Here is a 56,266-nt window from a genome sequence, read left to right as displayed (position 1 = left end):
CTTCACCTTGGACTTCTTGTTCCACGGGATCGACAGAAGCCAATCCAGATAATTGCGCACGACGGTCGCTTCCGCGGACATCGGCGACATCTGGCGCAGCTTCTTCAATTCATGCTGCGCCTTGTCGCGGGCTTCCTTGGAGAGCTTGGTCTTGGCGATCTTCTCTTCGAGATCGGCGAGCTCGTCGCGACCGTCGTCGTCGCCGAGCTCCTTCTGGATCGCCTTCATCTGCTCGTTGAGATAATACTCGCGCTGGGTCTTCTCCATCTGGCGCTTGACGCGTGAGCGGATGCGCTTCTCGACCTGCAGCACAGAGATCTCGCTCTCCATCAGGCCCAGCACCTTCTCCAGGCGCGTGGTGACGGACAGCGTCTCCAGGATGCCCTGCCGATCCGCGATCTTGACCGCAAGATGCGAGGCAACGGTGTCGGCGAGCTTGGCGAAATCGGTGATCGCCTGCACGACGCCGACGACCTCCGCCGAGATCTTCTTGTTGAGCTTCACATAGCTCTCGAAGTCGGACACGACGGAGCGCGCCAGCGCCTCCGCCTCGACCGACTTCGCATCGGTGTCGGCGAGCGCAACGGCGGAGGCCTCATAATAGTCGGCGCGATCGGTGTATTTTGACACGCGTGCACGCTCGAGCCCCTCGACCAGCACCTTCACGGTGCCATCAGGGAGCTTCAAGAGCTGCAGCACGCTGGCAAGCGTACCGGTCTCGTAAATGGCATCGGGCGCCGGATCATCGTCGGACGCGTTTTTCTGCGTCGCGAGCATGATCAGCGCATCGTTCTTCATCACCTCTTCGAGCGCGCGGATCGACTTCTCGCGACCGACGAAGAGCGGAACGATCATGTGCGGGAAGACGACGATATCGCGCAGCGGCAACACGGGATAGGCGTGCGTCTCGCCATGGACGATGGTTGGCCGGGGTTTTGGATTAGTCATGGCCTTTTCCTTTTGCTTTGCCCCCTCGCACGCAGCCCGCATCTGGTGCGCAACCGCCACAAGGTGCCGAGATGATCCGCAAAACCGGTCTACCCTTCTGAGGTTGGACCGGGCTTGCCGGATCGAAACTGAGGCGAATCTTGAACAGAATTCTCGCTCGCCGCGGACATTAGGTGGCTATCGACCGGGGGGGTGTCAAGTCATTGAAAAACACGCGCCATCAGGCGCTTACGCAACGAGCAAGCGACGCAATTCCGGCTGCGGAGGAGATGTCCGCAGCCGCTACTATCAAGGACGGCAGGAAGCGTTCCAGCGCCGAGGAATCAGGCGCTGGCGTTCTCGACCGCGCGATCGGTCCGATCGGCGTAGATGTAGAGCGGACGCGCCGTGCCTTCCACAACTTCGCGGGAAATCACGACTTCTTCCACACCTTCCAGGCCCGGCAGGTCGAACATGGTCTCGAGCAGGATGGCTTCCAGGATCGAACGCAGACCACGCGCGCCGGTCTTGCGTTCGATCGCCTTGCGGGCAACCGCGCCAAGCGCCTCGTCGGCGAAGGTCAGCTCGATGTTCTCCATCTCGAACAGCCGCTGGTACTGTTTCACCAGCGCGTTCTTCGGCTCGGTGAGGATCTTCTTCAGCGAGGTCTCGTCCAGATCCTCGAGCGTCGCCACGACCGGCAAACGACCGACGAATTCGGGGATGAGGCCGTACTTCAAGAGATCCTCTGGCTCGACGTGACGGAAGATCTCGCCGGTCCGGCGATCTTCCGGCGCCATCACCTGGGCGGCAAAACCGATCGAGGTCGACCGACCGCGCGCCGAGATGATCTTCTCGAGGCCGGCGAACGCACCGCCGCAGATGAACAGGATGTTGGTGGTATCCACCTGCAGGAATTCCTGCTGCGGATGCTTGCGGCCGCCCTGGGGCGGGACCGAAGCCACCGTGCCTTCCATGATCTTCAGCAGCGCCTGCTGCACGCCCTCACCCGACACGTCGCGCGTGATCGAGGGATTGTCGGACTTGCGACTGATCTTGTCGATTTCGTCGATGTAGACGATGCCGCGCTGAGCGCGCTCGACATTGTAGTCGGCAGCCTGGAGCAGCTTCAGGATGATGTTCTCGACGTCCTCACCGACATAGCCGGCTTCGGTCAGCGTGGTCGCATCCGCCATGGTGAACGGCACGTCCAGGATGCGGGCGAGCGTCTGCGCGAGCAGCGTCTTGCCCGAGCCGGTCGGACCGATCAGCAGGATGTTCGACTTCGCGAGCTCGACGTCGTTGTGCTTGGTCTGGTGGTTGAGGCGCTTGTAGTGATTGTGCACCGCGACCGAGAGGACCTTCTTCGCATGGCTCTGGCCGATGACGTAGTCGTCGAGGACCTTGCAGATTTCCTTCGGCGTCGGAATGCCGTCGCGCGACTTGACCAGCGAGGACTTGTTCTCCTCGCGGATGATGTCCATGCAGAGCTCGACGCACTCGTCGCAGATGAAGACCGTGGGACCCGCGATCAGTTTGCGGACTTCGTGCTGGCTCTTGCCGCAGAACGAGCAATATAGCGTGTTCTTGGAGTCGCTCGTGCCGACCTTACTCATTCATGTCTCCGTCCGCCGTTCGATCCCGTCCGCTCGATCGTCCCATCCCGAAACGTTGGCGGGTAAGGGATTCAAATAGAGCAAATTCCGTACCAAAAAAGACCCTACGCGTTACATCCCGTGCGAATCAGGGTCACTCGATTCTCCGCGATCATAGCCGATCAATCGTAGCCAACCATGCTGTCACCCGACTATCAAGAATTCGCTAATCGGGGGGCGCCGGCTACCCGTTACAATACCGTGATTTCAGGTCTTGGCACGGGCGAAGTGACCGAAATCACCCCGACGTTGCTGGATTACCACGAAAAAACGAGCACGAAAGCGGAACTTTCGGCTTGTCGCAGGGCGCAAAACGGCTTTTTGCGCCCTCGCGAACGCGTTCCCGACATGAACGCGGTGCTGACGATCCCCGCTGATTGCGGCGATCGCTCTCGCAGTCCCAGTCCTGCTACGGGGCCTTTGCAGGCGCGGCCTCTTCGGCGCGCTTGTCGATGACCTTGTCGACCAGACCGAACTCCTTGGCGTCGTTCGCGGTCAGGAACTTGTCGCGTTCCAGCGCATCCTCGATCGACTTGTAGGTCTGGCCCGTGTGCTTCACGTAGATCTCGTTGAGCCGCTTCTTCAGGTTCAGGATTTCCTGCGCGTGCAGCATGATGTCGGTAGCCTGGCCCTGGAAGCCGCCGGAGGGCTGGTGAACCATGATGCGCGCGTTCGGCAGCGAGAAGCGCATGTCCTTCTCGCCGGCGGCGAGCAGCAGGGAACCCATCGAAGCCGCCTGGCCAGTGCACAGCGTCGAGACCGGCGGGCGGATGAACTGCATGGTGTCGTAGATCGCAAGGCCCGATGTCACCACGCCGCCCGGCGAGTTGATGTACATCGAGATTTCCTTCTTCGGATTTTCCGCCTCAAGGAACAACAGCTGCGCGACGATCAGCGTCGACATGCCGTCCTCGACCGGTCCCGTGACGAAGATGATGCGCTCTTTCAACAGGCGCGAGAAAATGTCGTAGGCGCGCTCGCCACGGTTGGTCTGCTCGACCACCATGGGCACGAGGTTCATGTAGGTTTCAACCGGATCGCGCATGAGTCACCTAGGGTTTTAGAGGCGGACATCGCCAGTCCTGGCTGCAGTCTTGGCTGCCGTCTTGGCTGCCGGTCGGACTGGATGTGCCTGAAGGCCGATGGACGTCCCGTGATGCAGGAAGTTGGTAGAGGTAGAACGCGTAGGTACCGACAGATATAGCGCAATTCGCGGCAGACAAGTGCGGCGCGAATTAAGGCTTAATCCACCGAGCCCGTTGCGGCACTTGAAGCTGATTCTCGCAAAAAGGCCCAGCCGGCCATCTGGCTAGCTGGGCCCGTTCGCTGATCATCCTTAATAGAAAACTGCGTCAAAGCCTTCAGACTGCAGTCTTTTCCTCGTCGTCCTTGTACAGGTCCTCGCGCGAGACCTTCTTCTCGGTCACGTTGGCAAGCTCGAGGATGAAATCGACGACCTTGTCCTCATAGATCGGTGCGCGAAGCTGGGCCAAGGCCTGGGCATTGTTGCGATAGAAGTCCCAGACTTCCTTCTCGCGGCCCGGCATCTGGCGCGCACGCTCGATCACCGCGCGGCCGACTTCGTCGTCGGTGACGGTAATCTTGTTCTTCTCGCCGATCTCAGAGAGCACGAGGCCGAGACGGACACGGCGGTCGGCGATCTTGCGGTACTCTTCCTTGGCCGCCTCTTCAGTGGTGTTCTCGTCGGCGAAAGTCTTGCCGGCGGAATCCATCTCGGCCTTGACCGAGTTCCACATCAGGTTGAACTCCTCCTCGACGAGCGAGGACGGCGCCTCGAAGCGATGCGCCTCATCGAGACGATCGAGCAGCGCACGCTTGACGCGCTGGCGCGTCGCACCGGCGAACTCGGCAGCCAGGCGCTCGCGCGCAGCTTCCTTCAGCTTGTCCAGCGATTCCAGGCCGAGCGTCTTGGCGAACTCGTCGTCGATGGTGATGTCCTGCGGCGCTTCGATCAGCGTCGCGGTGGTCTCGAACTCGGCCGGCTGGCCGGCGAGCTTCTCGCTCATGTAATTCTTGGGGAACGAGACCTTCAGCGTGCGCGTCTCATTCGCCCCAATGCCGATCAGCTGCTCCTCGAAGCCCGGAATGAAGCTGTTGGAGCCGATCACGACCTGGATGCCCTCACCGGTGCCGCCCTCGAAGGCTTCGCCGTTGATGGTTCCTTTGAAGTTGATGGTGACGCGGTCGCCGGAAGCGGCCTTCTCGCCTTCGGCCTTGGCGGCATAGGTGCGGTTGCTGTCAGCGATGCGCTTGATCGCCTCGTCGACGTCCGAATCGGACACGTCGGCGACGGGCTTCTCGACCTGGAAGGTCTTGAAGTCGGCGAGCGAAATGGCGGGCACCACTTCGATCGCAACCGTGTAGGTCAGATCGGTCTTGCCGTTCAGCAGCTCCTCGACCTCGGCCTTCTCGGTCGGCATCGTGATCTTCGGCTCGGTCGCGAGCTTGAAGCCGCGCTCGGAGAACAGCTGGGTGTTGGTGTCGCGGATGGTCTGGTCGATGGTCTCGGCCATCACCGAGCGGCCATAGACCTTCTTGAGGTGAGTGACCGGCACCTTGCCGGGACGGAAGCCGTTGAGGCGTACCTTGTCCTTGAGGTCGACGAGCTTGGCGCCAGCCTTGGCGTCGAGATCAGACGCGGGAACGCTGATCTTGAACTCGTGCTTCAAACCTTCCGAGAGGGTTTCTGTGACCTGCATGGCGTCCAATCTTCTTCTCGTTCGGCCCCGGCACACTAACCGCGTCGGGACGCTGTCATTAATCGATCCAGCGCGAGGCAAACCCCTCAACGCCGGTGGTTCATCGAGCCCAGCCCCCGACGGAAAACTTTCCGAACGGGAGCCAAAGGCCCCTCAGTAATCCGTGCAAACGCGATAAGCGCTTGGTGCGGGCGGAGGGACTCGAACCCCCACAACTTTCGTCACTGGAACCTAAATCCAGCGCGTCTACCAGTTCCGCCACGCCCGCGTGAATTGCATCAACACCGGCCGCGATGCCGCGGGCGGCCGGGCTTATAGCATGTGCCCGACTGTTCGCAGCAAAAAAATGGCCTGATGGAGGCAGCCTTCAAGTAGGTACGACGGCTGGACTTATCCAGCGCCGCGTGATCCGGATCGAGCCATGAAACCGCGGATTTTTACCCCTGATCGGCGACAGGTTTTGGCCGGGCTGGCAGCCTCGCTCGGAGCCCCGGCGGCCGGGTTCATGGCCGGTGGCGCGGCCCCGCTCCCGACCGCCCAGGTCCTTCTCCAAGCCAGGCCCACAACTCTGGATCTGAGGCCGGGTCAGCCGGCTACAGCGATCTGGGAGCTTGCTGCCGCAAGCCATACCGGGGGCGTCCATCTCAAGCGCGGCGACCTCTGCGAAGTGGTGTTTCAAAACAACCTGCCTGTGCCGCTTGCGCCAGACTGGTACGGCCTAAGCGGCGCAGCCGCAGCCGACCCCCAGCGGGGGCGCGCCCCCACCGCTCCAGGGACCACGGAAACATCAACGATTTCGATATCATCAGCAGGAACCCTGCTGACTGACTTCCGGCTGTTCGAAGACGGACTGAAGCAGCCCGCCCGGCCACTTCCGATCATCGCTGAGGAGACAGGGCTCGTTACTGTTGATCGCGACGAGGTCCTGCTGATCGAGGAATGGCGCCTGCGGCCGGATGGTACCGCGGTCCCGGCGGGCCAGGATCCGAAGGACACCACGGCGCTCTACACGATCAACGGGCAGACTTCATTCGAACTATCAGCCTCGGGCAACCAGCGGCTGCGGTTGCGCTTTATCAATGGCTCGCAACGCTCTGTTCTGGCGATCAAATTGGAGGGCCACGAAGTCCGGGTCATGGCCCTGGACGGCCAGCCGGCCGAACCGTTCCCGGCACGCAACGGCGTCCTCGTGCTGGCTCCCGGCGCAAGAGCCGATGCTTTTGTGGATACGACCAGATCGGCCCAATTCCTGCTACATAATGGCAAGGAGGCGCGCCGGATTGGGACCCTCGCGCTCACCGGCTGGTTGGAACGGCGGGCGCCTCTCCTGCCCCCGCGGCCGCTGCCCCCGAACGATCTGCCCGAAAGGCTCGACCTCAAAGGGGCCCTGCGGCTGGATGTCGCGCTCGGCGCACCCGACACCGGATGGGCGCGGACAGCCGACTTTTCCACCGCCCCTGCCCCCGCCTTCCGCACCCAAGCCGGCCGCACCGTCGTGCTCGCCTTGAAGAACCCGGCCCCCGTCGCCACCGTATTCTCTCTGCGCGGCCACCATTTCCGCCTGCTCGACAAGCTCGACGACGGCTGGAAGCCCTACTGGCTCGACACGCTCGCCATCGAGCCCGGCCAGACCGAGCGCATTGCCTTTGCCGCGACCTCGCCGGGGCGCTGGCCGATCGAATCCGTCGTGACCGATTGGTCCGCACCGCGGCTGGTGCGCTGGTACGGGGTGGAGTGAGAGATCAATACTCGATCCCGAGCGCGTTATAGATCCGCCGGTGCACGGCCGGCAGGGTCTCGGTGAGATCTTCCGCGATCAGTCCCGGCCCTGCTTCGCTGGCCGCTTCACCGTGCATCCACACCCCGATGCTGGCGGCCTCGAAGGCCGGTACGCCCTGCGCCAGGAGCCCTGCGATGATGCCGGAGAGCACGTCGCCGGCGCCGGCGGTGGCGAGCCAGGGCGGCGCGTTAGCGGCGATGGTGACGCGGCCGTCGGGCGCGGCGACGGTGGTGTCGGGGCCCTTCAGCAGCACGACGGCGGCGGAGCGTTCAGCGGCAGCACGCACGCGCTCAAGCTTCGAGCGGCCCGGGGTCTTGTTGCTGAGATCGGAGAACAGCCGCGGAAACTCGCCCTCGTGTGGGGTCAGCACCACGGCTGTGTCCTGCGACGACTTGATCGATTCAAATAGCCGCTCCGGCTTTGCGGCAAAGCTCGTGAGCGCGTCAGCGTCGAGCACCAGATGCCGCTGCGCGGTGAGCGCGGTGTGGACCATGTCGCAGGTGCGCTCGCCAACACCCGCGCCGGGCCCGATCATGCACGTGTTGTACCTGATGTCTCCAAGCAGCTCTCCGAACTCGATCGCGGTGTCCACGGGGCGAACCATCACGGCTGTCAGCGCACTTGCGTTGATCGCAAGCGCATCGCGCGGGGTCGCGAGCGTCACCAGGCCCGCGCCGGCGCGCAAGCTCCCTCGGGCAGCAAGCCGTGCCGCGCCGGTCGCAGCGGCATCGCCCGATACCGCAAGCACGTGGCCGCGCGCATATTTGTGGCCATCAACACGCGGCACCGGGAAAGCGGCGCCCCAGAAATCCGGATCGTTCTCAAAAATCTTCGGCGCGATCTCGTCGAGCACCTGCGCGTCGATCCCGATATCGGCAACGCGGACGCGGCCGCAATGCATGCGGCCCGGCAACAGGAGATGCGCGGGCTTCTTGCGAAAGAAGGTGACGGTCTCGGTCGCGTTCACCGCGACGCCCATCACCGCCGCGCTGGTGCCGTTGATGCCGCTCGGCAGATCGACTGCAAGCACGGGCGCGCCATTAGCGTTGATGGCTTCGATCATCGCGCGCGCCTCGCCGTCAACAGGGCGGCTGAGGCCGGCGCCGAACAGTGCATCGATGATCAGCGCCGGCTTTCCGATCGCCTGCGGATTGAACGGCAGCACCGGATGCTTCCAGCCGCGCGCAGCCGAGGCCGCATCGGCCTGGAGCTGGTCGCGCTCGCACATCAGGATGACCGAGACCTCGCGCCCTTGCGCAGCGAGCTCGGCGGCTGCGACAAAACCGTCGCCGCCATTGTTGCCGGGACCGGCGACGATCAGGATCGGCCCCTCCTCCACCAGCGCATTGGCGGCCTCCGCAACCGCCTGGCCCGCGCTCAGCATCAGCTTGAAGCCGGGCGTGCCTGCCGTAATGCTGAGCTGGTCAGCCCGCTGCATCTCAGCGTTGGTCAGTACTTCCATGCCACTTCCCTGGTCCAAACGCCCTTTCAACAGGCACGTCCTGTGCCCACACACCCAACGGAACAAATGATTGCACAGATATTGAACCGTTTGCCTATTTCGTAGCCTGCGGTATTTTGAGCCGGCCGGCCCCACCTATCAGAGATGCACGTTAAAAGGCTGATAACGCTCCAATATCCAGGGCATTTGCAACTTGGCATAGACCCTGCTTTCGAGGAAGCCGCTTCGGTTCGTCGTGCTCACTGGCATCTTCTGGGTGTGGCCGGCCGTTGTTGCCGGGCTGGTCAGGTCCCGGCATGACGAAGACAAATCGTGCGTGAGACAAGCGCATCCTGACGACGACGTTGCTATTTGATCGAAATGCCGGGAGGCGCGCAGTGAAGAAAATCGAAGCCATCATCAAGCCATTCAAGCTCGACGAGGTGAAGGAAGCGCTTCAGGAAGTTGGTCTCCAGGGCATTACCGTAACCGAGGCCAAGGGCTTTGGCCGCCAGAAGGGCCACGCCGAGCTGTATCGCGGCGCAGAGTACATCGTCGATTTCCTGCCCAAGGTGAAAATCGAGATCGTGATCGGCGACGACCTGGTCGAGCGCGCGATCGACGCGATCCGCCGCGCCGCGCAAACCGGGCGCATCGGCGACGGCAAGATTTTCGTCTCCAATATCGAAGAGGCGATCCGCATCCGAACCGGCGAATCCGGGCTGGACGCTATCTGAGCCGGGTGCTATCTCGCATTTTGCGACACTCTGACAAGAAATAAGGCTGCTTCGGCGGCCTGATTTCGTTTGTGCGCTCGCGCAAAAACTCGCCGAAAGCGAGAATAATTTTGCTCATCTGGAAACCGACCCGCAGAGCCAAAAGGGGTATGCATGAAGACCGCCAAAGACGTCCTGAAATCGATCAAGGACAACGACGTCAAATACGTCGACCTGCGCTTCACCGATCCGCGCGGCAAGTGGCAGCACGTGACCTTCGACGTCACCATGATCGAAGAGGACACGTTCGCCGAGGGCGTGATGTTCGACGGTTCCTCGATCGCGGGCTGGAAGGCGATCAATGAGTCCGACATGTGCCTGATGCCCGATCCGGTCACGGCCACGATCGACCCGTTCTTCGCCGAGACCACCATGGTCATCGTCTGCGACGTCCTCGAGCCGACCACCGGCGAGCCCTACAACCGCGACCCCCGCGGCATCGCCAAGAAGGCCGAGGCCATGGTGAAGTCGATGGGCGTGGGCGACACCGTGTTCGTTGGTCCCGAAGCCGAGTTCTTCGTGTTCGACGACGTGCGCTATTCGTCCGATCCCTACAAGACCGGTTTCCGGCTCGATTCCTCGGAGTTCCCGACCAACTCCGACACCGAATATGAAGGCGGCAATCTCGGCCACCGCATCCGCACCAAGATGGGCTACTTCCCGGTGCCGCCACAGGATTCCGTGCAGGACATGCGCTCGGAGATGCTGGGTGCCATGGCCAAGATGGGCGTGAAGGTCGAGAAGCATCACCACGAGGTTGCCTCGGCCCAGCACGAGCTCGGCATGAAGTTCGACACGCTGACGCTGATGGCCGACCATCTGCAGATCTACAAATACTGCATCCATCAGGTCGCGCACATCTACGGCAAGACCGCCACCTTCATGCCGAAGCCGGTCTATGGCGACAACGGCTCGGGCATGCACGTGCACCAGTCGATCTGGAAGGACGGCAAGCCGGTGTTCGCGGGCAACAAGTACTCCGACCTGTCGGAGACCTGCCTGTCCTACATCGCAGGCATCATCAAGCACGCCAAGGCGATCAACGCCTTCACCAACCCGACGACCAACTCCTACAAACGTCTGGTCCCGGGCTATGAGGCGCCGGTGCTGCTCGCCTATTCCGCGCGCAACCGCTCGGCCTCCTGCCGCATCCCCTACACCGCTTCGCCGAAGGCCAAGCGCGTCGAGGTGCGCTTCCCCGATCCGCTCGCCAATCCCTATCTCGGCTTCGCCGCAATGCTGATGGCCGGCCTCGACGGCGTAAAGAACAAGCTCGATCCGGGCCCGGCAATGGACAAGGACCTTTACGATCTGCCGAAGGAAGAGCTGAAGGCGATCCCGACCGTGTGCGGCTCGCTCCGCGAGGCGCTGGAAAACCTCGACAAGGACCGCGGCTTCCTCAAGAACGGCGGCGTGTTCGACGACGACTTCATCGACGCTTACATCGAACTGAAGATGACCGAAGTCGCCCGCTTCGAGATGACCCCGCACCCGGTCGAATTCGAGATGTACTATTCGGGCTGAGCGGCTCGAGATCACGACACGCAAAAGGCGCCCTTCGGGGCGCCTTTTTTGTTTGGAGACCATCAGCCTTCGTTCTGCATCTGACTCCATTTCGTTCTCAAAGAACGAATCGGAATCGCGAAAATCAGCATGCACCAATTCCTGATAATTGGTTTATTCGAGATATTCATTACCCTCTTATCTATGCCGATCCACGCTCACGTCGCCTCACGCCGCGACGTGAAATGATCGAGCAAGCCCGTCGGCAGCGGAAACACGATGGTCGAGGACCGCTCGCCGGCGATGTCGTGCAGGGCCGCGAAGTAGCGCAGCTGCATCGCCTGCGGCTCCTGCGCGAGAATCCGGCCGGCCTCGACCAGCTTTTCGGCGGCCTGCTGTTCGCCCATCGCGTTGATCACCTTGGCGCGCCGCAACCGCTCCGCTTCGGCCTGCTTGGCGATCGCGCGCACCATGGTCTCGTTGATATCGACGTCCTTGATCTCGATGCCGGTCACCTTGATGCCCCAGACATCGGTCTGCTTGTCGAGGATCTCCTGGATGTCGGCGTTCAGCCTGTCGCGTTCGGCGAGCATCTCGTCGAGCTCGTGCTTGCCAAGCACCGAGCGCAGCGTGGTCTGGGCGAGCTGACTGGTCGCGGCCATGTAGTCGCCGACCTTGATGATGGCGCGCTCGGGATCGACGATGCGGAAGTAGAGAACCGCATTGACCTTGACCGAGACATTGTCGCGCGAAATCACATCCTGCGGCGGCACCACCTGCACCATCACCCTGAGGTCGACCTTGACCAGCTGCTGCGCGACCGGAATGAGGATGACGAGGCCCGGACCCTTCACCCCGGTGAAGCGTCCGAGCGTGAAGATCACGCCGCGCTCGTATTCCCTGAGGATGCGAACGGCCTGGGTGAGAAACAGGACGATGATCAGCGCAAGCACTGCATAAAGCGAATATTCGAACATCAGACTTGACCTCCCTCACCGCTCGGCCGCCGAACCACCAGGGTCAAGTCGACGATATTGGCGACCTCGACCCTCTCTCCGGGTTTGAAGGTGTCGGCGCCGCGCGCTTGCCAGCGTTCGCCATGCGTAAAGACGTGCCCCTCGTTCTCGTTCCAGTCGAGCACCTCGGCGATCAAGCCTCGCATCGCCTGCGCGCCGACGCGTGGCGAACCGCGGCGGGCGCGCCTGACCGCACCCAGCACGACCAGAACGAACCCCGCGAAAATCGCCGCGACGACGGCGATGACCGACCACGACAACCGGTAGCTGGACGACTCGACCCGGACCAGCATGATGGCGCCGAGCACAAAGGCGACGACGCCTCCAAGGCCGATCACGACGGTCGGATTGAAAGCCTCGATGGCAAGAAGCGCGATGCCGAGCAGCATCAGGCCGAGCCCGGCATAATTGATCGGCAGCATGTTGAGGGCGTAGAGGCCGAGCAGCAGGCAGATCGTCCCGATCACGCCCGGAGCAACGGTGCCGGGCGACATGAACTCGAAGATGAGGCCGTAAATGCCGACCATCAGGAGGATGAACGCGACGTTGGGATCGGTGATGACAGCCAGGAATCGGGAGATCGTGCCGGGATCGACGGTTTCGATGACGGCATCCCGGGTCGCCAGGGGCTGCGTCGTGCCGCCGCCGAGCTCGACCATTCGACCGTCGATTTGCTTGAGCAGATCGGCCTCATCGCGCGCGACGATGTCGATGGCGTGCGCCTGCAACGCGCCGTTGGCGGACAGCGTGGCGGCTTCTCGGACCGCCTTCTCCGCCCAATCGGCATTGTGGCCGCGCAGCTCGGCAAGGCTGCGGATGAAGGCGACGGCATCGTTCGTCACCTTCGCCGTCATCGCGTCCTTCGGCTCGTCCTTCTTGTCCTTGCTGTCCTTATCGGGTGTGCCGCTCGGCAGGCCGGGAAGCGGCCCGCCAATCTGCACCGGCGTGGCGGCCCCGATATTGGTGCCCGGCGCCATCGCTGCGATATGGGTCGCGTAGAGGATATAGGTCCCGGCGCTTGCCGCATGGGCGCCGGCGGGCGCGACATAGCCGGCGACAGGAACGGACGAGGCGAGCACATCCGCGATGATCTCGCGCATGCTGGAGTTCAGGCCGCCGGGCGTATTCATGCGAAGGATCACGATCTCGGCGCGTCGTTCGCTTGCCTTGACCAGCGCCTCCTTCACATAGCTCGCCGACGCCGGCCCAATGGCGCCGTCGATCGTGACCGTAAGTGCAAGACGGCGGTGATCCTCCGCCGAGCCGGGACGGAGACAGGCAAGACAAGCGACGATTCCGATCGCCGCAACGAGGGCCGCCTTCATGATCCGCACGGCAAGGGCTCCCTTGCCAAAGATATGGTGGCCGTCACACAAACCTCAATGCGGAGGTAGGTCGCCGGCAATTGCGATTGTGCGATGCAATGGGGGGCGACCTGCGGCACTCATGTCGCGGATGGCGTCATTCCCGGATAGGTGCGCAAAGGAGCAACTCCTTCCTATTCCGAAGAGGCGCGAAAGGAGACCTAGCTCGGGCGAAATCTGTCGCGAAATCGCGAACGCGTGGCTGGTATTTTTCGTTCTGCATCTGACTCCATTTCGTTCGCAAAGAACGAATCGGAATCGCAAAAACATCGCGAACCAATTCTTGCCGATTGGTTTAAGCAGCGACGCAATCGAGAATTCCGGGATGGAGAGGAGGCGAAAGCGTGCCGTACGGCCTCTCGCCTGTGTCCCTACGCCGCCGCCTTCTGCTTCGCCACCATCGCTTCGCCGAAAGCTTCGAACAGTTTTCGGTTGATGGGATTGCGCTGCGGGTCGTATTCGGCGTGCCATTGCACGCCGAGCGCGAAGCTGGGCGCTTCCGCGATGCGGATCGCCTCGATGGTGCCGTCCTCGGCGACGCCCTCGATCAGCACGCGCTTGCCGGGATCAAGGATGCCCTGCCCGTGCAGCGAATTGACCCGGATCTTCTCGCAGCCGAGGATTTTGGCGAAGGCGCCGCCCGGCGTGAGGTCGACGTCGTGGCGGTCGGCGAACACGACAGTCGGATCGGGATGGATTTCCCCGTTCTCGAGCCGGGGCATGCGGTGGTTCATGCGGCCGGGGATTTCGCGGATCTCGGGATGCAGCGAGCCGCCGAAGGCGACGTTCATCTCCTGCAAGCCGCGGCAGATGCCGAACAGCGGGATGCCGCGCGCGACGCAGGCGACCGAAAGCGCCAGCGCGACCTCGTCGCGGTGGACGTCGTAGGGCTCGTGCTTCTCGCAGGGATCGACATTGAAGCGCGTCGGGTGCACGTTGGCACGGGCCCCTGTGAGCACGATGCCGTCCACGGTATCGAGCAGCGCGGCGATATCGGTAATGTCGGGCGCGCCCGCGAACATCACCGGCAAGCCGCCGGAAACTTCGGCCACGGCGCGCAGATTGCGCTCACCGACCATCTGGACCTGAAATCGATTTTCGACGCGATGGGCGTTCCCGATCACGCCGACGACCGGCTTTCTCATCTCCCGTTCCGACCTCTCCGCAAGAAGATTCTCCAAACATGCCCCTCGTATGGAACAAATTCAACAGAGGGGATCGCGGGACGGCAATGCTATTTTCGCGCAAATCCTGGGCGGAGGGCATCCCAAAAGGCACCCCTTGGCTCCGGACGCGTTGGCCTTAAGGCGGGCTCCCGGGCCAATCGGCGCTGCCCCTGCTTGATCGCCGGCGGCAATTTGCGAAGGTGCTCCATGAAGCCCGAAAAGGATCCGATGTGACCATTTCCAGAGGCGAACGGCCCCGGACCCCCACCGACCTCGCGTGGGCTATTGCCGTCGGCGGCATCGCCGTGGTGCTGTTCACTGCACTGCTCGCCTTCACCTGGTATTTTGCCGCCACCGTGCTGCTGATCTTCGCCGGCATGCTGCTCGGCGTCGGGCTCAACGCGCTGACCAATGCACTCGGCCGCCTGGTCCACCTTCCCCATGGGGTCCGGCTTGCAATGGTTTGCGCCGTGCTTGCGATCCTGCTCGCCGGCGTCGCCTATCTCGGCGGCGCTACCATTGCCGATCAAGCCTCGGCGCTGAGCAAGACCATCAAATCGCAGATCGGCTCGGTGAAATCCTTGCTGGATCGTCATGGCATCGACACCAGCTTCTTCGATTTCGGCAATGCGGCATCCGACGGCTCGGCCACGACGCCACCGGACTCGACGTCTCCGCGAGCTGCGACACAGCGCGGTCCCCTGCCCGGTGCTGACGCCCTGGCCTCCAGCGGCGGAGCCATTGTCAGCCAGACTTTCAAGCTGCTTCTCGGCACCATCCATGGCGTCGGCAACATCTTCATCTTGTTCTTTCTGGGACTCGCCTTCGCCGCCCAGCCAAGCGTCTATCACGACGGCCTGCTGTTCCTGGCACCAGCGAAGCATCGCACCCGTGTCGCTCTGATTGTCGACCGCATCAGCGAAACGCTGGAGCGCTGGTTGATCGCGCAGATCGTCGTGATGATCGCAGTTGGCGCCGTGACCTGGATCGGGCTTGCCATCATCGGCATCCCCGGCTCGTTCATCCTGGGGATTCAGGCCGGCCTGCTCGCCTTCATCCCGACCGTCGGCGCCATCATCGCCGGCGTCGTCGTGGTGCTGGCGAGCCTCGCCTCGGGCTGGATCCCGGCACTATCGGCATTGGTCCTGTTCCTCGGCGTGCACGCGATGGAAAGCTACGTGCTGACGCCGCTCCTACAGCGCCAGGCGCTGGACATCCCGCCCGCCACGCTGTTCGCGTTCCAGATCCTGCTCGGCGTCGTCTTCGGAATCTGGGGCCTCGCGTTGGCGCTGCCACTGGTCGCCATTGCCAAGGTCATGATCGACCATTTCAAGACGTATGAGGCGCCGTCTCTCGCCGAGACGGCGTAAGGCGTCGTGCCGTAGCTCAGGTCGTCAGCACGGTCTCGGTGTGCTCGACATCAGGGGGCGAGGCGAAATACTGGCCGACCAGGCCGCGCCATTCGGTGAAATTCTCGGAGCCGCGGAAATCGACGGTGTGGTTTTCCAGCGTCGCCCATTTCACCATCAGCCGGTAGCGCTGCGGCTTCTCGATCGATTTGTGCAGCTCAAAACCGTGAAAGCCCGTCGAGCGACCGAAGGCGGCCTTGGCCTTGGCGACGGCAGCCTCAAAGTCCTTCTCGCTGCCCGGCTTGACGTCGATTTGCGCGATCTCGGTGATCATCGTTTTCCACCCCATTGTCTGGTGGCCGTGTCTAGCGCAGACGGAAGCAAAGAAAAAGGCGCCGAAACGGCGCCCTGCCCGGCCGAAAATGCGGCGCTCTCAGGCGAACAGCAGCGCGGTGCCGGCGACGACGAGCGCGCAGCCGAGGAACAACGCGAACGGCCAATAGCTCCGGCTCTTGATGTAGCGCCCCTGGGCGCGGCGCTCGGCAATCAGCGCCGTCTCGTATTCGTCCGCGGTCGAGAACAGACAGGCGAAACCGCCGCGTGCCGAGCTTGCGGCGGCTTCGAGCGACATCAGGGCAGCTTGCGGGTTCTGTCGACGGATCGATTCCATGGCAGCAATGGTGGAACCGAATGGTAAACAGAAGATTACCGCAAGCCCAACTGCTCAGGCCGTCGCCGGCTGTGCCTTGGGAATGCCTATCCGCGCGGCGCTCTGGCGGCGCCAGTTCTCCAGCGACAGCGGCAGCTCCTCCGCCGCCTCGACGCGGTTACGGCCGCCGCGCTTGGCCTGGTAGAGCGCGGTATCGGCCGAGGCCAGCAACACTTCGAGCTCGGTGCCGGCAGGCCCGCCCGCCACGCCGATGCTGACGGTGGTGTCGACAGGGCCTTCCTCGACCACGACGCCTGACGTCTCGAACGCCTCGCGCACGCGCTCGGCGACCACTACGCCTTCCTCGAGCGCGCAGGGAAGCAGCGCGGCGAATTCCTCACCGCCGATGCGGCCAGACAGGTCCGAGATGCGCAAATTGTTGACGACGATGGTCGAGAACAGTTTCAGCATCTCGTCGCCGGCGGGATGGCCGAAGCGGTCGTTGATCGACTTGAAATGGTCGATGTCGAAGATCATCACAGTGACAGGGCGGCCGCCCTTGGCCTCGCGGTCGATCATCCTTGCGCAGGCTTCCGAGAAGCCGCGGCGGTTGAGCATGCCGGTCAAGGGATCAGTCGACGCCGCGGTGCGGTGCGCGGTGACGGTGCGCTCCGACACCAGCATGAAGATCACGAACACGGTGCCGACGGCATAGAGGATGAGTTCGACCGCGAACACGGTGACCCAGACGCTGGCGGAGAAGCCGGCATCGTGCGGCCGCAGGAAGCTGCCGATCAGGATCGGCAGCATCAGCACACAGCCGTGCATGACCGGCACGACGAAGGCCGGCCAGCGCCGTTGCAGGCTCTTGCGCCGCTCCACCCAGAGCTCGCTCGCGGTCAGGGCCGCATAGACCGAGACGATGCCGGCGCCGATGATCATGCGCAGCATCGAGGCGGTGGGATCGAGCAGCGTGGCGGCCGCGACCCAGGCCAGTGCGCCGAATACGAGACCCAGCCAGTTCGGCTTGCGGCCGTGGAAGACGCGCGCCGCGTTCCACACCATGCCGCAGGCGACAAAGCCGGCCGCGTTCAAGGCGAGATAGAGATACGGGCCGAGCTTGTCGCCGGTCGCGGTCCACAGCGCGACAGAGGACGCGCCGAGCAGATAGGCGGTGCCCCACCATTTCAGCGCGGGGCTGTTCTCCTGTTTGCCGAAAAACACCATCATGGCGCCGAGCAATGCGGCGACCATCGTGGCGACCAAATAGAGCGTGATGCTATCGAGCGACATCATGTCGGCCCCCTTCTAAACATAGCAGTTACGCGATCGGCCCAGCCGACTTGCGCGCCCTTCCAGACGCGACGCTAGGTCCGACGAGTTCCATTCAGGTTTTCACGCGGGCCCAAGTTTTCGGGAAACACGCGCTCAATTTGCGTACAAACGAACAACAAAAAAGGCGCTGAAATCAGCGCCTTTTTGCTTCTCATTGAAGCCGCTTTCGCGGCGAATGTGACCGAAGCGATTAACGCTTCGAGAACTGGAAGGACCGGCGGGCCTTGGCCTTGCCGTACTTCTTGCGCTCGACCACGCGCGAGTCGCGGGTGAGGAAGCCACCCTTCTTGAGCACGCTGCGCAGCTCGGGCTCGAAATAGGTCAGAGCCTTGGAGATGCCGTGACGCACGGCACCAGCCTGGCCGGACAGACCGCCGCCAGCGACCGTGCAGATCACGTCGTACTGGCCCGAACGCTGGGCCACGGAGAACGGCTGCTCGATCATCATGCGCAGCACGGGACGAGCGAAATAGACCTCGACCTCGCGCGAATTGACGGTGACCTTGCCGGCGCCCGGCTTGATCCAGACGCGGGCCACCGCGTCCTTGCGCTTGCCGGTGGCGTAGGCGCGGTTGAACTTGTCGACCTTCTTCTCGTGCTTGGGCGCATCGGGCGCGACGGCTGCGGTCTTGAGCTGCGAGAGCTGGTCGAGCGACTGAATGGATTCGGCCATGATTATGCGGCCCTCGTGTTCTTGCGGTTCAACTTGGCGATATCAAGCTTCTCGGGCGTCTGGGCCTCGTGCGGATGATCGGCACCGCCGTAGACGCGGAGGTTGCCCATCTGGACACGACCGAGCGGACCACGCGGGATCATGCGCTCGACGGCCTTCTCGAGCACGCGCTCGGGGTGACGGCCTTCGAGGATCTGGCGCGCGGTGCGCTCCTTGACGTGGCCGACATAGCCGGTGTGCTTGTAGTAGGTCTTCTGCTCGCGCTTGCGACCGGTGAGAACGGCATGCTGCGCGTTGATGATGATGACGTTGTCGCCGCAATCAACGTGCGGGGTGTAGGTCGGGAGGTGCTTGCCGCGCAGACGCATGGCGACGATAGTGGCGAGACGGCCGACGACCAGACCCTTGGCGTCGATCAGCACCCACTTCTTCGTCACCTCGGCCGGCTTTGCCGAAAAGGTTTTCATGTCAGAGTTTCCGTGGACGGGGAATAGCGGCGCGAACACCACGCCGGACTGGGCGGGTTTCTAGAGAAGAGACGGGCAACGGTCAATGCCCGATGATCTAATTTAGATAAATAGAATCAATGACTTAAAAATATGGTGCGATATTACCTGCGAAAAGCTCAAACATTTGGAATGGAATAGGTCGAGGTGACATGGGCGATCGGATCGGGCGACGTCCCGGACAGCAACTTGACCTCCCCGACCGCCAGCCGCTTGCCGAGCTTGAGCAGGCGGGCCTCGGCCAGCACGTCCTGCCCCGGCTGGCCCTTACGCAGGAAGTTGATGTTGAGATTGGTGGTCACCGCGAGTCCGATCGGCCCGATCGCTGACAGCAGCACCACGTACATGGCGAAATCGGCGAGCGCCATCAGCGTTGGGCCGGATACGGTTCCACCCGGCCGCAGCATCTTCTCGCCGTAGCGCTGGCGTAAAAGGCAGGTCTGGCCGTCCGCGCTCTCGATCGTAATGTCGTCGCCGCTGAAGGCCTGGGGGAATTCGTCACGGAGAAACTGCTCGAGCTCCGCCACGCTCATTTTCGCTGCCGCCATGCCGTTCCCCACCCTCGCTTCACGTCGCCTGCTACACTAGGTTATCTGCATCATCTAACCGTAATAATCCAATTGGAAACGCCGCGATGTCCACCCAGGCCGCCCGCGCCCCCACTCCTCATCAGCCAATTCTGCTGCGCGAAATGGTCGGGCCCATCGCTGTGCTGACCTTGAACCGGCCGGCGGCGCGCAACAGCCTGTCGACGGCGATGATCGCCACCCTCCACGCAGAACTCGATGATATCGGCAACGATAAGGCCGTCCGCGGCGTCGTGCTGGCGGCCAACGGTCCCGCCTTCTCGGCGGGTCACGACATGAAGGAACTGACCGCCCGCCGCAGCGATCCGGACCGCGGCCGCGCCTTCTTCGCCGACACCATGAATGCCTGTAGCGCGATGATGCAGGCGATCGTGCATCTGCCCAAGCCCGTGGTTGCTGCCGTCCAGGGCATCGCGACGGCGGCCGGCTGCCAGCTCGTCGCGAGCTGCGATCTTGCGATCGCCTCCGAAGCGGCGAGTTTCGCCACGCCCGGTGTCGACATCGGTCTGTTCTGCTCGACGCCGATGGTGGCGCTGTCGCGCAACGTGCCGCGCAAGCAGGCGATGGAGATGCTGCTGACAGGCGAACCGGTCCCCGCTGCGCGCGCCCGCGAGATCGGCCTTATCAATCGCGTGGTCGCCGCCGGCACCGAACGCGACGCAGCCATTGCGCTGGCGCAACAGGTTGCGCTGAAATCCGCCTACACCATCAAGCTCGGCAAGGAGGCGTTCTACCGCCAGGCCGAGATGAGCCTTGCCGACGCCTATCGCTATGCGGCAGAGGTGATGACCGAGAACATGATGGCCCGCGATGCCGAAGAAGGCATCGGCGCCTTCATCGAGAAGCGCACGCCGACCTGGCGGGATGAGTAATTCTATTTCTTACGCCGTCATTCCGGGGCGATGCGCAGCATCGAACCCGGAATCTCGAGATTCCGGGTCGGCTCTTCGAGCCGCCCGGAATGACGAATGAAGGATCACATGAATCACGACGCCTATCCCGACAATTACATCCGCGGCATCCTCAACAGTGTGAAATCGATCGCCATGGTCGGCGCCTCGCCGGTCAACGTGCGGCCGAGCTATTTCGCGTTCAAATATCTGGCGCAGCGCGGCTACGACATGATTCCGATCAATCCTGGACATGTCGGCAAGGAGCTGCTCGGCAAGCCCTTCGTCGCCTCGCTTCGCGACATCGGCCGCCCAATCGACATGATCGACATTTTCCGCAACTCCAGCCACATCATGCCAGTGGTCGAGGAGGCGCTGACGCTCGACCCGCTGCCGAAGGTGATCTGGATGCAGCTTGGCGCGCGTGACGATGCGGCAGCTGAAAAGGCGGAAGCGGCCGGTATCAAGGTCGTGATGAACCGCTGCCCCAAGATCGAATATGGCCGGCTGTCGTCCGAGATCTCCTGGATGGGCGTCAATTCACGTACGCTCTCCTCCAAGCGCGCGCCGGCGCCGACGCAAGGCATGCGCCTCTCCCTCAACCGGATGAGTGTCGGCGGTGGCGACACCGCGGCCTCCGACCGCGCAGCCAAGAACAAGAGCGAGCAAAGCTGACGCACTTGCGAAGGATTCGTTTCGCGAACGCGTCGATGCGTAGCACCATCGTTGCGATGTGAAGCCGCGGCTTGACGCCGGCCACGGCGCCGATCAGCATGCCGCGCGATTTCAGACCACAAGAACAGGACGCCTCAATGAGCGATCGCCTTCCGGGATTTTCAACCCTCGCCGTGCATGCCGGTGCACAGCCTGACCCGACCACCGGCGCACGCGCCACTCCGATTTATCAGACAACCTCGTTCGTCTTTAACGACGCCGACCACGCAGCCTCGCTGTTCGGCCTGCAGGCCTTCGGCAACATCTATACCCGTATCGGCAACCCGACCAACGCGGTGCTCGAAGAGCGCGTTGCCGCGCTCGAGGGCGGCACGGCCGCGCTTGCGGTCGCTTCGGGCCATGCCGCCCAAGTCGTGGTTTTGCAGCAATTGCTCCAGCCCGGTGACGAATTCATCGCCGCGCGAAAACTCTATGGCGGCTCGATCAACCAGTTTACGCATGCGTTCAAGAGCTTTGGCTGGAACGTTGTGTGGGCCGATCCCGACGATATCGCGAGCTTCGAGCGCGCGGTGACGCCGCGCACCAAGGCGATCTTCATCGAGTCCATTGCCAATCCCGCCGGCAGCATCACCGACATCGAGGCGATCTCGTCGGTGGCGCGCAAGGCTGGCGTGCCGCTGATCGTCGACAACACCTTGGCCTCGCCCTATCTGATCCGCCCGATCGATCACGGCGCCGACATCGTGGTGCACTCGTTGACGAAATTTCTGGGTGGTCACGGCAACTCGCTCGGCGGCATCATCGTCGATGCCGGCACCTTCGATTGGTCGACGGGCGGCAAATATCCGATGCTGTCGGAACCGCGCCCCGAATATCACGGCATCCGCCTGCAGGAGACCTTTGGCAATTTCGCCTTCGCGATCGCCTGCCGCGTGCTCGGCTTACGCGACCTTGGCCCTGCGCTGTCGCCGTTCAACGCCTTCATGATCCTGACCGGCATCGAGACGCTGCCGCTGCGCATGCAGAAGCACTGCGACAACGCCAAGGCGGTCGCCGAATTCCTCGCCGGCCATCCGGCGGTGGCTTCGGTGAGCTATGCGGGCCTTCCGAGTGACAAGTACAACCAGCTCGCGCGCAAATATGCGCCGAAGGGCGCAGGCGCCGTGTTCACCTTCAGCCTCAAGGGCGGCTACGACGCCGGCGTCAATTTGGTATCGAAACTGCAGCTATTCTCGCACCTCGCCAATGTCGGCGACACCCGCTCGCTGGTCATCCACCCGGCCTCGACCACCCACAGCCAGCTCGACGACGCCGCCAAGGTGAAGTCCGGCGCCGGTCCGGATGTGGTCCGGCTCTCGATCGGCATCGAGGACAAGGAAGACCTGATCGCCGACCTGGAGCAGGCGCTGGGGTAGTTACCGCCGTCATTCCGGGGTGGTCCGAAGGACCAGAACCACAGGTGCGCAATTGCGCACCGGGGAATCTCGCGATTCTCAGGTGCGCAATTGCGCACCATAGTTCGGTGCTTTGCACCGCCCCGCAATGACAGCCGTTGTTTCGACGGCCGGTTAACAGTCATTAACCACATCTGCCGCATACATCATTCTTGGATCGCCTTTGATTCGGAGCCAACGATGCTGCGCTGGATGGTGCCTGCCCTGGCAGTGATGCTGACGGCCTCAGCAACCCTTGCGGCCGACTTGCCGGCCAATCCGAAGCGAAGGGCCGCAGCTCCGCCGCCAAAGGTCTATGTCGAGACCGATCCGGACGCGCTGATCTCGCCGGCCGATGGCGTCGGCAGCTACGTCAGCAATCTGCCGGGCACCCCGCTGTTGCCGGGCTCTCATACGCTGCCGGGCTATTACGGGCGCCCCTGGAGCTACGATTATCAGGGTGCGTATTACGGCGGGAAGCAGGTCGATTATTTCTGGCGCCTGCCCTATGCGTGCGGTGTCTACGGCTATTGCTGATCAGCCCGGCTGTCCCACTGGAACCGCGCGCGGCTGCGCTTCCGCGCTCTGCCGCGACGCCAGCCGCTCCGCCTGCATCACCGCCAATGTCAGCACGGCGATCGCGACCGCCTGGTGCGAGAGCGCCAGATCAATCGGCACCTGGTTGAGCAGCGTGAGGATGCCGAGCACCACCTGCAAGCTGACCGCCGCGAACAGCCAGAGCGCCCCCCGCGTCGCCGCGCCTGCGCGCGAGCGTACCGCGTCGAATGCATGCAGCGCCGCCAGCGTGAACAGCAGGTAAGCCGTCATCCGGTGCTCGAACTGCACCGTCAGCACATTGTCGAACATATTGCGCCACCACGGCGTCTCGAACCACAGCCGCTCGACCGATGGAATGAACGCGCCGTCGATCTGCGGCCAGGTGTTGTAGGCGCGTCCTGCGCGCAGGCCTGCGACCAACGCCCCGAAATAGATCTGGATGAAGGTCAGTATCACCAGCACCGCGCTCGTGAACCGCAGCCGGGCCGGAGCCGCGAGCTGCGACCGATCGGCGAGTCGCCGCACCGTCCAGACGATGCCGGCGAAGATCAGCAGCGCCAGCACCAGATGCGTCGCCAGCCGATATTGCGACACTTCAACCCGGTCGGACAGGCCTGATGCCACCATCCACCAGCCGACGGCGCCCTGGAGGCCGCCGAGCGCGAACAGCAGCCACAGCCGTCGCTTCAGCTCACCGGACAGGCCGCCGCGCCACAGGAAGAACAGGAACGGCAGCAGATACGCGACGCCGATGAAGCGCCCGAGCAGCCGATGGCTCCACTCCCACCAGAAGATCTCTTTGAACTCGGACAGGCTCATCCCCGCGTTCAGCTCGCGATATTGCGGGATTTTCTTGTAGGCCTCGAAGGCGTCGGTCCACTGCGCCTCCGACAGCGGTGGAATACTGCCGGTGACCGGTTTCCACTCGACGATCGACAGGCCGGACTCCGTCAGCCGTGTCGCGCCGCCGACCAGCACCATCAGCGCGATCAGGGCGGCCACGGAGATCAGCCACCAGCGCACGGCGCGATGCGGATGGGTTGGGGCGGAAATCGTCGTCATTTCAGGGACAAACCAAGCCTTGTGACTAACGGACTTGAACCGGACTGCGTGCCCCTTATAGTCCCCCGCTCCCGCAGCGCAAGTTACGCGAAAGCCGCAAATCCCCGCCATGACGATCCGCACCCGCAAGTTCCTCGGCGCCATTCTGCTGCTGGTGCTGGCCACCGTCTGGGCCCTGCTCGGCATGGCGGCGGCGCAGATGCCGTGGATCGCCGTATCCGGCTGGCGTCAGGCGATCTACTACGTGGTGGTCGGCATGGGCTGGGTGCTTCCGGCGATGCCGATCGTGAGCTGGATGCAGCGGCCGGACCGGGCGTAACCCCGCAAACGCGCTTGCGCGTTTGTCGGTTGCGAAGGCCCTGACCATCGTTGCGTCAGCTCGCAGCGCTGCCCGTCGGTTTCACCGGTGCGAAGGCAACGCCCGACACCAGCACCCGCATCATGCGCAGCGAGCGTACCCGTCCATCCCAGGAGATCCGTGGCAACGCCCGCAGATTGGTGCGCCCTTGCGCATCCACGATACCCGGGATGGTCGATACCGCGCTGGCAAAGCCCGCCTCCTCCGCCAGCACGACGTGGCTGCGCCGGAACGAGGACCGATCGCCGAACGGATATGCCAGGTGCTTGACCTCACGGCGAAACGCGGCTTCCGCCACCGCCTTGCCCATCGTCATCTCGCGCAGTGCCGCCGCATCCTTCATGTTGGCAAGCACGGGATAGTTTACGGTCGCACTGCCGATCGTGACCAGCGGATCGGCAGCTAACCTCGCCAGATCCTCCCAATCCATCGACGCCTCGCGCGAAATTGCAGCGAGATCGATGCTGTAGCGGCTGCAGAGATCGGCGATCGCGGCCGACAGATCCGCCGGCGGCAGCGAGCGCAGCCAACCCTCGAGATGCCAAAACAGTGCCTGCTTCTCGGCATTATCAGTGATGGTGAAGCGCTGCTCCCTGTCGCCCATCATCAGGCTGATCCGGCTCTCGCGCCCGATCACCCGCTCGAGCCCAAGCCACCACGCTTCTCCAACGCCGTCGGGAAAGGCGGTCGGAACATAGAGCGTGAACGGCACGGCGTGGCGCGCCAGCACCGGATAGGCAAAGCTGATGAGGTCCTTGGGCGTGCCATCGAAGGTGAGCGCCACGAAGCGCCGCTTCTCCGGCAACGTCACCGCGCGCCGGCAAACCTCGTCCATTCCGAGAAACTCATAGTCCCAGCGCTTCAGCGCGCGAATGGCACGATCGAGGAATTGTGGCGTGATCTCGTGTTCTTGCAGCGGCTGGAACGCGCCGCTTCGCCGCGGCCGCACGTGCTGGAAGCGCAGGATGGCACCCGCGCCACGGCTGCGCAGCAAGGGCTGGCCCGAGACCCAGGCCAGTTCGAGCCGCAACCGCTGCAGCCATCTGTCGTCGGATGCCAATACCCCACCTTCGCGCTCGCCGGCAGCCCGTTCCCTGACCCATTGTCATTACCCTTTGTTGACATTTGTTTGCAAAGGTCGGCCACAGGTCGAAATAGGTATTTTTCGCTTTCTCGACAGGTTTCGCGAATGACCATGGCTGCGGCGATGCAAAGCCGGACGGCGGAATCGCCAGCGCGGTCCAGAGCGAGCCGTATTGCGCATGTCGATATCGTCGCCGATCTCGGTGAAGCCGAGAGAGTCTGGCGCGCGCTCGAGGAGCCCGGCCACCTCTTCACGCCCTATCAGCGGTTCGATCTCCTGGGCACCTGGCAACGATCGGTCGGGGAGCGCGAAGGCGCCCGGCCCTTGATTGTGATCGCGCGCGATGCCGAGCAGAATCCGCTCGCGCTGCTTCCGCTGGCATTGCGCCGAGGTCACGGCGTGCGCACGGCCTGCTTCATGGGCGGCAAGCATACGACCTTCAACATGGGACTGTGGAACGCCGAGTTCGCAGCACAAGCCGTCGCTAGCGACCTCGACGCACTGATCGCACCGCTGCGCAATGGGGTCGACATCCTCGCGCTGACGCAACAACCGAAGCGCTGGCACGATCAGCAAAATCCCTTCGCATTCCTGCCGCAGCAGAGCGCAATCAACGGCTGCCCGGTGCTGGTGATGGAGCCAGGCGGCCCGCCCGCATCGCGGATCAGCAATTCCTTCCGCCGCCGGCTCAAGAGCAAGGAGAAGAAGCTCCAGGCGCTTGCCGGCTACCGCTATCACCTCGCCACATCGGACGCGGACGTCACCCGCCTGCTCGACTGGTTCTTCCGCGTCAAACCGGCGCGGATGGCTGAGCAGAGGCTGCCCAACGTCTTCGCCGAGCCCGCCGTCGAGAAATTCATCCGCAGCGCCTGCCTGGCACCACGCGGCGAAGGGCACGTCATCGACATTCATGCACTGGAATGCGACGACGAGGTGATCGCGATCTTCGCCGGCGTTGCCGACGGCCAGCGCTTCTCGATGATGTTCAACACCTACACGATGTCGGAGCACGCCCGCTACAGCCCGGGCCTGATCCTGGTTCGCTACATCATCGACCGCTACGGCGAGCGCGGCTACCGCTCCCTCGACCTCGGCATCGGATCCGACGACTACAAGCGCATGTTCTGCAAGGATGACGACGACATCTTCGACAGCTTCGTACCCCTGACCCCGCGCGGTAGGCTTGCGGCCGTGGCGATGTCCTCGATCAGCCACGGCAAGCGCCTGGTGAAGCAGAACCAGACGCTGTTCGATTTGGCGCGACGGCTAAGGCAGGCGTTCGGGTAGCGACGAATGTCGTACGGTGGGCAAAGCGAAGCATGCCCACGTTCTGCGTGCGATCGAAGAGAGATGGTGGGCACGGCGCAAGCGCGCCTTTGCCCACCCTACGATTCCTGGCCAAGTCTCATCCTGAGGAGACCGCGAAGCGGTCGTCTCGTAGGACGAGGCGCTCGCGCAGGCCCCGAACGAAGTCACCTACGCCGCCACCACGCGCGGAGTCTCACCGGCGTTCGACGGCTGCACGGGCCGGCTCAACATCGTCACCTCGCTGAAGCCGACGGCCTTGAGCTGTTCGCACATGAGCTTACGCGCATCAGCCTCCATCGACGCGTCGGGGACCACGACAGCGCGGGCATTCGTCGTCAGGAGTTCTGCCGGCAATTCGGAAGCGTCACCGGCGTCGAGCAGCACGTAATCGTAAGCGCGCAGCAACGCGTCGATTGCGAGCGTCACCCGCGGCGACTGGAGCAGGCTTTGGTCGAAGCCTGGACGACCGGCCAGGACGAGATGCAGCCGCGAAAATTTGTCGCGCGTAATGATCTGCGCGAACGAGGCCTGCCCCTGCATCAGCTCGGCAAGACCGGGCGACGCCGGATCGACCGACACCGCTGATATCGTCGGCGAGGATGCGGCGAGATCGACCACGACGACGCGCGCCTCGCGCGCCAGATGCCGTGCGAGCGTCAGCGCCGACAGCGTGATCGCCTCGCCCGATGCGGTGCCGAGCACGGTGACCTTCTTCGCAGCTGCACCGGCAGCCCTCAGGCTCTCGGCCAGCTGTCCGATTTCGGCCAATTCGCCGACGTCGGCATCATCAGTCATCTCCGGCTGGAGCGGTACCGCAACCGTCTCCACCGGATCGACAACAGGCTCGCGACGAACCGCCGCGGGGGCGAGCGTCGCGACGGCGCGCGGCGCGGTCTGGCGCAGCAGCTCGCCGGTGACGACAACACCAGAGGACAGCAGCAGCGTCGCCAGGGTCGCGATCAGTACGATCGGAAGCTTCTTCGGATAGGCCGGCGTGTTCGAGACGATGCCACGCGAGATGATGCGGCCCTCGGTCGGCGCGGTGTCGATGGTTTCGCGGGTATTGGCCTCGCGATATTTGGCAAGATAGGTCTCGAGCAGGTCGCGCTGCGCCTTGGCCTCGCGCTCGAGCGCCCGCAGCTGAACGTCCTGGCCGTTGGTCGAGGTCGCCTGCTTCTTGAGCTGCTCGAGGCTCGTGGTCAGGCCGTCGACCCGGCCGCCGGCGATCCGCGCATCGTTTTCAAGCGAGCGCGAGATTTTCGCCGCCTCGTCGCGGATCTGACCATCGAGATCGCTCAGCTGCGCTTTCAGTTCCTTGATGCGCGGATGATTGCCGAGCAGCGTGGACGACTGCTCGGCAAGCTGGGCGCGCAGCGTTACACGCTGTTCCGACAAGCGCCGCATCAGCTCGGAGTTCACGACCTCGGACGCCTCGATCGGCTTGCCGCTCTGGAGCATCTCGCGGATCAGCCGCGCCTTGGACTCGGCGTCGGCCCTCAGCGCGCGCGCGTTGTTGAGCTGGGTATTGACCTCGCCCATCTGCTGGTTCGACAGGGTGGTGTTGTTGGTGCCGACAAACAGTGACGATTTGGATCGGAAGTCCTCGACCTTGGCTTCGGCCTCGGAGACCTTTTTGCGCAGGTTCTCGATCTCGCCCGCAAGCCACTGGCTGGCGTTGCGCGCCTGGTCCTGTCGCGCATTCTGCTGGAGCACGAGATAGCCGGCGGCGATCGAATTGGCGACGCGCGCGGCGAGCTCGGGATCCTGCGACTGGAATTCGACGACGATCACGCGCGACTTGTCGACCGCGTAGGCCTGAAGGCGATCATAATACGCATCGAGCACGCGCTCTTCCGGTGTCATCGAGAACGGATCGCGGCCGATGCCGACCAGCGCCGCGAGCGATTTCAGCGGCGAGATGCCTTGCAGCACCGGATCGAACTCCGGCCGTTCGGCCAGCTTGTTCTTCTTGATGATCTCGCGCGCGAGATCGCGCGACAGCACCAGCTGCACCTGACTGGTGACGGCCTCGGGGTCGAGTGCCTGCCGCTCCTCGGTGCTGCGATCGCTGCTCGGCCGCAGGAAGACGTTCTCGCGGCCGTCGATCAGGATGCGCGATTCGGATTTGTAGCGCGGCGTGATGAGATTGACGATCGCGACGGAAGCGACGAGGGCCAACACCGTCGGCACGATGATCCAGCCGCGCTTGCGCGCGAGCGCGCCGCCCAGCGCATGCAGATCGATGTCGCCGGATTCGGCTGGCGCCTGCCTTGCAACGATCGGCGCCGGCTTGGCTTCGACCCGGGGCTTGGCGTTCGAAACGGCTCGCTCGATGACGGCCTTGTCCTTGCCGGCACGCCAGAACGCTAAACGCATCGAACACTCCCGCAGGGCAACGCCACTCGTGTACCTCAATGAGGCCGATTACACTCCATTAAGGTTGCCGCTGGGTTAATCGTGACCTCTGGCATGCAACGCAGAAGCGTTCGTCACCGTTTGTTAACCACGAGGGGTCCTTAATCGCATCGATATTTCGAGAAACTTTGTCCAGTTTCGCGCGCTGGTTTTGATCATGCCTCCCTCTCCTGACCGGCCGCTTCGCATTCTGCACGCCGTACGCGCGCCCGTCGGAGGCATCTTCCGGCACATCCTCGACGTCGCCAACGGTCAGGTTGATCGCGGCCATCACGTCGGGATTCTCGCCGACAGCCTCACCGGTGGCGAGCGCGCGGACAAGGCGCTGGCCGGACTTGCGCCGCGGTTGAAGCTCGGCGTGCATCGGATGGCGATCCGCCGGGAACCCTCGGTGGAGGATTTTCTGGTTTGGTTGCGCATGCGCCGCCTGATTGCCGCGCTCAAGCCCGACGTCTTGCACGGCCACGGCGCCAAGGCCGGCGCTTTCGTTCGCGCGCGGCGCCGCGCTGACGACACCATTCGCATCTACACGCCCCATGGCGGCTCGCTGCACTATCCGCTCAACACCTTGAAGGGGGAATTTTACGCGCGCCTCGAACGCTCGCTGATGGACGCGACGGATCTGTTCCTGTTCGAGAGCGCTTTTGCGCGCGACACCTACCAGCGCATCGTCGGTACGCCCAAGGGCGTGGTGCATTGCGTCTTCAACGGCGTGACGCCGGAAGAGTTCGAACCCGTCGCTATCGCCGATGACGCTACCGACCTCTGCTATGTCGGCGAGTTCAGGCACATCAAGGGCGCGGACCTCCTGGTCGACGCGGTGGCGCGGCTGCGCGAGAGCGGCAGGCAAGTCACGCTGACGCTCGGCGGCGACGGTGAGGAGACCGCGGCGCTGAAGGCGCAGGTCGAGCGGCTCGGCCTGAAGGAGGCGATCCGCTTCATCGGCCACGTCAAGGCGCGTGACGGCTTTTCCAAGGGGCGACTGCTGGTCGTCCCCTCGCGCGGCGATTCCATGCCCTATGTTGTCATCGAGGCCGGTGCGGCCGGTATTCCCATGATCGCAGCGCGCGTCGGCGGCATCCCGGAGATTTTCGGGCCCGACAGTCCGGCGCTGTTCGCCGCCGGCAACGCCGAAGCCATGGCTGAGGCGATCGCGGCCGCGCTGGACGACGCGCAGGCGACCGCGCAGCGCGCATCGACCTTGCGCGAGCGCATCTCGGCGCATTTCTCCCAGGAGGCGATGGTCGAAGGCGTGCTCGCGGGCTACCGCGATGCATTTGCCAATCATTAACCATCCTTAAACCGGCTTTAGAGAATCTTCCGATTTGTCCGATAATCGATGTGCCAGGGGATTGGAAGCCCGGGGCGCAAAGCCGTGCCGCGAGTTTTTGGAATGGACGTAGACGCCCGTGGAACCGCTCAACGCACGCTCCATGCTCGATGCCGCGACCAGCGCCGCGGCCAAGCCTGCCGGGACTAATTTCGTCGAACGCCGCCGCCGGCTCACGCCGGCCGCGCTCGAGATCGTCAATCAGAAAGTCGCCCGCGCCTATTCGCCGATCGTGATTGCCGGCGTCGTGCGCGCCATCGACTTCGTGCTGCTCATCGTGGTCGGCATCGCCGTCTATGTCGGCTACGTCATGCCGAACAACGGCTTCAGCTGGGTCTATCCGTTAGAGATCGCCGCTGTCGCAGTCGCAGCCGTGGTCTGCTTCCAGGCCGCGGACATCTACCAGGTGCAGCTGTTCCGCGGCCAGCTCCGGCAGATGACGCGGATGATCTCGTCGTGGTCGTTCGTATTCCTGCTGTTCATCGGCGTCTCGTTCTTCGCCAAGTTCGGCAGCGAGATCTCGCGGCTATGGCTTGCCGCCTTCTATTTCCTTGGCCTCGCCGCGCTGGTCGTCGAGCGCCTCATCCTCCGTTCGCTGGTGCGCAGCTGGGCGCGCCAGGGCCGGCTCGATCGCCGCACCATCATCGTCGGGTCCGACAGCAACGGCGAGCAGCTGGTCGAGGCGCTGAAGGCGCAGGAGGATTCCGACATCCACGTGCTCGGCGTGTTCGATGACCGCAACGACAGCCGCGCGCTCGATACCTGCGCCGGCGCGCGCAAGCTCGGCAAGGTCGACGACATCGTCGAATTCGCCCGGCGCACCCGCGTCGATCTCGTGCTGTTCGCGCTGCCAATTTCGGCGGAGACGCGCATCCTGGAGATGCTGAGGAAGCTCTGGGTGCTGCCGGTCGATATCCGTCTCTCCGCGCACACCAACAAGCTGCGCTTCCGGCCCCGATCCTATTCCTATCTCGGCGAGGTGCCGACCCTCGACGTATTCGAGGCACCAATCACCGATTGGGATCTGGTGATGAAATGGCTGTTCGACCGCGTCGTCGGCAGCCTCGCATTGCTCGCGGCCCTTCCCGTGATGGCGCTGGTGGCGCTGGCGGTGAAGCTCGACAGCCCCGGTCCCGTCCTGTTCCGCCAGAAGCGTTTCGGCTTCAACAATGAGCGCATCGACGTCTATAAATTCCGCTCGATGTATCACCACCAGGCCGACCCGACGGCCTCGAAGGTCGTGACCAAGAACGATCCGCGCGTCACCCGCGTCGGCCGCTTCATCCGCAAAACCAGCCTCGACGAGCTGCCGCAGCTCTTCAACGTGGTGTTTTCGGGCAATCTCTCCCTGGTCGGCCCGCGTCCACACGCGGTGCAGGGCAAGCTGCAGAGCCGGCTGTTCGACGAGGCCGTCGACGGCTATTTCGCCCGCCACCGCGTCAAGCCCGGCATCACCGGCTGGGCCCAGATCAACGGCTGGCGCGGCGAGATCGACAATGAAGAGAAGATCCAGAAGCGCGTCGAGTTCGACCTCTACTACATCGAGAACTGGTCGGTGCTGTTCGACCTCGTCATTGTCCTGAAAACGCCACTCTCGCTGCTGACCAAGAACGAGAACGCGTATTGAGTTTCCGTCATGCCCCGGCTTGACCGGGGCATCCAGTACGCCGCGGCGCCAGGTTTTCCGCAACAGGCGCCGCAGAGTACTGGATCGCCCGGTCAAGCCGGGCGATGACAGCGGTATTTGTGGCGTGAGATTTGCGTGAGCGTGTGATGGCGTATGCGGCGACAGCCGGGGGAATGAACGCAGCCGCACCGGCTGCGTCCGGCGTGCTCGCTCTCCAGCGCGCGTTGGTCTGGCTGGTCGGCGCCTCGGGCGCGATCGTCTTCATTGAGCCGAGCCCCTACGAGATCGCGACGCTGCTCGCCACGGTCGCGTTCTTTGCCACCGGCCTGCGCCTGAAGCTCGTGCTGATGCCGCTGGTGCTGGCCCTGGTGTTGCTCAATGTCGGCTACACCATCGGCGCGATCCCGCTGCTCGACGAGCCAGAGGTCGCAAGCTGGATCGCGACCTCCTGGTACATGGCCGTGACCGTGGTGTTCTTTGCCATGGTCATTTCCGAGGACACGGCGGCGCGGCTCGACATGCTGCGCCGTGGCCTCGTGGTCGGCGCGATGATCGCCTCGCTCTCGGCCATATCAGGCTATTTCAACCTGGTCCCCGGCGGCCATGATCTGTTGACGCTCTACGAGCGCGCCCGCGGCACGTTCAAGGATCCGAACGTGCTTGGCGCGTTCCTGATCCTGCCGGCGCTGTTTGCACTCCAGAGCGTGGTCTCGGACAAGCTCGCCAAGGCGTTCGGCAACGCCATCGCCTTCGCCATCATGGCACTGGCGATCCTGCTCGCCTTTTCCCGCGCCGCCTGGGGCGGGCTGATCCTGACCTCGGCCTTCATGCTGGCCCTGATGGTGCTGACCAGCCGCAGCAATGCCGAGCGCTCGCGCATCATCGTCATGACGATCGTCGCGGTCGTGCTGGGCCTCGCACTGATCGCGGTGCTGCTGTCGTTCGATTCCGTCGCCGAGATGTTCAAGCAGCGCGCGAGCTTCGACCAGAGCTACGACGAAGGCCGCTTCGGCCGGTTCGGCCGCCACATCCTCGGTGCGGAGATGGCGCTCGACTTGCCGTTCGGCATCGGCCCCCTGCAATTCCACCGCTACTTCCCCGAAGACACCCACAATTCCTACCTGAACGCCTTCATGTCCGGCGGCTGGCTCTCCGGCGTCTGCTATCCGGCGCTGGTCTTCACCACCGTCATCACGGGCTTGCACCACATCTTCGTCCGCGTGCCCTGGCAGCGCGCTTACCTCGCGGTGTTCTCCGCCTTCGTCGGCACCGTCGGCGAGAGCTTCGTGATCGACACCGACCACTGGCGCCATTTCTGGATGATGCTGGGCGCGATGTGGGGCATGATCGCGGCCGCACAGGCCTACAAGGTCAGGTCCGGCGAGGACGCTTCTTCAGCTTGAGATCGGGCCGCTGCTCCGGCGGCGTATCAAGCAGGCCCTTCAATGCTGCGGTCGCTGCGACCACGCCCTCGTAGCCCTCATTGGCAAAACGCAGCAGCAGGCGCAGCTCCTCGTCGGTATAGGCGCTGAAGACCTTCTCCATCGCCTGCTGCATCGGCACATAGAGCTGGCCGATCTTCTTCGCGGTCTCGGGCACGACCGCGATGAAAACCTTGCGACGATCGGCCTCGTCGCGCTCGCGTCGCACGAACCCTGCCTTCTCGAGCCGATCGACCACGCCTGTGATGGCGCCCGTCGTGAGCCCCGTCACCTCGGCAAGCCTGCCCGCGGTCACGCGCCCCTCGAGATAGAGAATATCCATGCATTCGAGGTCGGAATTGGCAATTCCAGCCACGTTCGCAACGGCTTGCCCATAGAGCACGCCCTGCGCGGACGACCGTCGCATCGCCTCTTCCAATTCTCCCAGCAACGCCGCGCGCGCCTTTGCCCTTGACAAAGCCAACCTCATATCTTAGCCGATATATATCTTAGCCACTAAGAGATTTAGCGGCCTTAATTTCTCCTAGCACCATGGAAACCTTGGGAGCAAGCCAATGCCTCACCGTCCCCGCAAGGCCCTCATCATCGGCGCCGGCATTGCCGGGCCCGTCGCTGCGATCCTGCTGCGCCGCGCCGGCATCGAATCCGCGGTCTACGAAGCCTGGCCCTACTCCAAGGGCATCGGCGGCGGCCTCCAGATCGCACCCAACGGCATGCATGTCATGGACGAGATCGGGCTTGCCGGCGAGCTGATCAGCCGCGGCTCGATCGCGGAGTCCTTCGATTTCTATTCGCAAGACGGCCGACGGCTCGGCTCGATCAACCGCGACATGGCGCGGCGGTTCGGCCAACCCGCCGTCAATGTCTGCCGCGCGACGCTGAACGAGATGCTGATCGACAAGGCCTGGTGCGCGTGCGCTTCGCTCTATTTCGACAAGCGCCTGATCAAGATCGAGGATCGCGGCGACCAGCCCGTGATCGCCTATTTCGCCGACGGCACCACGGCGGAGGGTGATTTTCTGATCGGCGCCGACGGCGTGCATTCGATCACGCGGCGCCAGGTTGTGCCTGATGGTCCCAAACCCTTCAACACTGGACTGATCGGCTTCGGTGGCTTCGTCCCTCTTTCGGCCCTCGGCGGCAGGGCGATCGGCGGGCGTGTCGAGACCACGTTCGGACAGAGCGGCTTCTTCGGCTACGGCTATTGCAGCCCGGATCCCAAGGACGGCGCGATGTGGTGGAGCACGCAGCCTGCGCACGGCATGAATGCCGCGATGTTTCGCACGCTCGACACACAGACGCTGAAGCAGCATCTGCGCGGCTTCCATCAGGGCTGGCACGATCCGATCCCCGGGATCATCGAGGCGGCCGAGAACATTGTGGTCACCGACACGCTCGACGTCGCGACCTTGCCGATCTGGTCACGCAAGCGATCGCTGCTGATCGGCGACGCCGCCCATGCAACCAGCCCGCATGCCGGACAGGGCGCCTCGCTCGCGCTGGAGGATGCGATGCGGCTCGCCCGCCTGATGCAGGAAGGTCAGGAGCTCAGTGCGACCTTCCAGGCCTTCGAAGCCGAACGTCGGCCCCGCGCGGAAAAGATCGTCGCCATCGCCCGGCGCAACGGCAACAACAAACGCGAGTTCAGCGCCGCCGGCGCGTGGATGCGAAATCAGATGATCAAACTGCTGTTGCCGCTGGGCTCGAAGGGCATGGATTTCATGTACGCCTATGACGCGAGGGCGGCGTAGCGACAATCTCGGTGTCGTCGCCCGTGGGCGACCCAGTATTCCAGAGACGGTGGTGATTTACCCGAGAGGCCGCGGCGTGCTGGATGCCCTTCGCGGGACATGACACCGTCCGCGGGGCAGCTACCTACCGCTCCACCTCAAACCTCAGCCCTGCGTGCTCCTGCAGCCGCCTGATCAGCTTGTGCTGCATCGCCGCGCCCGGAGTCCATAGACCGGCCGGAACGTCAGGCGCATCGCGCAGCAGGCAGACCGCGCATTCCGAGATCATCCTGGCCGTTGACGCATAGCCGGGATCGAGGTCGCCTTTGACCGCCGCGCGAACCTGGCGGCCATCGGGCGCGATCGCGATATAGAGCAGATCGTAACGACCGTTGTCGCGCTCTTCCTTCGACGGACCCTCGCCGGGCTTGAGCGCATCGGGGCCGGTCTTTTCGCTGTTGGCGGCCATGACGAGCTTGGCGTTGGCCTGCCCTTCGTCCCCCGGACCCGTCAGCACCATCTCGTCATAGACAAAGTCCCTGCCGTACGGAAATCCCATCAGCATGTTGGAACGATGGACATTGCGTGTGTTGAGCGTCGCCATCGCGAACGGGGCGGACCAGGATTGCAGATCCTCCTCAAAAACAGGCCTGTTGCCGCGCGGCTGCTTCGGCCCCTCGAATCCAGGCGTGAATGCGAAGGGGTCCTTGAGGATCGACACCAGGCTGAGATCCTGCGCAACCGCTTCGAAGGTGACCCTTGCACTCGCGGACGTGCCGCCGGAGAACTTCCAGCTGAGGTCGCGGACGCGCCCTTTGACGCGCGGCGCCGGCGCACCGAACACGCGCCTTGCTTCCTCCTGCACGAAGAACGCACCGAGCTCGAACGGCATGGAATCGAAGCCGCAGGAGAACATGATGCGCGCACCGCTCGCCTTTGCCGCCGCCTCGTGTCGATCAATCATCTGCTTGAGCCAGATCGGCTCACCGCAGAGATCCATGTAGTCGGTGCCCGAGGCGACGCAGGCGGCAAGCAGATCGGATCCATAAAGCTGATAGGGACCGACAGTGGTGACGATGAGCTTCGCCTGATCGACCATCGCCCGCAACGACGCCGGATCGGCGGCGTCCGCGACGATCAGCGGCGTGTCAGTGGGCGCGCCGATCGTATCGCGAACGGAGGCAAGCTTGTCCCTGCTGCGCCCGGCAAGCGCCCATGTCGGCGCGCCGTCACCGACGTAATGCGCAGCGAGATACTCGGCCACAAGCCGGCCGGTGTATCCGGTCGCGCCGTAGACGACGATGTCGAACTTCGCGGACACGGACCTTAAGCTTCCACCTCGAATGTCAGCCCGGCATTGTCCCGCAGCCGCTTGATCAGTCTGTGCTGCATCGCCGCGCCCGGCGTCCAGAAGCCGGATGCAACGTCAGTCGCGTCACGCAGCATGCAGATCGCGCATTCGGAGATCATCTTTGAGGTCGAGCCATAGCCGGGATCTCGGTCGCCGGTCACACCGGCGCGAACCCTGCGGCCGTCGGGCGCGATCGCGACATAGAGCAAATTGAAGAGCCCGTTCTCGCGCTCCTCCTTCGATGGCCCCTCGCCCGGCTTCGGCGCGCTCGGGCCGGTCTTCTCGGCGTTCGCCGCCATCACGCGCTTGGCGTTGGCCTCGCCCTTCTCGCCGGGACCGGTCAGGACCATCTCGTCATAGACGAAGTCCTGGCCGTATGGAAAGCCCATCAGCATGTTGGAGCGATGGACGTTGCGGGTGTTGATCAGCGCCATCATGAACGGCGCGGCCCAGGAGTTTAGATCTTCCTCGATCAGCGGCTTGTTGCCCCTCGGCTGCTTCGGACCGGTGAAGCCAGGCGTCAATGCGAACGGATCGTTCAGGATCGCGACCAGGCTCATGTCCTTGGCGACAGCATCGAAGGTCGCCTTGGCGCTCGCGGCAGTACCGCCCGAAAGCGTACCGCGCATGTCGCGCACGCGGCCTTTCACGCGCGGGGCCGGAGCGCCGAACACGCGCTTGGCCTCTTCCTGCACGAAGAACGTACCGAGCTCGAACGGCACGGAGTCGAAGCCGCAGGAGAACACGATGCGCGCGCCGCTCGCCTTCGCAGCCGCCTCGTATTTGTCAATCATCTGCCGCATCCAGATCGGCTCGCCGCAGAGATCGAAATAGTCCGTACCCGTGGCGACGCAGGTTGCCAGCAGCGCCTCGCCGTAGAGCTGATATGGGCCAACCGTCGTGATGACAGATCTCGTCTGCTCCGCCATAGCCTTCAGCGAGGCCGCATCGGACGCATCCGCCACGATCAGCGGCGTGTCGGCGGGCGCGCCGATCGCATCGCGCACGGATTTCAGCTTGTCGAGGCTGCGTCCAGCCATCGCCCATTTGAGCTGCTTGTCGTTTTTGTAATGCACCGCCAAATATTCGGCCACGAGCTGGCCGGTGAAACCGGTCGCGCCGTAGACGACGATGTCGAATTTCGCAGAGCTCATGACTGGCCTTTACTTCTTTGCGTAGCTCACACCCATGCCGGCGCGGACGTCGCTTTGAATTCCATAGGGCGGGATCGGATAGCGCAGGCCGTTTTTGGCCAGCGCCTTCATGCCTTCGATTGCCTTGGCGAGATGATGCGGCTTCAGCGCCATCAGCATCTCCTCATCAGGCACGCCGCCATAGCGCCGTTCGGCATAGCATGGCAAGGACAGGCTGGGCTCGCCTGATTTCAGCGCCCGCCCCCAGGAATCCGCGCACGCGGTCTCCCCGACCACCCCCCATTCGAACTTCTTGTAGCCGGTATATTGCAGCCCGTTGATCAGGATGATCATCTGGCCGGGGGTGGCGTAGACGAGGCAGATGTCGGGCGGATCGAGCCGGCCGCTTGCGAGCGGACTGACCGCGAGCGCCTGATACTGACCGAACGGGACCACGTCCAGCGCCTCTTGGCGCTTGCGCGCATCCTCCGCGGTGCCATGCCAGACCCCGACATAGTTTTCGCCAGCGAGCCATTTCTCGTCCTGAGGGCTAAGGCCGATCACCGCGCGGCACTGGTTGCCGACGAGATCGTTGCCGGTGATGCCGACGGTCCAGCCGAGCCGCGAGGCCATACTGACGATCTGGTCAGTGGTATGGATCGCAGTCGGCCGCCGGATCTTCGGGATCGCTTCCATGTCTTCGGCACGCGCGAACAGCTTCATGCCGATCACCGTGGTCTTCAGCCGCAACAGATTGTTGAGATCGGCGACGAGACCGGCAAGATCGATCCTGTCTGCACCCTGCTGTTGCATTGGAAGCCTCCCGACGGCTCGTTTGCGTTTCTGCGCTCTGTTCTAGTCCTTCGCAGGTCCCGGAAGCAACTCGCTGGTCCGGCCCATGAGGCGGTAGGCCAGAAGGCCGATCCATTCGCGCACCGCCACATCGGTGCGGCCGAGACCGTCCGCGCTGATATTGGTGAAAGAAAACAAATCGTCGGGCCCGCCCATCCGCCAGTCGACGGGATAGGCCTCGACGTCAAATCCGGCCTTGCGGAAAATGCCCATCGAACGCGGCATGTGAAAAGCCGAAGTGACCAGCAGCCAACGCTCGCCTGGCTTCGGCTGCACCAGGCGCTTCGTGAAGATCGCGTTCTCGTAAGTGTTGCGCGAGTTCCGCTCCACGACCAGGCGCTCTTTCGGAATGCCGATGCCCTCGAGGATCGGCACCGAATAGTCGGCCTCTCTGGCGTCGGTCGAGACCAGGTTCGCTGAGCCTCCCGTGAAGACGATACGTGCCTTCGGATAACGGCGTGCGAGCTCGGCCGGCGCCAACAAGCGATCGGCCGCACGCGCGACCACCGGCGTGCGATGCGCCGCCGACAGATCGGTATCAACGGAGCCGCCCAGCACGATGATGCCGTCGGGCGCGCCGCGCGATGGATCCCACGGCGGAAAACGCGATTCCAGCGGATAGAGCAAGAGATTGCCGAGCGGCGAAAATGCGGCGAGCGCGAGCAGGACCAGCGTGGTCACGGCCAGCTTGCGGCCGAACCGGGCAAAGCGCGTCGCCATCAGCACGACCGCGATGATCCCGAGCTCGACCAGAAGATTGAGCGGCAGCACCGCGGCACCAAGCGTCTTGGAAAGAACGAAGAACAGAAGAAACCTCGCTGAAACGATCGTAGCTGTGACACGCGGGCTTGACCCGCCCGCTTGTCTTCAGAAATCTTCTTGGAAGAGGATCGATTGCCAGGTCAAGCCCGGCCGTTGCAAGTTCTCGAGCGCTCTCGAATGAAAACGACTGGACCCCGCAAATGACCCAACACCACCTGCATGCGAGCGCCGAAACCTGCCATTGGGGCTTCTTCGAAGCCAGCCTCAAGCCAGTCCTCACTGTCGCAAGCGGCGACGAGGTCACGGTCGACACCATCAGCGGCGGGCCCGAAGTGATCCCGGACCGCAACAGGTTTCACGTTCCGCCTGAGATGGCCGAGGTGCATGCGAAATCCGATCGGATGGTGCCAGGTCACATTCTCACCGGGCCGATCGCCGTCGGCGGTGCCGAACCCGGCGACGTCCTCCAGATCGATATCCTCGACGTCCAGCTTCGGCAGGATTGGGGCTGGAATCTGATCAAGCCACTCGCCGGCACCCTGCCCGACGATTTCCACGAGACCCGACTTCTCAACATCCCGCTGGACCGGGCGCGGATGGTCGGCCGTATGCCCTGGGGCCTCGACCTGCCCCTGAAGCCGTTTTTCGGCGTGATGGGCGTTTCGCCGCCCGCCAGCTGGGGCCGCATCTCCTCGCTCGTCCCGCGCGCCATGGGCGGCAACCTCGACAACAAGGAGCTCGGCGCCGGCGCGACGCTCTATCTGCCAGTGTTCGTCCCCGGCGCGATGTTCTCCTGCGGCGACGGCCATGGCGTGCAGGGCGACGGCGAGGTCTGCGTCACCGCGATCGAGACGGCGCTCTCGGGCCGCTTCCGGCTGACGCTGCGCAAGGATTTGCGGTTCGCCTATCCGCGCGCGGAGACGCCGACCCACTACATCACCATGGCGATGGACCCCGACCTCGACCAATGCGCGGTCCGCGCGCTGCGCGACATGATCGCGCTGCTCGGCGAAACGCGAAACCTCTCGCGCGAGGACGCCTATACGCTGTGCAGCCTCGCAGCCGATCTGCGGGTGACCCAGACCGTCAACGGCTCCAAGGGCATCCATTGCATGATCGAAAAGGCGATCGTGCACGGCTGAGCCCGGCCCAACCTCCTGCCTGCCGACATCACGCGCTGCCCGGCAATCCCGCGCGGCGCGTCGGGGCGCGCCAATTTTTCTGAGCGATTCCAATACGCTGTGCCACCGATAAAGCCCGGATTTGACTTCCACCCCAGAACCTAAATAGAGTCTTAATCGTTACTTTTATGTACCTGAGTAAGAGGCTAGCGTTCGGGCCATGGCCACCGAAAAAGCCGAGACTGACCGCATTCCCGTGACCTTGGCGCTCTCGACCATCACCTATCTGGAAAAACTGGTGAGACAGGGCACCCACGGCACCAGCGTTCCCGGCGTCGCACGGACATTGATCGAGGAGGGCATCCGTCTCGCCATCAAGGACGGGCTTTTGTCGATCCGCGACAATGGCAGGACGTGAACGCGCGACGAGCGTGAAGCGGACGGATCTCGAGCTGCTGATGGCCGGATGTCGCAACCTGGGACCGTTACAAATGCCTGTGCTCTCTCCGACCTGGACCGTTGAACGAATTGAACTGCTGAAGCAACACTTCGAGGCCGGCCTGTCCTGCCGCGAGATCGCGGCCGACATCGGCGTCAGCCGCAACGCCGTGATCGGCAAGCTGTCGCGCCTCAATCTCACCCGCGGCCGCACGCTCGACGAGCGCAGGCTGCAGGACCGAACGCCCGTCCCGCGCCCGCCCAAAGCGGTGCCTCGCCTGCAATTTGAAATGCTCGCCACGATCTACGGCGAAGCAGACACGGCAGGGATGACCGGGCCGATCGACGACACCAACCGTTGCTCATTGATGGAGCTCGATGCCAATCGCTGCCGCTGGCCGATCTCGACGCCCGGCGCCGAGGATTTCTGCTTCTGCGGCAACGCCGCGCACGACGGCCAGCCCTATTGCATCGGCCACAGCCGCCTCGCCTACCGGCCGAACTCCCGCGCCCGAATCATGCGCGGCTGACGCGAGTTCTACCCTCTCCCCCACAACAAAAAACCTCCGGCAGGGCACTACCGGAGGTTTCTGGAGGCTTAGCGTGAAGCTAAGAGCCGTGACTTTCGAAATCGGCTGAGAGCTATATAGCTTACTAACTCAGGTAAGTAAATAAGATTGGTGACGCTTGAATCGCATAGCTCGTCTTCGCCGGCCGCGCAGGTGATTTCTGATTTCTGGAATCAGCCTTGACCAAGAAAAAAGCCCCGGCGGTCGCCCGCCGAGGCTCTCCGATCGATCGACGCGATCGATGATCAGAAGTTGCGCTGGGCGCGCAGCATCATGGTGAACGAGTCCTGGTCCTTCAGCTCGTACACAGCGGCCGGCTTGGCGGCGCTGGCAATCGCCGGAGCGTTGATGAAACCAGAGTACTTCTGGTCCAGGCGCGACCAGCTCAGGTCAGCCGTGAACGCCAGGTTCTTGACCGGAGTCCACACGGTGTTGACACCGACGACACCGAAGTTGAAGTCGGGGTTACAGGTCGAACCAGCCACGGCGATGGTAGCGAAGTTGGCGCAGATCATGGACTTGCCCGCCGAGCCATAGCTCAGCGAACCATAACCACCATAGATGGCGCTCGCCCAATTCGGGCTCCAGTTGTGGGTATAACCACCGCGAACGCCCCAGGTCTTGACGGTATCGATGCCGGTACCGGTTCCGAAGACGCCATCAGCAAGACCGGCGAAGCCGATGCTCTGATAGGCCGAGCTGCTGCTGCCGAACATGAAGAAGGCTTGCGGGAACAGGCTCTGGAAGTTGTAGCGGGTCGCACCATCCGTATAGACGGCCTGCAGGTTGATCACGTCACCCGCACCGGTCGGGATGTTCTTGATCGACAACGAGCCCTGCACAGCCCAGCCCCACTTGTCGCTGGGATGACCGCTGGTTTCTGTCGTGCCGTAATAGGCCGCATGCAGGTCATGCGCAGCGACCGAAATCTGGGCCAGACCCCAGGCCTGGTCGACACGGACCGCACCGGTGATGTCGGGTGAACGTGTTCCACCCCAATCGTTGGCGCCATAGACGCCGGTCACGAACTGGGCGGCCGTGCCCGACGAGACGTTCCAGAGATTGGACTGGCCGTTCGACGCCGTCGTCTCTTCCTCCAACGCGATCGAACCGGTGATGCCCTGCCCGAAATCAGCCGTGTAGGCAACCTGGTTGATACCGTTGGTGTGATTGCTTCCGCCCGGAAGGGTATCGGGGCCACCCGCCACATAGCTCTGCCACGGGGCATCGAAGATCGAGACGGTGCGACCGAAGGTGAAGCCGGCGAACTGGATGAACGCGTGGTAGAGACCGAGCGCAGCCGAGCTGGACGAGATCGCGGACGGGTTGCTGCCGGTGACGTCGGACGAACTATAGGTGAAGACCATGTCGGCATAGGTTCGCACGACGCCGTATTCGGTCGCGGTGCGCGTATCGACGTTGAGGTCCATACGAGCGCGGGCGAGATAGTAGTTGGTCAGGCGGTTGTTCGACCCACCGTTCGCAGAGCTGGTGCTCTTGTTGAAGTCATAGTCGCCACCACCGCCGAGAACAGCGTCAGCGCGGACGTAACCACCGAACTTGATGCAGGTGTCGGTGCCCGGCATGTAGTAGAAACCCGCACCGTACAGCGAGCAGATCTTCACGTATTCGACCGCCTTGGCCTTGACCGGAAGATCAGCCGCCTGAGCTCCACCGACGGCGATCAGACCCGCCGCAGTGCCGAGCAAAAGGCTCTTCACCACTTTCATTTAAAACCTCCAAGTTGCTCATTTTACGGAGATCGGACCGGATGGCCCCCCAGATCCCCGTCTCTTCATCAAATCCGCTCGGCCGCTTCGCGCTTTCGGACGTACCCGCGAAAGACGCGAGGGACGTGAGCGAACCACCTGCAACGGGACGATCGAGAACCCCCCACCGTCACGGATGAATATGCCTGCGCTGTTCCGTTAATCAAAATAGTTTATTAGATCAGCTTTGTTGTTTCACTAACGGTGTGTCTGCGGCGCAACACCGCCCCCGGGCGAAAATGCTGACCGGCTCATATTTGTAGTTTCCGTGACACAATTACCCTGCTCTGCACTTGCGTCAGGGCAGACTTGCGTGGACTATGCCCGCCACGAAGACTGGCGAGAATGAATCAGTTTGCGGGAGTGACGCGGTGTCAGCGACGAGGAAAGAAGGGGCGCGCCTCCGCTCCGCCGGCAATCTCGATATCATCAGGCGCTTCACCTGGGAGATATCCTCGATCAACATGTACCTGGAGGAGCTGCGTCAGTTCTGGGCCAGGACGCTCGGCATCAGCGGACCGCAATGGCTGATCCTGATGGCGATTTCCGACCTCGACAAGAACGACGGCGTGCCCATCAACGTGGTCTCCAAGCTGCTTCACGTCGACCCGTCCTTCGTCACCACCCAGTCCAAGCTTCTCGAGAAAAAGGGCCTGCTGCGCCGCCGCCCCTCGCCAACGGATGCCCGCGTGGTGCGGCTGTCGCTGGTCGAGAAAACGCAGAAACACATCGCGAGCCTCAACGAGCAGTACAAGACGATTCGCGAATTCGTCTTCCAGGAATTCGACGAGAACGAGCTGACGGAATTCACCGCCAAGCTCGCGACACTGAAGAGCCGGCTCGAGAAGGCCTGCGTCAGGATCTCCCTGGACTTCTAGGGCTTCTCGGCCTGAAGGCCGCTCAGATCCGCTTCCCGGCAGCCCCGAGCTGCGATTCGAGCCAGTCGAAGATGTATTCGTTGGCAAGGCTCGGATTGTCGGCATGTGCCTGCGCCGCGCCGGTCTCCGCTGCGGTGAACACCTTCAGCACGATGTCCGAGCTGCCGAGCCGGGATTTCTGCACGATCTGCTGCGCTCGGTCGGCCTCGAGCCAGCCGTCCTCGCCCAGCGTGATCAGCACCGGGCACTCGGCGCCTGACGCCATCAGCGGCGCATGCGGCACCGGGACGATGCTGAGGTCCCTCATGGCAAAACGGCTGGCAAAGAACGACCGCTCGTGCAGATCCCACAGACCGCCATCGCAGACAGCCGCGGCAAATCGCGGCTCCAGCAACACCGCGCGGGCGACGAACGATGAACCCCACCCGTCGGCCACGATCGCAACGCGATCGAAATCGACATCGCTGCGCAGCTCCAAATAATCCATGGCGCTGGTGATCGAGCTCTCGATGTCCCGACGCTGCAGCAGCACGTCCATGTAGTCGTCGCGCTCGTCGCCGAGCAGATCGAGCGCCAGCATCGCAAATCCGCGCTCGCGCGCATGCGGCGCAAGCTTGACCAGGAATTCCTCCTTGCGATGCCCGGGCTCGCCGATGCAAATCACGGTCGGAGCGCGACCGTTCGCGGCAGGCGCGGGCAGGAAATAGCCCTGCAATGAATGGCCTTCGACCCAGGGGATTGTCACGACCTCGCCGGCAGGCCCGCGCGCCGCGAGGAAGCGGCGGGCACATTCCTGCATCGCGAGCACCGCGACCCAGCGGCGCTCGTCGGCGGGATCGAGCGGCATCGCGGCTGCACCGTAATAATTCATCGCGCGCAGCCAATTGCGTTGCGCGGTGACCATGTGGCCTTCGGCGAATGCCGCCTCGGCACGCTGTCTGTTGGCCTGGGCCAGCTTCTTCCACTCGCGATGCCAGGACGGTTCGTCGCCGTGCTGGAGCCGGCGTGCGATCATCAGGCATTCGGCGATGGTGGCGCCACCCTCTTGTGCCGCGGTCAGCAACCGGGTGAACTCAGCGGAGATATCTTCTCTCTCCGGGCAGAGGATGAAGTCGTCGGAGAGGGATGCGGGTATCATCGGAGCGACGCTCTGTCGTGGCATTACTCCTGATTCACTAAACTATTTTGGTTCCCCGACCAAGCAGCGCTGCGCCGAATGAGACCCATTCAAGATCACCATCGCTTGAACGCGGGAATATCATTGCATGCGTGATTTCGGTTTCGCCAAGACGTCGTCAGCACCAGCAAGGGGCGCCGGCAAATACCTGGGTAAAATGTGTCGCGCGCCCCTTGCGATGACGATGATCATCCCTACGTAGGCAAGCCGTTATTGGCAGCCTCAGCCAAGGGGAGGCAGCCAACAAGGGGAGGCAGCCAAGGAGAGTCAGCCAAGCCGCCAGCCGACCTCCTGGGTAAAACTTTCGTAGAAGGCGCGGTCATAGGCCTGCTCTGGCGTCGCGCGGACACGCTCATCGAGACGTTTTGCGTCATCCCCCACAAGAATACGCCACCGCTCTGCCTTGACGCCATCCAGGATGATCTTGGCGGCCTGTGCAGCGGTCGTCGGTGCATCCTCGAGGAAGCTGCGGGCGCGCTCGGCGAACGCCGCCTGGATGTCCTCGTCCGACATTTTGTCAGCATCTGGCACGCCGGCCGCGACCATGCGCTTACGGGTCAGCGCGACCTCGTCGGCATTGAGCCGCTCCGAGCCGTCGCCGCTCTGCACCTTGCGCGAATTGGAAACGATCGAGGTGCCGATATGACCGGGCATCACCACCGAGCATTTGACATGCGGGGCATGCAGGCGGAGATCGGTGATCAGCGCTTCGGTGAATCCCTTCACTGCAAATTTCGCCGAGCTGTAGGCGGTGTGCGCCTGGCCCATGCCGATCGAGGCCCAGAAGCCGTTGACGCTGGCGGTATTGACGATGTGGGCTTCGTCCGCCGCAACCAGCATCGGCAGGAAGGTGCGGACGCCGAGATAGACGCCGCCCCAGCAGATGTTGAAGGTGCGCTCCCACTGCTCGCGCGTGTTGGTGAACAGGCTGCCGCCGCCGCCGATGCCGGCATTGTTGAACAAGAGATGGATCTTGTCTGTCTTCTGCTGCTCGGCGAGTTCATCGCGAAAACGCCTAAGATGATCCTCGATCGAGACGTCGGCGACATGGGTGGTCACACGCAGGCCCTGCGGCAGCTTCTCAACCTCGCAAAGCCGCTTGGTCTCGGCCATCGCGGCTTCCGAGACGTCGCACATCGCGACGTTGCAGCCTTCGGCCACGAGCTGCCGCGCGAGCTCCCGCCCCATGCCCGTGCCGCCACCGGTGATGACGGCGATCTTTCCAGCAAATTCCTTCATGGGACTTTAAGCCCTCCCCTTGTTTTTCTTCTGTTGGCCTTCGAGCGATGCACGGGGCCTGCACGAACTGTAGCAGCGCGTTGGGCGCGCTGTCACGGATCGCGCGACGCCGCCGGGTTGCCCGCCTGCCTCGACCAGTTCAACACGACCGCACGATCCTCTGCCTTGAACGCACGCCAGAACACGACACGCCAGGCGCCGGTCGCAAGCCATATCTGCATCGCGTAGTCATTGTTGCGAATGCGCATGATGCTTGACCACGGCACCGTCAGGGCGAAACCGGCGGCATCGCGGGTGGTGAGACCGCTTCTGCTGGCCGCGTCTGCCAGATCGGCACGCCGTCGATTGGTGGGGTTCGAGCGCCGCCGAAGTGCTTATCGCCGCTTGAAAATCACCGTCGCCGCGGTCTTGTCTGGCGGTGACGCGTGGCATCCGAATCAGCTCATTTCTCCCCTGATTCTTTGGGTTCCCCGTATTTGTCCGGCTTCGGTTAAGGGACAATTTTTTTACAATCCGAATCGTCAAATGGGGCATTGGGGCGAGCAGGCCCAGCCAGCGTGTCGTTTCCGACACAGGCTGTGGCACTCGGCTTGCATCCTCCTCGTGGTCGAAACTGCCGATGAGGTGACTGGGATGTTCATAACCGTCGTTGCCGTGCTCTGCCGGCTTGGCGCTGCTGCCTCGGGCAGCTGTGTCGAGGAAATCGTGACCGACAGCAACATGACGCCCGACATGTCGATGATGGCATGTGCGGTCGGTGCGCAGGCCCCGCTTGCAAAATGGATGGACGAGCATCCGATCTATCGCGCAAATTGGCGCCTCGAGCGCTACAAATGCGTGCCGGGTCACTACGAGATCAAGGGCCGCGCCTAAGGCCCCGCAAAACCGCTGATATCGAGGAGACGCCCGCGGAGCCGCATTGTCCCTCCATGCGGCCACCACCGACGCAAGGTCTCACGCGAGGCCGCGCGCAGCGTGACATCGGTCACGCTCTTTCCTTAAGCCACCGCCCCCAAAATCATCGCACGCGCCCGCCGGCCCTCCGGCGTCGGCATCAGCGCGTAATTGTGCGGCTGGTCACGCCACAGATGCAACTCCACCGGCACCCCAGCTGCCCGTGCTCGTGCCGCGAGATCGACGCTGTCGGGGTAGAGCAGATCGCGCGTGCCCGAAAAGATCGTCATCGGCGCCAGCGCGCGGAACGCGCCATTGAGCGGGCTGACAAAGGGATGGCCGACATCGAGCTCGCCGGCATAGAGCCGCGCGGCCTCGATCATGCCAGGAATATCCTGGATCGGATCGCGCGCGGCGATCTCGGCTTGCTCGGGGCGGCCGACGGAGGCGTCGGCAGCCGGCGAGATCAGCATCAGCCGGTTCGGCTGGCGATGGCCGCGGTCGCGCATCCATTGGCACGCTGCAAGCGCAAGACCCGCGCCGGCCGAATTGCCGACCACCGTGACCTTTGCCTCCCCCGCATCCTCCAGCAGCATCCGCAACAGCTCGGCGGTTGCAGGCACGACATCCTTCGCGGTGGCGCGCGGCGCCAGCGGATAGATCGGTACGACGCAGACGACGCCCGCCTCGCGTGTCATCTGGCCGACAAAGCGCCAATGCGCCGGCACGATCTCGTTGATGTAGCCGCCGCCGTGCAGGAACATGACGAAATTGCAGCCCTCATGGCCCGACGACGGCGCGGTGTAATAGACCGGCCATCCGCCCATCTTGGTCAGCATCGCCTCGACGCCGCGCCCCAAGCCTGTCGGCTCGAACGATGCAGGCGCCAGCGCCAGCTTTTGCACATGGGCCTGCACGGCCTCCGCCGAGGCGAGCTGCTGCTTGTAGGGAAGCTGCCGCAGCAGCAGGTTGAACAGGCGGCTCTGCAGGCTCGGCGCGGGATCGCGACCGGCCGGCGGACTGAACACGCAACCCACGGGACAAAACTGCAAGGCCGACACGATCCTGGCAACGCTCATGGACACATCCCTATCTGGCTCGTCCGAGGCGGCGACAAAGAGGCTTGCTGACCCGCCGCCCCTCGGCAATATAATGCGAGCATTCACTCGCTTTTCCTACTCGCATTCAGATCACAAGCCCGTGGGCCGCAAGCCGCCGACAAAACCCCGAAAAAGCGCTTCGCAGCAGCGATCCCGCGCCACGGTCGATGCGCTGGTCGAGGCGACCGCTCGCATTCTGGTCAAGGACGGTTTCGAGAAGACCAGCACCAACCGCATCGCCGAAATCGCCGGCGTCAGCGTCGGCTCGCTCTATCAATATTTCCCGAGCAAGGAGGCGCTCGTCGCCGCCGTGATCGATCGTCACAACGAGGAGATCATGGCAATCGTCCGTGCAGCGCTCATCGAGGTTGCCGACATGCCGATCGAGAAAGCCGTGCGCCGCCTCGTCACCGTTGCGATCGAAGCCCACCGCATCAACCCCAAACTGCATCGCGTGCTCGCCGAGCAGATCCCGCGGGCGGGCAAGCTCGACGTCGAAGCCTTCAACCGCGAGGTCCACACCCTCATGCGCGCCTATCTCGACAGCCACCGCAAGGAGATGCGCAGGATCGACCTCGATATCGCGACCTTCATCTGCGTCAGCACCATCGAAGCCGTCGCGCACAACACGGTGCTGAACCAGGCCGAGACGCTGCCGGACCGGATCGTGCGGACCCTGGTGGATGAGACGACGCGGATGGTGGTGGGATATCTGCGGCCGCCCGCCTAGCTAGATCAGCCCCGACGCTGGACATCATCGAACCGAGGCCGCGATCGATTCGCGGGCGACCGGGACGACACGCCGCACCCCGTTACCGAACTGTCGCGAGTCAAGAACCCGTGCGCCAGCCACGCAAGGGATTGAATCCCGCGCGAAAGGTCATTACCTGACAAAGTCAGATGATTAAGTCACCAGAATGGAAGGCGATCGCCATCGCAGGGACGGTTGCGTGCGTCTCGATGTCGCTTCTGGCCGTCGACGCAGCGCTGGACCTGAACGTCGGTGGCCTGACCAAGCGCCTGGAGAGTGCGCAAGCTTCCATCGTGGACACGATGGGGCAATATCAACTCGCGTTCGCGGTTCCGACCTGGGCTCGTGGCAAGCCTCCCGCGGACCAGCCGTGTCCGCGCAGCCGATGCTGATCACCAACCGCTGACGTCGGATGAGCACAGGAGATCGCTTGCCGATCCCGCGATCACGCAAGCATTCTGACCCTTCTCTGAAGAAAATGGTCGGAGCGAGAGGATTTGAACCTCCGACCCCTAGTCTCCCAGACTAGTGCGCTAACCGGGCTGCGCCACGCTCCGAACGTCGTTCCATTAGCTAGGATCGGCGCGATGCGCAAGGCGAGCCGCAGCATTTTGGCGTCGACGCTGAAAGGCCGGAACTACCCACAAAGCCGAGGAAAGCCCGTCAGCCGTCCTTCAGCGCCTGATCCAGCATTTCGCGGCAGGCCACGAGGTCGGCGAGCACCCGTCCCAGCCGTTCCCGGTCCAGCGCGCTGGGCCCGGCCGGCGCGGCGGGCGTGCCGCCCTTGCGGAAGGTGGTGAGGATTTCCTCGTCGTCGACCTCGGTGAAGCGGAAGTCGATGCCCTCCTCCTCGTCACCCTGATAGTCGTCATCGTCGGCATCCGTGATGCCCTTGATGGGCGGCTCCTCGTCCGGCTCCATCAGGCTGGCGCCGATGGCATCCTCGATCGCCCCGAACGAGACTGCGGCTGCGCCGTCGGCCAGGCCCTGCACTGATTTGACGCCGTGCTCCTTCAGGATCCGCTGCACCCCGCGAATGGTGTATCCCTCGCCGTAGAGCAGGCGGCGGATGCCCTTGAGCAGGTCGACATCGTCTGGGCGGTAATAGCGGCGGCCGCCGCTGCGCTTCATCGGCTTGATCTGGGAGAACCGGGTCTCCCAGAACCGCAGCACGTGCTGCGGAATGTCGAGTTCCTGCGCTACTTCACTGATGGTTCGGAACGCATCCGGCGCCTTGTCCAAATGCCAATCCTTATCCGTTGGGCGGTTACGCCTCGGGTTGAGCCTTGCTGGCATCGCCATTGGTGCGGTGCTGGGCGTTGATCCGCTGCTTCAGGATCGCCGACGGCTTGAACACCATCACCCGCCGCGGCGAGATCGGCACCTCGGTGCCGGTCTTCGGATTACGGCCGATACGCTGGCCCTTCTTGCGGACCATGAAAGAGCCGAACGAGGACAGCTTCACCGTCTCGCCCTTTTCAAGGCAATCGGTGATCTCCTTCAGCACGAGTTCCACGAACGCGGACGATTCCGTCCGCGACAGGCCCACCTTCTGGTAGACGGCCTCGCAGAGATCCACACGCGTTACGGTTTTGCTTTGATCGGTCATCGCCCTGCCCCACATCACGGCGAACAATTGTTGTCTGAAATTAGGAGCTTACAATACGGCGGTCAACACCGCTCATCAATGCAGACGCATCGATATAAGGCGCAAATTCCGGCAAAATTTTATCTGATGTGGCTTTACCAGCGCACCAGCGCGGAACCCCAGGTGAAGCCGCCGCCCATGGCTTCCAGGAGAACCATGTCGCCGCGCTTGATGCGGCCGTCCTTGCGCGCCACCGCCAGCGCCAGCGGTATAGAGGCTGCCGAGGTGTTGCCGTGGCGGTCGACCGTCAGCACCACCTTCTCCGGCGCGATATGGAGCTTGTGGGCCGAGGCATCGATTATTCGCTTGTTGGCCTGGTGCGGCACAAACCAGTCGATGCTGTCGGCATTGAGCCCGGTTGCCTGGAAGGCGTCGACGATCACGTCGGTGATCATGCCGACCGCATGCTTGAAGACCTCGCGGCCCTCCATGCGCAGGTGACCGACCGTCTGGGTCGAGGACGGCCCGCCGTCGACGAACAGCTTGGCCTTGTGCCGGCCGTCGGAGCGCAGATGCGTCGTCACCACGCCACGGTCGGTGGCAGCCTTGCCCGGCTGCTCCTGCGCCTCCAGCACGACCGCGCCGGCGCCGTCGCCGAACAGCACGCAGGTGCCGCGGTCGTTCCAGTCGAGGATGCGCGAGAAGGTCTCGGCGCCGATCACCAGCGCGCGCTTGTAGGCGCCGGTGCGCAGGAAATTGTCGGCGGTCGCCAGCGCAAATACGAAGCCCGAGCACACCGCCTGCAGGTCGAAGGCCGCGCCGTGGTTGATGCCAAGCGCGTGCTGGACGGCGACGGCCGTTGCGGGGAAGGTGTTGTCAGGCGTCGAGGTCGCGAGCACGATCAGCTCGATCGACTGCGCATCCACGCCGGCATCGGCGAGCGCGGCCTGCGCCGCCTCGATCGCAAGATGCGAGGTGAATTCGCCCTCGGCGGCAATGTGCCGTTCGCGAATACCGGTGCGTTGCACGATCCATTCGTCGGACGTGTCGATACGCGCCGCCAACTCGGCGTTGGTCACCACCTGCTCCGGCAAATAAGAGCCGCAGCCGAGCACGACCGAACGAATCTGAGTCACGAAACAGCCTCCTGCGCGGTCTGCACGGAATTGAGTGCACCACCCTCGCGGTTGAGCATCTGATTGATCTTGTTCAGGAGATCGTAGTGAGCCATCTCATAGCCAACATCGATCGCATAGGCAAAGCCTTCGGCGTTGATTCCGCCGTGGCTCTTGACCACCAGTCCGTTGAGACCCAGCAACACGCCGCCATTCGACTTGTTCGGGTCCATCTTGTCGCGCAGGGCCTGGAAGGCATTGCGGGCAAACAGATAGCCGAGCTTGGCCAGCCAGCTCCGCTGAATCTCGTGACGGAGTAAGTCCGCCATCTGGCGCGCGGTTCCTTCGGCGGCCTTGAGCGCGATATTGCCGCTGTAGCCCTCGGTCACGATCACATCGGCCATGCCCTTGCCGATGCCGTCCCCCTCGACGAAGCCGATATATTCGAGTTCCGGCAGGTCCATCGCGCGCAGCATTTCGGCGGCCTCGCGGATCTCCTCGTGCCCCTTGATCTCCTCGGTCCCGATATTGAGGAGGCCGACCGTGGGGCGCTTCTTGTCGAACACCACGCTCACCATGGCTGCGCCCATCACCGCGAGCGCCACCAGATGGCGCGCATCGCCGCCGATGGTGGCGCCGAGATCGAGCACGACAGTCTGGCCGCGCGTGGTCGGCCAGATCGCTGAAATGGCCGGGCGGTCGATCCCAGGCAGTGTGCGCAGATGGAACCGGGCCATCGCCATCAGCGCGCCGGTGTTGCCGGCGGAGACCGCGACATCGGCCTCCCCCTTCTTCACCGCATCGATGGCGAGCCACATCGAGGAGGTCTTGCGGCCGCGCCGCAGGGCCTGGCTCGGCTTGTCCGAGCCGCTGACGGCAACGTCGGTGTGAACGATCCTCGAGACGGCCTTGAGCTCCAGATGCCGATCGAGCTCGGGCTCGATCCTGGCGCGGTCCCCGACCAGCAGGAATTCGGTGTCCCGATGCCTCGCGAGGGAAATGGCTGCGCCTGGAATGACCACGGCAGCGCCGTCGTCGCCCCCCATGGCGTCCAGCGCGATGCGAACCTTGCTTGGCATAAAAGTCCCGGAAACCTGGTCTGGTACGGTCCTGAACGGACGGGCCGCAAAATGGATTCGCCATGGACAATGGCGACCGGCCAAGCGCCACGCCGCACCCGGACCGGGGCGCGACAATAGCGTTTTGTTATCCCGAAACAACCTCTTGCCCCCAGCCTTTTGGACTAAGGGCGATCTGATCGCGGGCGCTCGAATTCAAGAAAATATCATAATAATCAAATGGATGATGCGGACTTTCAAACCGGTCCGGCAAGGACCTCACACGACGCAGGACGGCGGTCTTACGGGGAATGCCCAGCTATTTGCCCTTCTTCTTGCCCCGCTTGTTGTCCTGGAGCGCCTTCAGCGCCGCGAACGGATGGTCCTCGGGATCAGGCGCGGCGACCTCTGCCTCAAACACGGCACCTGGCTTGCGGGGGTATGGATCGATCGCCAGGAACAGCGCATCGGTCGCAATCCGGCCGAGGTCGATGATGCCGTTGACGATCGCCTCGGGCGGATCGGCGACATCAGGCGGCCCCTCGTCGTCCCGCCCTTCCTCGATCAGATCCTCCAGCCGCCGCGTCTCGGCCTCCGGGGCAAAGGTCAGATCGACCTCCTCGTCAATCTCGCTCTCGATCGGATCGAGCGTGACCACGCAGGTCTGACCGATCCGGGCGCGCACCCGGCCCGTGACCTGGACCCGGCCGCCGCTCTTCGGCTCGACGTCGAAATCGGCATGGGCCGACAGGACGTCGCGCAGGCCCGCGACTTCCGCCATGGCCCGACGCTCGGCTGCCGAGGCTTCGAGCTCACGGTGGAGCCCGGTATCGGGAATTTGTGCCACCGTTACGGGTGAACGCCAGGGATCCGGCTCGGACCCGGCCATCGATCGGTTCATGACGTCTCACCCTCCCGAAGCGGCGCGCGAAATTTGAAGGAGCCCTGCAAAAGGGCGGAATCGCCGGCCTGGCCGAGATCGGCATCAGCCGCCGCCGCGTAGCCGGCGAGCCGACGCGCCTGATCCAGCCCTGAGCCATTCAAGATATTCTTGCAGATCGCCTGCGCCAGCGCCTCCGTGCCGGCCTCGATCGCCTGGTCGTAAGCCTGGACGCGGCCGTAAAAGGCCTCGCCGAAGGCCCTCATCCGCTTCGGAACGGACTGGTCGCCCACGCCCATCTCGCGCAGATTGTCGTCCATATCCTCGCAAAAGCGGTCGAACAGGGCCTGCGACAACTCCGCACCGCCCTGGACGACAGCCCGCAGCCGCCGCAGCAACAGCCAGAGGTGCAGGAGTAACAGGTCGAAGCGGCCGTTAACCGTATCAGGCACGCCCAAGTCCCGGTAAAATATGGGTTCTCGCGCCTGCGTCACGATCATGCCATAGATGGCTTCAATGGTGCCGGCCGGGGCGAGCCGGGGTTTCCTGAAGTGATTGAACGGCCAAAGCATTGTGGTTTCCGCAAGCGGGCGCGCGCGAGTTGCATTCAGACGCCCAGCCCGGTACTTCAGCGCCTCGCGCGACGCAAGGGGACGGAATCAGTTCCGCTATGACGATAACGAACCAGACCAGCCTGCGCGCAACCCGGCGGCGCGGCCTTAACGCATGCTGGCGCGGCCTGCGCATGCTCGCGGCCGTGACCCTGGTTGGCGCCGCGCTCGCAGGCTGCACCGGCGAGCAGTTCCAGAAGGGCTACATCCTGCCGCCGGGTGCGCTCGAGCAGATTCCGATTGGCGCGAGCCAGGACCAGGTGCTGATCGTGATGGGCACCCCCTCCACCGTCGCGACCCTGGACGGTGAGGTGTTCTATTATATCTCGCAGCGCTCGGAGCGCCCCGTCGCCTTCATGAATCAGAAGGTGGTCGATCAGCGCGTGATCGCGATCTATTTCGACAAGAACCGGCGCGTGCGCCGGCTTGCGAATTACGGCCTGCAGGACGGCAAGATTTTCGACTCCATCAGCCGCACCACGCCGACCTCGGGCCAGGAGATGAGCTACCTCACGCCGCTGTTCAAGCTGCTCAGCTTCAACTGAGATCGAGCTGAGCTGTTCGCCTGCGGCGTCGTGACGCTCTCCGCACGGCGCGCATCGTCGCCCGCGACTTGCCGTTGCGCACCAGGTTCCCTACGCTCCCAGCAAAACAAGAAGCCGGGAGTGGATTCGTGCCCAAGAGACTTCAGAACAGATTGTTGTCCCGTCGTCGCGTGCTTGCGGGGGCCGCGGGCCTCTCGGCCGCAGCGATCCTGCCGCGATCGAGCCTTGCCGACTGGAAGCCGACCGAGAACGTCCGCATCATCGTGCCGGCCGCGGCCGGCGGCTCGACCGACGTGATGGGCCGGCTCCTGGCTGCGCATCTGCAAACCGCCTGGGGCCAATCGGCCGTGGTGGAAAACCGCTCCGGCGGCGGCGGCACGATCGGGACCGCCGAGGCCGTGCGCGCCAAGCCGGATGGTCACACCATCCTGATCGGCAACCCCGGCCCGAACGCGATCGCCTACAGCATCTTCAAAAACCTCACCTACAAGCCGGACCAGCTCCAGCCTGTCTCCAACATGATCCGGATCCCCAACATCGTGTCGGCGCATCCGAAGACCGGCATCAAGTCGGTCACGGAGCTGATCGCCTATCTGAAGGCCAATCCGGACAAGCTGAGCTACGCCTCATCAGGCGTCGGCCAGAGCCCTCACCTCACCGGCGCCTGGTTCCTTCAGCTCACCGGGCTGAAGATGACGCACATCCCGTTCCGCGGCGCCGGCCCCGCGCTCCAGGCCGCGCTCGCCGGTGACATCCAGGTCCTGTTCGACAATCTCTATCCGAGCCTACCGCAGGTGCAGAACGGCACGCTCAACGGCCTCTGCGTCACCACGACAGAGCGCAGCGAGCTCGCACCAAACTTGCCGACCATGCGCGAATGTGCGCCGGAGCTTGCGAATTTCGACGTGTCGTCCTGGTTCGCGGTGTTTCTGCCAAAGGGCGCGCCTGCGCCCGTGCTCGAGGCGCTCAATCTCCAGATCAAGGCGATGCTGGAGCGCGACGACATCAGGAAGAACATCGCCGCCATGGGTGCGCGCGCCGACTACGGCACGCCGCAGCAGTTCGCGGACTTCGTG

55 protein-coding genes and 2 tRNA genes (2 of these 57 running past the window's edge) are annotated in these 56,266 nt (G+C 63.6%); 22 read left to right on the top strand and 35 right to left on the bottom strand.

Annotated features, from left to right (window positions below):
- From lon to HYH07_RS27130, 5 genes are all read right to left on the bottom strand, one after another.
- On the bottom strand, nt 1-948 hold the start of the coding sequence (gene lon / locus HYH07_RS27150) for an endopeptidase La (protein WP_220005358.1). Its footprint begins 1,476 nt before the window's first position; 948 of the gene's 2,424 nt are visible here — the first part of the coding sequence; its start codon is at nt 946-948; the stop codon falls past the left edge of the window.
- A 323-nt stretch (nt 949-1,271) separates the two neighbouring features.
- On the bottom strand, nt 1,272-2,543 hold the full coding sequence (clpX, locus tag HYH07_RS27145; RefSeq protein WP_018642420.1) for an ATP-dependent Clp protease ATP-binding subunit ClpX: 1,272 nt from the start codon (nt 2,541-2,543) through the stop codon (nt 1,272-1,274).
- 448 nt (nt 2,544-2,991) lie between these two features.
- Nucleotides 2,992-3,627: an ATP-dependent Clp protease proteolytic subunit gene (locus HYH07_RS27140; protein WP_128926031.1), complete on the bottom strand. Its 636-nt coding sequence runs from the start codon at nt 3,625-3,627 to the stop codon at nt 2,992-2,994.
- A gap of 316 nt (nt 3,628-3,943) precedes the next feature.
- Entirely contained in the window at nt 3,944-5,302 is a 1,359-nt protein-coding gene (tig, locus tag HYH07_RS27135; protein WP_220005357.1) for a trigger factor, read from the bottom strand.
- A gap of 183 nt (nt 5,303-5,485) precedes the next feature.
- Nucleotides 5,486-5,570, bottom strand: a tRNA-Leu gene (locus tag HYH07_RS27130).
- A 153-nt stretch (nt 5,571-5,723) separates the two neighbouring features.
- Between HYH07_RS27130 and HYH07_RS27125 the strand changes: the two genes are divergently transcribed.
- A complete protein-coding gene (locus tag HYH07_RS27125; RefSeq protein WP_220005356.1) occupies nt 5,724-7,040 on the top strand; it encodes a multicopper oxidase domain-containing protein in 1,317 nt (438 codons plus the stop codon).
- Nucleotides 7,041-7,044: 4 nt separating this feature from the next.
- Here the strand turns inward: HYH07_RS27125 and HYH07_RS27120 are convergent, their stop codons facing one another.
- A complete protein-coding gene (locus tag HYH07_RS27120; protein WP_220005355.1) occupies nt 7,045-8,544 on the bottom strand; it encodes an NAD(P)H-hydrate dehydratase in 1,500 nt (499 codons plus the stop codon).
- A 377-nt stretch (nt 8,545-8,921) separates the two neighbouring features.
- On the opposite strand from HYH07_RS27120, the gene HYH07_RS27115 reads away from it, so the two are divergent.
- Nucleotides 8,922-9,260: a P-II family nitrogen regulator gene (locus HYH07_RS27115; RefSeq protein ID WP_007603495.1), complete on the top strand. Its 339-nt coding sequence runs from the start codon at nt 8,922-8,924 to the stop codon at nt 9,258-9,260.
- Nucleotides 9,261-9,413: 153 nt separating this feature from the next.
- Entirely contained in the window at nt 9,414-10,823 is a 1,410-nt protein-coding gene (glnA, locus tag HYH07_RS27110; protein ID WP_057756260.1) for a type I glutamate--ammonia ligase, read from the top strand.
- A gap of 197 nt (nt 10,824-11,020) precedes the next feature.
- Here glnA and HYH07_RS27105 read toward each other — a convergent pair whose 3' ends face one another.
- The 3 genes from HYH07_RS27105 to HYH07_RS27095 all read right to left on the bottom strand — a co-directional run bounded on the left by HYH07_RS27105 (nt 11,021) and on the right by HYH07_RS27095 (nt 14,327).
- Nucleotides 11,021-11,779: a slipin family protein gene (locus tag HYH07_RS27105; RefSeq protein WP_409363916.1), complete on the bottom strand. Its 759-nt coding sequence runs from the start codon at nt 11,777-11,779 to the stop codon at nt 11,021-11,023.
- On the bottom strand, nt 11,779-13,152 hold the full coding sequence (locus HYH07_RS27100) for a nodulation protein NfeD (RefSeq protein ID WP_220005354.1): 1,374 nt from the start codon (nt 13,150-13,152) through the stop codon (nt 11,779-11,781). Before HYH07_RS27100 ends, HYH07_RS27105 begins: the two co-directional genes overlap by 1 nt.
- Nucleotides 13,153-13,553: 401 nt before the next feature.
- Entirely contained in the window at nt 13,554-14,327 is a 774-nt protein-coding gene (locus HYH07_RS27095; protein WP_057756266.1) for a gamma-glutamyl-gamma-aminobutyrate hydrolase family protein, read from the bottom strand.
- A 251-nt stretch (nt 14,328-14,578) separates the two neighbouring features.
- Here HYH07_RS27095 and HYH07_RS27090 point away from each other — a divergent pair, with 251 nt between their 5' ends.
- Complete coding sequence (locus tag HYH07_RS27090; protein ID WP_220005353.1) at nt 14,579-15,718, top strand: AI-2E family transporter; 1,140 nt, start codon at nt 14,579-14,581, stop codon at nt 15,716-15,718.
- 16 nt (nt 15,719-15,734) lie between these two features.
- Here HYH07_RS27090 and HYH07_RS27085 read toward each other — a convergent pair whose 3' ends face one another.
- From HYH07_RS27085 to HYH07_RS27060, 6 genes are all read right to left on the bottom strand, one after another.
- Nucleotides 15,735-16,031: an antibiotic biosynthesis monooxygenase gene (locus HYH07_RS27085; protein ID WP_220005352.1), complete on the bottom strand. Its 297-nt coding sequence runs from the start codon at nt 16,029-16,031 to the stop codon at nt 15,735-15,737.
- A gap of 99 nt (nt 16,032-16,130) precedes the next feature.
- Entirely contained in the window at nt 16,131-16,367 is a 237-nt protein-coding gene (locus tag HYH07_RS27080) for a hypothetical protein (protein WP_220005351.1), read from the bottom strand.
- 54 nt (nt 16,368-16,421) lie between these two features.
- Entirely contained in the window at nt 16,422-17,642 is a 1,221-nt protein-coding gene (locus HYH07_RS27075; RefSeq protein WP_220005350.1) for a GGDEF domain-containing protein, read from the bottom strand.
- 229 nt (nt 17,643-17,871) lie between these two features.
- Nucleotides 17,872-18,354 carry a 30S ribosomal protein S9 gene (gene rpsI / locus HYH07_RS27070; RefSeq protein WP_057756279.1) on the bottom strand — a complete coding sequence of 161 codons (483 nt, stop codon included), beginning with the start codon at nt 18,352-18,354 and terminating at the stop codon, nt 17,872-17,874.
- A gap of 2 nt (nt 18,355-18,356) precedes the next feature.
- Nucleotides 18,357-18,821 carry a 50S ribosomal protein L13 gene (rplM, locus tag HYH07_RS27065; RefSeq protein WP_057756282.1) on the bottom strand — a complete coding sequence of 155 codons (465 nt, stop codon included), beginning with the start codon at nt 18,819-18,821 and terminating at the stop codon, nt 18,357-18,359.
- Between the two features lie 158 nt (nt 18,822-18,979).
- The gene (locus tag HYH07_RS27060) at nt 18,980-19,408 is read right to left on the bottom strand and encodes a PaaI family thioesterase (RefSeq protein WP_057756285.1); all 429 of its coding nucleotides are present in this window, start codon (nt 19,406-19,408) and stop codon (nt 18,980-18,982) included.
- A gap of 86 nt (nt 19,409-19,494) precedes the next feature.
- Between HYH07_RS27060 and HYH07_RS27055 the strand changes: the two genes are divergently transcribed.
- From HYH07_RS27055 to HYH07_RS27040, 4 genes are all read left to right on the top strand, one after another.
- A complete protein-coding gene (locus HYH07_RS27055; protein ID WP_220005349.1) occupies nt 19,495-20,319 on the top strand; it encodes an enoyl-CoA hydratase in 825 nt (274 codons plus the stop codon).
- A 108-nt stretch (nt 20,320-20,427) separates the two neighbouring features.
- Nucleotides 20,428-21,012, top strand: a complete 585-nt coding sequence (locus HYH07_RS27050) for a CoA-binding protein (protein ID WP_220005362.1) — start codon at nt 20,428-20,430, stop codon at nt 21,010-21,012.
- A 137-nt stretch (nt 21,013-21,149) separates the two neighbouring features.
- Nucleotides 21,150-22,427 (top strand): O-acetylhomoserine aminocarboxypropyltransferase, encoded by a 1,278-nt coding sequence (locus HYH07_RS27045; protein WP_220005348.1) that lies wholly within the window; start codon nt 21,150-21,152, stop codon nt 22,425-22,427.
- A 219-nt stretch (nt 22,428-22,646) separates the two neighbouring features.
- Nucleotides 22,647-22,982: a hypothetical protein gene (locus HYH07_RS27040; protein WP_220005347.1), complete on the top strand. Its 336-nt coding sequence runs from the start codon at nt 22,647-22,649 to the stop codon at nt 22,980-22,982.
- Here the strand turns inward: HYH07_RS27040 and HYH07_RS27035 are convergent, their stop codons facing one another.
- Nucleotides 22,983-24,065 carry a COX15/CtaA family protein gene (locus HYH07_RS27035; protein WP_220005346.1) on the bottom strand — a complete coding sequence of 361 codons (1,083 nt, stop codon included), beginning with the start codon at nt 24,063-24,065 and terminating at the stop codon, nt 22,983-22,985.
- A gap of 109 nt (nt 24,066-24,174) precedes the next feature.
- Here HYH07_RS27035 and HYH07_RS27030 point away from each other — a divergent pair, with 109 nt between their 5' ends.
- The gene (locus tag HYH07_RS27030) at nt 24,175-24,384 is read left to right on the top strand and encodes a DUF2842 domain-containing protein (RefSeq protein ID WP_057756297.1); all 210 of its coding nucleotides are present in this window, start codon (nt 24,175-24,177) and stop codon (nt 24,382-24,384) included.
- Nucleotides 24,385-24,439: 55 nt separating this feature from the next.
- Here HYH07_RS27030 and HYH07_RS27025 read toward each other — a convergent pair whose 3' ends face one another.
- The gene (locus tag HYH07_RS27025; protein WP_220005345.1) at nt 24,440-25,483 is read right to left on the bottom strand and encodes a polysaccharide deacetylase family protein; all 1,044 of its coding nucleotides are present in this window, start codon (nt 25,481-25,483) and stop codon (nt 24,440-24,442) included.
- A gap of 129 nt (nt 25,484-25,612) precedes the next feature.
- Here HYH07_RS27025 and HYH07_RS27020 point away from each other — a divergent pair, with 129 nt between their 5' ends.
- Entirely contained in the window at nt 25,613-26,794 is a 1,182-nt protein-coding gene (locus HYH07_RS27020) for a GNAT family N-acetyltransferase (RefSeq protein WP_220005344.1), read from the top strand.
- Nucleotides 26,795-26,983: 189 nt separating this feature from the next.
- Here HYH07_RS27020 and HYH07_RS27015 read toward each other — a convergent pair whose 3' ends face one another.
- On the bottom strand, nt 26,984-29,191 hold the full coding sequence (locus HYH07_RS27015; RefSeq protein WP_220005343.1) for an exopolysaccharide transport family protein: 2,208 nt from the start codon (nt 29,189-29,191) through the stop codon (nt 26,984-26,986).
- 196 nt (nt 29,192-29,387) lie between these two features.
- Between HYH07_RS27015 and HYH07_RS27010 the strand changes: the two genes are divergently transcribed.
- The 3 genes from HYH07_RS27010 to HYH07_RS27000 all read left to right on the top strand — a co-directional run bounded on the left by HYH07_RS27010 (nt 29,388) and on the right by HYH07_RS27000 (nt 33,590).
- Nucleotides 29,388-30,521 (top strand): glycosyltransferase family 4 protein, encoded by a 1,134-nt coding sequence (locus tag HYH07_RS27010; RefSeq protein WP_220005342.1) that lies wholly within the window; start codon nt 29,388-29,390, stop codon nt 30,519-30,521.
- Between the two features lie 118 nt (nt 30,522-30,639).
- Nucleotides 30,640-32,187: an undecaprenyl-phosphate glucose phosphotransferase gene (locus HYH07_RS27005; RefSeq protein WP_220005341.1), complete on the top strand. Its 1,548-nt coding sequence runs from the start codon at nt 30,640-30,642 to the stop codon at nt 32,185-32,187.
- Between the two features lie 146 nt (nt 32,188-32,333).
- Nucleotides 32,334-33,590, top strand: a complete 1,257-nt coding sequence (locus tag HYH07_RS27000; RefSeq protein ID WP_220005340.1) for an O-antigen ligase — start codon at nt 32,334-32,336, stop codon at nt 33,588-33,590.
- Here the strand turns inward: HYH07_RS27000 and HYH07_RS26995 are convergent.
- Nucleotides 33,559-34,035 (bottom strand): MarR family transcriptional regulator, encoded by a 477-nt coding sequence (locus HYH07_RS26995; protein ID WP_220005339.1) that lies wholly within the window; start codon nt 34,033-34,035, stop codon nt 33,559-33,561. The two genes, HYH07_RS27000 and HYH07_RS26995, sit on opposite strands and share 32 nt — an antisense overlap.
- Nucleotides 34,036-34,183: 148 nt before the next feature.
- On the opposite strand from HYH07_RS26995, the gene HYH07_RS26990 reads away from it, so the two are divergent.
- Nucleotides 34,184-35,380, top strand: a complete 1,197-nt coding sequence (locus HYH07_RS26990) for an NAD(P)/FAD-dependent oxidoreductase (protein WP_220005338.1) — start codon at nt 34,184-34,186, stop codon at nt 35,378-35,380.
- 124 nt (nt 35,381-35,504) lie between these two features.
- Here the strand turns inward: HYH07_RS26990 and HYH07_RS26985 are convergent, their stop codons facing one another.
- From HYH07_RS26985 to HYH07_RS26970, 4 genes are read right to left on the bottom strand one after another with little or no spacing between them, the layout of a single operon-like run.
- Nucleotides 35,505-36,680, bottom strand: a complete 1,176-nt coding sequence (locus tag HYH07_RS26985; RefSeq protein WP_220005337.1) for a trans-acting enoyl reductase family protein — start codon at nt 36,678-36,680, stop codon at nt 35,505-35,507.
- Between the two features lie 5 nt (nt 36,681-36,685).
- Nucleotides 36,686-37,864: a trans-acting enoyl reductase family protein gene (locus HYH07_RS26980; protein WP_220005336.1), complete on the bottom strand. Its 1,179-nt coding sequence runs from the start codon at nt 37,862-37,864 to the stop codon at nt 36,686-36,688.
- 9 nt (nt 37,865-37,873) lie between these two features.
- Nucleotides 37,874-38,656, bottom strand: coding sequence for a DUF169 domain-containing protein (locus tag HYH07_RS26975; protein ID WP_220005335.1), 783 nt, complete (start codon nt 38,654-38,656; stop codon nt 37,874-37,876).
- 42 nt (nt 38,657-38,698) lie between these two features.
- Entirely contained in the window at nt 38,699-39,466 is a 768-nt protein-coding gene (locus HYH07_RS26970) for a YdcF family protein (RefSeq protein WP_220005334.1), read from the bottom strand.
- A gap of 191 nt (nt 39,467-39,657) precedes the next feature.
- Between HYH07_RS26970 and HYH07_RS26965 the strand changes: the two genes are divergently transcribed.
- The 3 genes from HYH07_RS26965 to HYH07_RS26955 all read left to right on the top strand — a co-directional run bounded on the left by HYH07_RS26965 (nt 39,658) and on the right by HYH07_RS26955 (nt 41,546).
- Nucleotides 39,658-40,599, top strand: coding sequence for an acetamidase/formamidase family protein (locus HYH07_RS26965; RefSeq protein ID WP_220005333.1), 942 nt, complete (start codon nt 39,658-39,660; stop codon nt 40,597-40,599).
- 199 nt (nt 40,600-40,798) lie between these two features.
- Nucleotides 40,799-40,996, top strand: a complete 198-nt coding sequence (locus HYH07_RS26960) for a hypothetical protein (protein ID WP_007603456.1) — start codon at nt 40,799-40,801, stop codon at nt 40,994-40,996.
- A gap of 73 nt (nt 40,997-41,069) precedes the next feature.
- A complete protein-coding gene (locus HYH07_RS26955; RefSeq protein ID WP_220005332.1) occupies nt 41,070-41,546 on the top strand; it encodes a GcrA family cell cycle regulator in 477 nt (158 codons plus the stop codon).
- Nucleotides 41,547-41,830: 284 nt separating this feature from the next.
- On the opposite strand, the gene HYH07_RS26950 is transcribed toward HYH07_RS26955, so the two are convergent.
- Nucleotides 41,831-43,315 (bottom strand): porin, encoded by a 1,485-nt coding sequence (locus tag HYH07_RS26950; RefSeq protein ID WP_220005331.1) that lies wholly within the window; start codon nt 43,313-43,315, stop codon nt 41,831-41,833.
- Nucleotides 43,316-43,725: 410 nt separating this feature from the next.
- On the opposite strand from HYH07_RS26950, the gene HYH07_RS26945 reads away from it, so the two are divergent.
- A complete protein-coding gene (locus tag HYH07_RS26945) occupies nt 43,726-44,232 on the top strand; it encodes a MarR family transcriptional regulator (RefSeq protein WP_220005330.1) in 507 nt (168 codons plus the stop codon).
- Nucleotides 44,233-44,254: 22 nt separating this feature from the next.
- Here the strand turns inward: HYH07_RS26945 and HYH07_RS26940 are convergent, their stop codons facing one another.
- From HYH07_RS26940 to HYH07_RS26930, 3 genes are all read right to left on the bottom strand, one after another.
- On the bottom strand, nt 44,255-45,370 hold the full coding sequence (locus HYH07_RS26940) for an alpha/beta hydrolase (RefSeq protein ID WP_220005329.1): 1,116 nt from the start codon (nt 45,368-45,370) through the stop codon (nt 44,255-44,257).
- A gap of 306 nt (nt 45,371-45,676) precedes the next feature.
- On the bottom strand, nt 45,677-46,648 hold the full coding sequence (locus HYH07_RS26935) for an SDR family NAD(P)-dependent oxidoreductase (RefSeq protein WP_220005328.1): 972 nt from the start codon (nt 46,646-46,648) through the stop codon (nt 45,677-45,679).
- 92 nt (nt 46,649-46,740) lie between these two features.
- A complete protein-coding gene (locus HYH07_RS26930; protein WP_220005327.1) occupies nt 46,741-46,896 on the bottom strand; it encodes a hypothetical protein in 156 nt (51 codons plus the stop codon).
- Between HYH07_RS26930 and HYH07_RS36430 the strand changes: the two genes are divergently transcribed.
- Nucleotides 46,895-47,521, top strand: coding sequence for a hypothetical protein (locus HYH07_RS36430; protein ID WP_228749785.1), 627 nt, complete (start codon nt 46,895-46,897; stop codon nt 47,519-47,521). The two genes, HYH07_RS26930 and HYH07_RS36430, sit on opposite strands and share 2 nt — an antisense overlap.
- Before the next feature lie 125 nt (nt 47,522-47,646).
- On the opposite strand, the gene HYH07_RS26920 is transcribed toward HYH07_RS36430, so the two are convergent.
- A complete protein-coding gene (locus HYH07_RS26920) occupies nt 47,647-48,621 on the bottom strand; it encodes an alpha/beta hydrolase fold domain-containing protein (protein ID WP_220005326.1) in 975 nt (324 codons plus the stop codon).
- 121 nt (nt 48,622-48,742) lie between these two features.
- Between HYH07_RS26920 and HYH07_RS26915 the strand changes: the two genes are divergently transcribed.
- Nucleotides 48,743-49,372, top strand: a complete 630-nt coding sequence (locus tag HYH07_RS26915; protein ID WP_220005325.1) for a TetR/AcrR family transcriptional regulator — start codon at nt 48,743-48,745, stop codon at nt 49,370-49,372.
- Nucleotides 49,373-49,872: 500 nt separating this feature from the next.
- Here HYH07_RS26915 and HYH07_RS26910 read toward each other — a convergent pair.
- The 7 genes from HYH07_RS26910 to HYH07_RS26880 form a co-directional block, all read right to left on the bottom strand.
- Nucleotides 49,873-49,950, bottom strand: a tRNA-Pro gene (locus tag HYH07_RS26910).
- A gap of 106 nt (nt 49,951-50,056) precedes the next feature.
- Complete coding sequence (locus HYH07_RS26905) at nt 50,057-50,635, bottom strand: MerR family transcriptional regulator (RefSeq protein WP_220005324.1); 579 nt, start codon at nt 50,633-50,635, stop codon at nt 50,057-50,059.
- Between the two features lie 25 nt (nt 50,636-50,660).
- A complete protein-coding gene (locus HYH07_RS26900; RefSeq protein WP_018456841.1) occupies nt 50,661-51,002 on the bottom strand; it encodes an integration host factor subunit alpha in 342 nt (113 codons plus the stop codon).
- A gap of 134 nt (nt 51,003-51,136) precedes the next feature.
- Nucleotides 51,137-52,117, bottom strand: coding sequence for a beta-ketoacyl-ACP synthase III (locus HYH07_RS26895; protein WP_220005323.1), 981 nt, complete (start codon nt 52,115-52,117; stop codon nt 51,137-51,139).
- Nucleotides 52,114-53,175, bottom strand: a complete 1,062-nt coding sequence (gene plsX / locus HYH07_RS26890; protein WP_220005322.1) for a phosphate acyltransferase PlsX — start codon at nt 53,173-53,175, stop codon at nt 52,114-52,116. Before plsX ends, HYH07_RS26895 begins: the two co-directional genes overlap by 4 nt.
- A gap of 298 nt (nt 53,176-53,473) precedes the next feature.
- A complete protein-coding gene (locus tag HYH07_RS26885) occupies nt 53,474-54,055 on the bottom strand; it encodes a DUF177 domain-containing protein (protein WP_220005321.1) in 582 nt (193 codons plus the stop codon).
- A complete protein-coding gene (locus HYH07_RS26880) occupies nt 54,052-54,606 on the bottom strand; it encodes a ubiquinol-cytochrome C chaperone family protein (RefSeq protein WP_220005320.1) in 555 nt (184 codons plus the stop codon). Before HYH07_RS26880 ends, HYH07_RS26885 begins: the two co-directional genes overlap by 4 nt.
- Before the next feature lie 98 nt (nt 54,607-54,704).
- Between HYH07_RS26880 and HYH07_RS26875 the strand changes: the two genes are divergently transcribed.
- Nucleotides 54,705-55,190: an outer membrane protein assembly factor BamE gene (locus HYH07_RS26875; RefSeq protein ID WP_220005319.1), complete on the top strand. Its 486-nt coding sequence runs from the start codon at nt 54,705-54,707 to the stop codon at nt 55,188-55,190.
- A gap of 128 nt (nt 55,191-55,318) precedes the next feature.
- Nucleotides 55,319-56,266: the 5' portion of a tripartite tricarboxylate transporter substrate binding protein gene (locus HYH07_RS26870; RefSeq protein WP_220005318.1), read on the top strand. 66 nt of this gene lie beyond the right edge of the window; 948 of the gene's 1,014 nt are visible here — the first part of the coding sequence; its start codon is at nt 55,319-55,321; the stop codon falls past the right edge of the window.

Source organism: Bradyrhizobium sp. BR 10261, from assembly GCF_019455395.1.
Classification (GTDB): Bacteria; Pseudomonadota; Alphaproteobacteria; order Rhizobiales; family Xanthobacteraceae; genus Bradyrhizobium; species Bradyrhizobium manausense.
This window is presented reverse-complemented; position numbering and strand designations above follow the sequence as displayed.

Bases quoted from the DNA above. Each gene is read 5' to 3' on its own strand.
- HYH07_RS26960 (WP_007603456.1), top strand. From the start codon at position 40,799: ATGGCCACCGAAAAAGCCGAGACTGACCGCATTCCCGTGACCTTGGCG.
- HYH07_RS27020 (WP_220005344.1), top strand. From the start codon at position 25,613: ATGACCATGGCTGCGGCGATGCAAAGCCGGACGGCGGAATCGCCAGCG.
- HYH07_RS27055 (WP_220005349.1), top strand. From the start codon at position 19,495: ATGTCCACCCAGGCCGCCCGCGCCCCCACTCCTCATCAGCCAATTCTG.
- tig (WP_220005357.1), bottom strand. From the start codon at position 5,302: ATGCAGGTCACAGAAACCCTCTCGGAAGGTTTGAAGCACGAGTTCAAG.
- HYH07_RS27000 (WP_220005340.1), top strand. From the start codon at position 32,334: ATGGCGTATGCGGCGACAGCCGGGGGAATGAACGCAGCCGCACCGGCT.
- HYH07_RS26880 (WP_220005320.1), bottom strand. From the start codon at position 54,606: ATGCTTTGGCCGTTCAATCACTTCAGGAAACCCCGGCTCGCCCCGGCC.
- HYH07_RS26920 (WP_220005326.1), bottom strand. From the start codon at position 48,621: ATGAGCGTTGCCAGGATCGTGTCGGCCTTGCAGTTTTGTCCCGTGGGT.
- HYH07_RS26995 (WP_220005339.1), bottom strand. From the start codon at position 34,035: ATGCGACGGTCGTCCGCGCAGGGCGTGCTCTATGGGCAAGCCGTTGCG.
- HYH07_RS27035 (WP_220005346.1), bottom strand. From the start codon at position 24,065: ATGACGACGATTTCCGCCCCAACCCATCCGCATCGCGCCGTGCGCTGG.
- HYH07_RS26975 (WP_220005335.1), bottom strand. From the start codon at position 38,656: ATGCAACAGCAGGGTGCAGACAGGATCGATCTTGCCGGTCTCGTCGCC.
- plsX (WP_220005322.1), bottom strand. From the start codon at position 53,175: ATGCCAAGCAAGGTTCGCATCGCGCTGGACGCCATGGGGGGCGACGAC.
- HYH07_RS27040 (WP_220005347.1), top strand. From the start codon at position 22,647: ATGCTGCGCTGGATGGTGCCTGCCCTGGCAGTGATGCTGACGGCCTCA.
- clpX (WP_018642420.1), bottom strand. From the start codon at position 2,543: ATGAGTAAGGTCGGCACGAGCGACTCCAAGAACACGCTATATTGCTCG.
- HYH07_RS27015 (WP_220005343.1), bottom strand. From the start codon at position 29,191: ATGCGTTTAGCGTTCTGGCGTGCCGGCAAGGACAAGGCCGTCATCGAG.
- HYH07_RS27125 (WP_220005356.1), top strand. From the start codon at position 5,724: ATGAAACCGCGGATTTTTACCCCTGATCGGCGACAGGTTTTGGCCGGG.
- HYH07_RS27120 (WP_220005355.1), bottom strand. From the start codon at position 8,544: ATGGAAGTACTGACCAACGCTGAGATGCAGCGGGCTGACCAGCTCAGC.
- HYH07_RS26940 (WP_220005329.1), bottom strand. From the start codon at position 45,370: ATGATACCCGCATCCCTCTCCGACGACTTCATCCTCTGCCCGGAGAGA.
- HYH07_RS27010 (WP_220005342.1), top strand. From the start codon at position 29,388: ATGCCTCCCTCTCCTGACCGGCCGCTTCGCATTCTGCACGCCGTACGC.
- HYH07_RS26930 (WP_220005327.1), bottom strand. From the start codon at position 46,896: ATGCGCATTCGCAACAATGACTACGCGATGCAGATATGGCTTGCGACC.
- HYH07_RS26955 (WP_220005332.1), top strand. From the start codon at position 41,070: ATGCCTGTGCTCTCTCCGACCTGGACCGTTGAACGAATTGAACTGCTG.
- HYH07_RS27105 (WP_409363916.1), bottom strand. From the start codon at position 11,779: ATGTTCGAATATTCGCTTTATGCAGTGCTTGCGCTGATCATCGTCCTG.
- HYH07_RS27050 (WP_220005362.1), top strand. From the start codon at position 20,428: ATGAATCACGACGCCTATCCCGACAATTACATCCGCGGCATCCTCAAC.
- HYH07_RS27045 (WP_220005348.1), top strand. From the start codon at position 21,150: ATGAGCGATCGCCTTCCGGGATTTTCAACCCTCGCCGTGCATGCCGGT.
- HYH07_RS36430 (WP_228749785.1), top strand. From the start codon at position 46,895: ATGATGCTTGACCACGGCACCGTCAGGGCGAAACCGGCGGCATCGCGG.
- HYH07_RS26990 (WP_220005338.1), top strand. From the start codon at position 34,184: ATGCCTCACCGTCCCCGCAAGGCCCTCATCATCGGCGCCGGCATTGCC.
- glnA (WP_057756260.1), top strand. From the start codon at position 9,414: ATGAAGACCGCCAAAGACGTCCTGAAATCGATCAAGGACAACGACGTC.
- HYH07_RS26935 (WP_220005328.1), bottom strand. From the start codon at position 46,648: ATGAAGGAATTTGCTGGAAAGATCGCCGTCATCACCGGTGGCGGCACG.
- rpsI (WP_057756279.1), bottom strand. From the start codon at position 18,354: ATGGCCGAATCCATTCAGTCGCTCGACCAGCTCTCGCAGCTCAAGACC.
- HYH07_RS26965 (WP_220005333.1), top strand. From the start codon at position 39,658: ATGACCCAACACCACCTGCATGCGAGCGCCGAAACCTGCCATTGGGGC.
- rplM (WP_057756282.1), bottom strand. From the start codon at position 18,821: ATGAAAACCTTTTCGGCAAAGCCGGCCGAGGTGACGAAGAAGTGGGTG.
- HYH07_RS27075 (WP_220005350.1), bottom strand. From the start codon at position 17,642: ATGATGTCGCTCGATAGCATCACGCTCTATTTGGTCGCCACGATGGTC.
- HYH07_RS26900 (WP_018456841.1), bottom strand. From the start codon at position 51,002: ATGACCGATCAAAGCAAAACCGTAACGCGTGTGGATCTCTGCGAGGCC.
- HYH07_RS27060 (WP_057756285.1), bottom strand. From the start codon at position 19,408: ATGGCGGCAGCGAAAATGAGCGTGGCGGAGCTCGAGCAGTTTCTCCGT.
- HYH07_RS27095 (WP_057756266.1), bottom strand. From the start codon at position 14,327: ATGAGAAAGCCGGTCGTCGGCGTGATCGGGAACGCCCATCGCGTCGAA.
- HYH07_RS27080 (WP_220005351.1), bottom strand. From the start codon at position 16,367: ATGGAATCGATCCGTCGACAGAACCCGCAAGCTGCCCTGATGTCGCTC.
- HYH07_RS26950 (WP_220005331.1), bottom strand. From the start codon at position 43,315: ATGAAAGTGGTGAAGAGCCTTTTGCTCGGCACTGCGGCGGGTCTGATC.
- HYH07_RS27030 (WP_057756297.1), top strand. From the start codon at position 24,175: ATGACGATCCGCACCCGCAAGTTCCTCGGCGCCATTCTGCTGCTGGTG.
- HYH07_RS26885 (WP_220005321.1), bottom strand. From the start codon at position 54,055: ATGAACCGATCGATGGCCGGGTCCGAGCCGGATCCCTGGCGTTCACCC.
- HYH07_RS26875 (WP_220005319.1), top strand. From the start codon at position 54,705: ATGACGATAACGAACCAGACCAGCCTGCGCGCAACCCGGCGGCGCGGC.
- HYH07_RS26980 (WP_220005336.1), bottom strand. From the start codon at position 37,864: ATGAGCTCTGCGAAATTCGACATCGTCGTCTACGGCGCGACCGGTTTC.
- HYH07_RS27140 (WP_128926031.1), bottom strand. From the start codon at position 3,627: ATGCGCGATCCGGTTGAAACCTACATGAACCTCGTGCCCATGGTGGTC.
- HYH07_RS27085 (WP_220005352.1), bottom strand. From the start codon at position 16,031: ATGATCACCGAGATCGCGCAAATCGACGTCAAGCCGGGCAGCGAGAAG.